Genomic DNA, 55,488 nt, shown 5'->3' with positions numbered 1-55,488 from the left:
CGGAGGGCCAGCGAGCACCCACTACGCAGTCGCCCAACCGGGCCGCGGCACGAATCACCGCGTCGGCGTCGGCCCCGGACTCGTCGAACGAATCGAAATACCGGACGATCCGCAACACCGACGCCACATCCGCGGCGGGCGCCGGCGGACGAGCCGAATCGGACTCCAGCGAGTACTCACACACCTTCACTCCAGCGGGAATCGCACCACGCTATCGAAGGCGTCGCCCGGACGAGCGAGTTCGCTCGAACCTGTCCACTGAGCGGGACTCGACCACTGCAAAGGCGTCCGGCCGCACGGGTTTCCGTGCGGCCGGAGAAGAAGGAATAGGAATCAGGACAGGTTCAGCGACCGCCCGATGATCTCCTTCATGATCTCGGTGGTGCCGCCGTAGATCGTCTGGATGCGCGCGTCCATGTAGGCCTTGGCGATCGGGTATTCCTTCATGTAGCCGTAGCCGCCGTGCAGCTGGAGGCAGCGGTTGATGAGGTCGAGCTGTTCCTCGGTGCTCCACCACTTGGCCATGGCGGCGTCTTCGGCGGAGAGCTTGCCCGCGTTGAGGTCCTCGATGAAGCGGTCGACCATGATGCGCACGGCGGTGGTCTTGGTGGCCAGCTCGGCGAGCACGAAGCGGGTGTTCTGCAGTGCGCCGATCGGCTTGCCGAACGCCTTGCGGTCGCGCACGTACTGGCAGGTCGTCTCCAGGCAGGCCTCCATGGCGGCGGCGGCCATGACGGCGATGGACAGGCGCTCCTGCGGCAGGTTGTGCATGAGGTGGATGAAGCCCATGCCCTCGGTGCCGAGCAGGTTCTTGCCGGGCACCCGCACGTCGGTGAAGCTCAGCTCGGCGGTGTCCTGCGCCTTGAGTCCGATCTTGTCCAGGTTGCGTCCGCGCTCGAAGCCCGCCATGCCGCGCTCGACCACCAGCAGGCTGAAGCCCATCGCGCCCTTGTCGGGGTCGGTCTGGGCGACCACGATGACGATGTCGGCGTTGACGCCGTTGGTGATGAAGGTCTTGGCGCCGTTGAGGATCCAGTCGTCGCCGTCGCGGACCGCGCGGGTCTTGATGCCCTGCAGGTCGGAGCCGGTGCCGGGTTCGGTCATCGCGATGGCGGTGATGATCTCGCCGGAACAGAAGCCGGGCAGCCAGCGCTGCTTCTGCTCCTCGTTGGCCAGATCCAGCAGGTACGGCGCGATCACATCGTTGTGCAGCGTGAAACCGAGGCCGGAGTACTGGCCTCGCACGGTTTCCTCGGTGACGATCGCGTTGTAGCGGAAGTCCTCGACCCCGCCGCCGCCGTACTCCTCCGGAACGGCCATGCCGAGGAAGCCCTGCTTGCCCGCCTCGAGCCAGACCTCACGGTCGACGATGCCCTGCTCTTCCCACTTCGCGTGGTTCGGCGCGACGTGCTGATCGAGAAACTTGCGGAACGACTCCCGGAACAGATCGTGCTCGGGCTCGAACAGTGTGCGCTCCACACCAACCTCCTAGTGACCACACCGGGCGGTCCACACCGACCCGTCGTTACCGCATACGGTACCCGGAACGGGAATGGCAGTTCACTTCACGTCCGAAATTCGCGGGTTCACCTGGTCCAGCGACATCAAGACGGTCTCGAGAGCGACGATTCGCGACAAACCTGACGCCGGATCGGCGCATAGCAATCAGCTATGAAAAACCGATTCAAGCGGGCAGGCCCAGACCCTTGGCCAGTACCGGCCAGGAGGCGACGAGCGCGTCCTCCCAGTAACCCCACGAGTGTGTGCCGACCGGCTGGAAATCGAAGGTCGCCGGGATGCCGAGCTCGTTCAGACGGGTCTGCATGTTGTGCGTGCAGTAGTTCGAGGCCGCCTCGAGCGCGCCGCCGACGGTGAGCTGATTGGCCAGTCCGCCGACACCGGGCAGCGCGTACGGGCCGTCGAGGGTGTCCCACTGCCCGGGGATGCCGGTGCCCGTCGACAGGAACAGCTCGAGCCCGCGCAAGCCCTCGGCGTTCCGGTACGGATCGTTGGCCGCCCACTGCGGGTCACCTTGCGGGCCATACATATTCGTCGTGTCACCGCCGCCCGCGGACACCACCGTCTTGACGAAGTTGTAGCCGACCGGATCGCTGATCTGGGCGCAGCCGCTGTAAGCCGCGACCGCGCGGTACAGCCCGGGCGCCGCGATCGGCAGTTGCAACACCGACGTGCCCGACATGGACAACCCGGCGATGGCATTGACGCCGTTCGTGCCGAGAGCGCGGTCGATCAACGGCGGCAGTTCCTCGGTCAGGAAGGTTTGCCACTTGTTGACCCCGAGCGCGGGATCGGTCGAGCGCCAGTCGGTGTAGTAGGTGAACGCGCCGCCGACCGGCTGCACGACGTTGACGTCCTTCGTGGCAAGGAATTGCAGGACGGTGGTGCGCTGCTGCCAGGTCGCCGTGTCCTCGCCGCCGCCCGCGCCGGCGAGCAGGTACAGCGTCGGGCGCGGCGCCGAGGCATCGGCCGGACGCTGGACGTCGATCTCGATGATCCGGCCCATGGCCGCCGAATACACCTGGAGCCGCAGGTTGCGCTCGTCCAGCACGGTGGTGTCGACGATGCGGGAGCCGTCGGCCTGCGTCCTGACGTCCTGCGCGGCGAGCGAATCGGTAGCGGCCGCACTCGCACTCCCGACGCCCGCCGCGGTGGCTCCGCAGAGGAGGGCTATCGCGGCGGCCGCAGCGGCCGATCTACTTCGTGTCCTGCGCATCTCCCCACGCTACGTACCCGTAGCTGAGAGATTGCCAAGTGAATTCTCGAGAGCTTCTCAGGAAGATCTAGAACGGCAGCAAGCCGCGCACCCGGCCGACCAGGGTGCGACCGGAATCACGGTCGCGCTCGGCGAACAGGAACTTCAACTCCTCTTCCAGCGCCTTGCGTACCACGTCGCGCAGGTCGGCAGCGGCGGTGTCGAGGTCGTCGGCGTCGCGCCACGGCGCCGGGTCGATCGGGGCGCCCGCGGAGAAGTAGAACCGTTCGGGGCGTGGGATCAGGGTCGGGCCGACGCCACGCAGCAGTGGCGGGGTGAGGTCGCGCTTGAGGCCGAGCGCCTCGACCGTCCAGCGCAGCGGACGCATCACCGGGTGGTCACCGTCGAAGACGATGTCGAAGGCGTCGTCCACGCCGATCATCGCGACCGGCACGATGGGCGCGCCCGCCTCGATCGCCATCCGGGCGAATCCGGTGCGCCCCTCCCACTTGAGCAGATATTTCTCGTTCTTGCGGCGCACCGCCTCGCGGCCGCCGCCGGGAAAGACGATCACCGCCTCGCCGCGGGCCAGCAGCGCCATGCAGTTGTTCCGGTTGCCGCGGACCGCGCCGTAGTAGTGCAGGAAGTGGCGCAGACCGGGCACCGCGATCAGCACGTTCTCGGCGAGACCGCGGATCAGCCTGCCGCGCCGGCGCAGCACCTCGGGCATCAGCAGCGGGGCGTCGATGCCGCCCATCAGGTTGTGGTTGCCGACCAGCAGCACCGGGCCGTCGGCGGGAATGTTGTCCAGGCCGTAGAAGCGCGGACTCGTCCAGGCGCGCAGCGGCGCGAACAAGGCTTCGATCAGTCGGATGTCGGTCTCGTCGAGACGCACCTCCAGCGGCGCCCCGTCGGTCAGCACCGCCGCGGTAGGCGAGGATTCAGGCATAGGTGGCTACCCCATCGCATGTCGGATCCCGGCACATCGTCGTACGGAATTAAGGTCCCCTGCGCCGCAGTCGAATACGGCAACGGGGCCGATGCTACCGGATGACGTTGGAACAGGTTGCAACACGGGTGGTCGTCAAGTGTGATCCGCCACAACCCTTGCCGCGCCCGAGCAGCGAGCGGTCAGTCCACCTCGAATCGAAAAATACTGTGGCCGAAGGCAATACGTCACCGGAGCGTATCGGCTTCCGGCGGAACGACGAACCGTCACGTCCGTTATCGGCACGATAGCGAACGTGACGGTCGGTTCTATTTCCGTCCGGTGCCGCGGTCTACGCCGACGGTCCTTCGTCGGGACCCGCGCCGTCGCCGCCCGCGTGCGCGTACTCCGACAGCGCCGCGGCCAACGCGTGCGGTACCCGCGCCCGGACCCGGGTGCCCGCCTCCTCGTGAGCGGAGGACAGGATCCGGCCGTCGGCGTGGATGCGCGCCAGCAGATCGCCTCGGGTGTACGGCAGCAGCACGCCGACCTCGACGTCCAGTCCGCCGAGCACCTCGGCCAGCCGGTCGAGCAGGCTCTCGATGCCCTCGCCGGTCTGCGCCGAGACGAACTCGGCGTCCGGCAGCAGCGCGCGCAGCTTGGTCAGCTCCATCGGATCGACGGCGTCGATCTTGTTGAGCACCAGCAGTTCCGGCGGCGCGGCCGCGCCCTGCTCCTTGATCACGTCGGTGATCACCTCGCGCACGGCCTTGATCTGCTCGGCGGGCATCGAGTCGGAGCCGTCCACCACGTGCAGCAGCAGATCGGCGCCGGTGACCTCCTCCAGCGTCGAGCGGAACGCCTCGACCAGCTGGGTCGGCAGGTGCCGCACGAAACCGACGGTGTCGGTGAACACGACCTCGCGGCCGTCGTCCAGATCGGCACGCCGGGTGGTCGGATCCAGGGTCGCGAACAGCGCGTCCTGGACCAGGAGGCCCGCGCCGGTGAGCGCGTTCATCAGGCTGGACTTGCCCGCGTTCGTGTAGCCGACGATGGCGACCTGCGGAATGCCCGAGGACGCCCGCCGCGCCCGCTTGGTCTCGCGCGCGGTCTTCATCTCCCGGATCTCGCGCCGTAGCTTGGCCATCCGCTCGCGGATGCGGCGGCGGTCGGTCTCGATCTTGGTCTCACCGGGACCGCGCAGACCCACACCGCCGTTGCTGCCGGCGCGACCACCGGCCTGCCGGGACATCGACTCACCCCAGCCGCGCAGCCTGGGCAGCATGTACTCCATCTGGGCCAGAGAGACCTGCGCCTTGCCCTCGCTGGAGGTGGCGTGCTGGGCGAAGATGTCCAAAATCAGGGCGGTCCGATCGATCACCTTGACCTTGACCACCTTCTCCAGGGCGGTCAGCTGGGCCGGGGTCAGCTCACCGTCGCAGATGACGGTGTCGGCGCCGGTCTCGAGCACCACCGAGCGCAGTTCGTCGGCCTTGCCGGAACCGATGTAGGTGGCCGGGTCCGGCCGGTCGCGGCGCTGGATGAGCGCCTCGAGCACCTCCGAGCCCGCGGTCTCGGCGAGCGCGGCGAGCTCGGCCATGCTCGCCTCTGCTTGGGCCACCGAGCCCGAGGTCCACACGCCGACCAGCACGACCCGTTCCAGGCGCAGCTGCCGGTACTCGACCTCGGTGATGTCGGTGAGTTCAGTGGACAGACCGGCGACGCGGCGCAGCGAGCTGCGTTCGTCCAGCTGTAGCTCACCGACCGTCGGCTCCATCGTCCAGCCGTTGCGCTTCATTCGGGCGGCACGTTCGGCCACCACGTCACCGGAGCGCGCGGTGTCGTCGGCCGAGTCGGCGAAGTCGAACTCGTCGTCGGCCGGATTGATGTCATACGTCTCTGAATTCCTCATACACCATCCATGCTGCCAGGTGCGACCACCCGGCGCATTCCGTTATTCGTGGGGCGCGTTCAGCGCCCGTTCCACCACTGCTCGGCCAGCGTGCCGGTGGCGAGCAGCACCGAAGGCCCGCGCAGCCAGGCCGAGCCGCCGTCGAGGCCGACGGTGACCGCGCCACCCGGCACACGCACCGTCACCTGGCCGGTGTCCTCGGCGATGCGGAAGCCCTCGACGGCCAGCGCCGCCGCGGCCGCCGCGACGGTTCCCGTTCCACAGGACCGGGTTTCGCCGACGCCGCGCTCGTAGACGCGCATGTCGACCGAGCGGTCCGCGTCCAGCGAGGTCAGGATCTCCACGTTCACCCCGGACGGGAAGAGATCCGGGTCGTAGCCGGGCGGGACGCTGAGATCGAGCTTGCCGAGCGCGTCTGCGGTCAGCCCGGCGTCCACGCAGGCCAGATGCGGGTTGCCGACATCGATGCCGATCCCCTGATAACCCCAACCGGCGATGGTCGCCGTGGATTCCCCGAACTCCTTCACCCGGCCCATCGTGACGGTGACCTCACCCTCGACCGGCCCGCCCGCGTGCACGACGACCGGCCGAGCGCCCGCCCTGCTGCCCACCACGTACTCCGCGCGCGATTCGCGCCCGGTCGCGGTCAGGTAGTGGGCGAAGACGCGCACGCCGTTGCCGCACATCTCCGCGATCGAGCCGTCGGCGTTGCGGTAGTCCATGAACCAGTCGTCCGCGCCGACGCCCTCGGGCAGGTCCGCCAGCACGCCCGCGTCCCGCAGCGCGCCGGCGCGCGCGACCCGCAGCACGCCGTCGGCCCCGAGACCGCGCTGCCGGTCGCAGAGCGCGGCGATGCGGTCCTCGGTCAGTTCGAGCCGGACATCCTCGTCGGGCAGCACAACGAAGTCGTTCTGGGTGCCGTGCCCCTTCGTGAACTCGATGTCCGTCACGTGCGCGTTCTCCTCGTCGTCGTCATCTGGCAAACGTCCGGCGCTGCCGGGAAATTTCGTACAGTGCGACCGCGGCCGCCGAGGGCGCGCCCAGCGAGCTGGCGGTGCCGCCCATGGGAATGGAGACCAGGTCGTCGCACGCATCCTGCCAGGCGGCGCTCATCCCGCTGGTCTCGTTGCCGATGACCAGAATGGTCGACTCGGTGAAGTCCTGATCGAACACCGGGTGCGAACCGTGCTCGTCGGTGCCGACGATCCTGGTCGGGATACCGCGGGCGATCTGGCGGTCGCGCAGCGCGAGCACCTGTGCGGGTCCGGCGGCGCGATAGACCGGGACCGCGAACAGCGACCCGGTGGAGGCGCGGACGGACTGCGGGTCGTACTGGTCGGCGCCGTGACCGGTGACGATCACCGCGCAGGCGCCGAAGGCGTCCGCGGACCGGATCAGGGTGCCGAGATTGCCCGGCGAGTTCGGGCGGTCGAACACCACGATCACCGGCGCGTCCTCGCCGGGTTCCCCGGGCTCGAAGGTGTCCAGCTCGGGCTGGCGCGAGATCGCGACGGCGACCAATTCCGGTATGCCGCTCGCCTTCTCACCGAGTTCCGCCATCAGTTCGGGCACCAGCCCGACCTGCGGGACGTCGGTGCTGTCGAGCACCTCCCTGGCCCAGCCGGAGAGGTCGGGCGCCCCGAGCCGGTAGAGCAGGGTCTCCAGCGGCCACCCGTTGGCGATCGCCTGGGTGATCGGGCGCACGCCCTGCACCAGGAACCGGCTGTCGCGGTGGCGCTTGGTGCGATTGTTCAAGTAGGCCTGCCACACCTGCACCGAGGCGTTGCGGGTGCTGACACGTCGGGTCAAAGGGAGTTCCGTTCTGTGTTGTCGATCTGACGCAGCGCCGCGCCGAGCAGGTCGGGCTCGGCGCCGTCCACCCAGCGCACCCGGGGATCGCGGCGGAACCAGGAGCGCTGTCTGCGCACGTAGCGGCGGGTGCCGATCAGGGTGCGTTCCATGGCGTGGTTCAGGTCGTATTCGTCGTCCAGGTAGGCGAGGACTTGCGCGTAGCCGATGGCCCGGCGCGCGGTGACGCCCTCCCGCAGGCCGTGCTCGAGCAGCCCGCGAACTTCTTCGACCAGACCCGTCTCGAACATCAGCGCGGTGCGCCGCTCGATGCGCGCGTCCAGCTCGGCGGTGTCGCGGTCGACGCCGAGGACGACGGTGTCCCAGCGCGGCGCGCCGATGGTGGGCGCCGAGGCGGCGAACGGCCGACCGGTGAGTTCCACGACCTCCAGCGCACGCACCATGCGGCGGCCGTCGGTGGGCAGGATGGTGGCGGCCGCGACCGGATCGGCCGCGCGCAGCGCCGCGTGCACGGCGGCGACGCCCTGCTCCGCGAGCATCTGCTCCCAGCGGGCGCGCACCACCGGATCGGTGGCCGGGAACTCCCATTCGTCCAGCAGCGCCTGCACGTACATCATCGAGCCGCCGACGATGATCGGCGTGCGGCCGCGAGCCAGGATGTCCTCGACATCGGCGGCGGCCGCGCGTTGATAGGTGGCCACGCTCGCGGTCTCGGTCACCTCGAGCACGTCGAGCTGGTGGTGCGGAATACCGCGCCGCTCGGCGACGGGCAGCTTGGCGGTGCCGATGTCCATGCCGCGGTAGAGCTGCATGGCGTCGATGTTCACGATCTCGCCGTCGAGGCGGGCCGCGAGATCCAATCCCAGATCGGACTTGCCGGTGGCGGTGGGACCGACCACCGCGATCGGCACTCTCATCGCACCTCCCGTTCCGGTCGCCAGACGCTCACGTGATAGCCGACTCCGAAAGGCGCGTCCCGATAATGGGTTTCGACGGAAGGATCGGACGGATCCGCGGCGAACAGACCGCCGAGGACCTGATAGGCGGCGCGCCCCGACACGGCCAGCTCCGCGCACAGCGCCGGGTCGAGCGCGCCCAGCGCCGCCCGGTCTCCCGCGCTCAGTGCCCGGTCGAGCTCGGCTTGCAGCGGGACGGCGCGCTCGTCGAGGTAACCGGGCGACTTGACGGTCAAGGTGGCGGCGCCGTCGGCGACGACGAGGACGCCGTTCGGTTCGTCGTCCGCGTCGAGCTCGGCGCGTAGCTCGGCGCCCAGTTCGAGGCAGCGCGCCGCCGAGGTGTCGGCCGCGATCAGGCGCGCGGTGGCGCGAGCAGCCGGTGCGACGCGTCCCCGCAACCATCCAGCGATCAAGGCGGGCAGCGGCAGCCGCGGATCGGCGGCAAACCCGGGCGCGGTGGCCGAATCGGCCAGCGCGACATGGAGATCCACGCCGAAACCACGGAAGGTTCCGGCGGATTCGGGGCCGAGCACACCGTCGGCGGATCCGACGCCGAGCACCGTCCACCGCTGCGTCACCGCCGCGAGCGCCCGGGCCGCATCGAGCGCGGCGGAGCGCAGCACGGCTGGTGGGTCGTCCGGATCCGCCCCGCTTCCCCTCGCCGCGGCGCCGCCTAGTTCGGGCACCAGGATCGGCGGCGACGGGACCAGAGCCGCAATACTGAACACGCCGTAAACCGTATCTGTTCGGCCCGCGGGGCCGGTGCACGGCGGTACCGAGACGCCCGCCGGTCGGCTTCGAGTGTCTGTAGCGTCAATTCGCCACGAGATTGATAGTGTCGACATGCGACAACCCAGGTCACCACGGGTTGCCGGTCCCGGGTCCCAGCCCGGGAAGAGCGTAGATCAGATGGTCTCGAGGGCTCGGACCGGGTTCAATGGGATGAGCTAGGGCGTAACCAGGCAGCCGTGACGCGCGGCAGGGACGGAGAACAATGACCGACAGCAACGGAACCGCGAAGGCCAATCCCGGCACGACACCGCGCCCCTCCGGTGCCCCGAAGCCCGGTGGCCCGTCAGCCCATCCCAAGCCGCACGCGGTCAAGCCCGCACCGGGCCCGGCCGCCCAGCAGCACCCGCATCCGGTGGTCGTACCGACCGTCACCGACCCCAGCCGCTGGGGCCGGGTCGACGAGGACGGCACCGCCTGGGTGAAGACGGCCGAGGGCGAGCGGATCGTCGGCTCCTGGCAGGCGGGCGACGCCGCCGAGGGCCTCGCCCACTTCGGCCGCCGCTTCGACGACCTCGCCACCGAGGTCGCGCTGCTGGAAGCGCGGCTCGCCGCGGGCGCCGACGCGCGCAAGACCAAGGCCGCCGCGCTCGCGCTGGCCGAATCGCTGCCCACCGCCGCCGTCATCGGCGACATCGACGGGCTGGCCAAGCGACTGCAAGCTATCACCGAGCATTCCGAGGAAGCGGCCGCGCACGCGAAGGAGGAGAAGGAGCGCGCGCGCCACGAGCACACCGAGCGCAAGGAAGCGCTGTGCGCCGAGGCCGAGCAGATCGCCGCCGAATCCACCCAGTGGAAGGCCGCCGGCGATCGGCTACGCGAGATCCTCGACGAGTGGAAGTCGATCCGCGGCGTGGACCGCAAGGTCGACGACGCGCTGTGGAAGCGCTACTCCAAGGCACGTGAATCCTTCAATCGCCGCCGCGGCGCGCACTTCGCCGAACTCGATCGCGAGCGGGCCGCCGCCAAGGCGCGCAAGGAAGAGCTCTGCGTGCGCGCCGAGGAGCTGTCCGGCTCCACCGACTGGGTCGGCACCGCGGCCGTCTTCCGTGATCTGCTGACCGAGTGGAAGGCCGCCGGCCGCGCGCCGCGCGAGGCCGACGAGTCGCTGTGGCGTCGCTTCAAGAGCGCGCAGGACGTGTTCTTCGCGGCACGCAACGCCGCGGTCTCCGAGCGCGACGCCGAGTTCGAGGCGAACGCCGCCGCCAAGGAAGAGCTGCTGCACGCCTACGAGCACATCGACCCCGCGGGCGGTCTGGACACCGCACGCGCGCAGCTGCGCGAGTTGCAGGAGAAGTGGGACGCCATCGGCAAGGTCCCGCGCGAACGCATCCAGGAGCTCGAGGGCAAGCTGCGGACCATCGAGAAGCGGGTCCGCGACGCGGTGGACGCCCAGTGGCGGCGCACCGACCCGGAGGCCGTGGCGCGCGCAGCCCAGTTCCGCGAGAAGGTCGCCCAGTTCGAGGAGCAGGCGGCCAAGGCGCAGGCGGCGGGCAAGCAGCGCGACGCCGAGAAGGCGCTCGAGCAGGCCAAGCAGTGGCGCGAGTGGGCCGAGGCCGCCGAGGGTGCTGTCAGCAACCGCTGATTTGTTGGCGGCCAGGGCTTTTCGACCGCTCCGGTAGCGTCGGCCTGGTGCGACAGGTGTGGGATGCGTGGGGCCACGTACTGACGGTGTGGGCCTGTGCGGTGCCCGCCGTGCTCGCGGCGATCTGGTGGACGACACAGTGGCGGGTGCGCCGCGGCCAAGACCGGAATCTCGCGCTGCGGTACACCGTGGCGGAGGCCGGGCTGGTCGCGGGCACGCTGCCGTGGATCTGGATGATCCTGACTCCGGTCGACGGCGTCGGCGCGATCAGCGCGGTGCCGCTGCGGGATCTCGTCGCGACGCTGACCGACTCGCCGTCGAGCGCGTTCGTCCAGGTCGGGGCGAACACACTACTTTTCGTACCGCTTGGTTTCTTCCTTCCGCTGCGCCTGCCCCGGTTCGCGGGCGTGCCCGTGATGGTGTTGGTGGGCGCGGCGGTTTCCGCGACGTTGGAAATCGCTCAGTACGTGTTCGACCTGGGGCGGGTCTCGTCGGTGGACGATGTGCTGATGAACGCCGCGGGCGCGGGCTTGGGCGCGCTGCTCGCCAAGGCGCACGTCACGCGGCGTGAGACCGGACGATCACACAGCGAGCGGATGTTGCTTCGCCTCGGCTGGAGCACCTGACCAACCCACCGAACCGGCGCCCACGGCGCCGGGAGCACCGGTCGATCACAGAGAGCGAAAGCTGCTTCGCCTCGGCTGGACTGATCAATGCCATCGGACCGGTGCCCACCGCGCCGGGAGCGCCGGTCGATCACAAGCAAGCGAAAGCCGCTCTCCTGCGCGGGAGCACCTGACCATCCCCACCGAGCCGGCGCACACAACGCCGAGACCGCGAGCGCCGATCGACCGGCCGCGGGGCGGATTCAGTCCCCGAGCAGACGGCGGCGGTCGCGTTCCTCCGCGGCGGCCGCGGCGTTGCGCCGCTGCTCCTCGGCGGCAAGTTGCATGGCCGTGCGGCTCCACACCACGCGGATCCAGTGGAAGGTCAGCACCATGACGGCCAGCGTGCCGATGATCAGGCCGATGCCGGGGCCCGCGCCGACGTAGTTGCCGAGACCGGGGGTCTGGCGGTGCCAGATGGAGAAGACGCCGAACACGCTGGCGATGGCCGAACCCGCGACCGCGATCCAGGCCAGCACCCAGCGCCGGGTCATCAGCGCCAGCAGCGAGAAGCCGATGCCGAACACCACGACGAACCAGACGAAGATGCGCGACGGCAGGCCGATGTGCTCGATGCGGGTGGCGTCGGTGCTGAGCAGCACGTCGAAGCCGCGCGCGCTGCCCGCGTGTGCGAGCACCAGCGAGAACAGCAGCAGGAACACCGCGCCCGCCACCACCATCGCGCGCACGCCCGGATCGATCTCCCCGGCGATGCGGCGCTCGACGGCGTCGAGTTCGTCGCGGAACTGCTCGAAATCCTTGCTGCTCTCGACCGAGCTCACGGCGCTGTCGTCTGCTTCGCGCACGGCGCTGTCGTCTCCTTCGACTGGATGATCGTGCTTGTCCGCGTCCACTGTGCCAGCACCGTCGGTCGCCCCATCGGCCGACCCACTACGCGCGGTAGTACCGGACTCCGATTCGGGCGTCGCGCCCCGCGCGGAATCGTCGGGGCCCTTGCGAGGGGTCTCGTCGTCTCCCGCGCCGGGGCGCGCGCTCATGCGTCGCAGCCTGTCGCGCAGCCGGAGGCGACCGGCTCGAGGACCGGCGCACCGATCTTCGGCAGTCCGAGGCCGACGCCGATCGGCTCGGTCTTCGGCGTGACGCCGCGCTCGTGCGCGTCGCCCGCGCGGGTGCGGCGGTGGGTCTTGATCGGCGCGTCCGCGATGAGGTGGTGCGGCGCGGCCTCGGTGATGTCGACGGTGATCACGTCGCCGGGGCGGACCGCCTCGGCGGTGCCGCCGGGCCGGAAGTGCACCAGCCTGCCGTCGCGGGCCCGCCCGCTCATCCGCGCGGTCGCGGCGTTCTTCTTGCCCGCGCCCTCCGCGACGAGCAACTCCACCTCGGTGCCGATCAGCGCGCGGTTGGCCTCGAGGGAGACCTCCTCCTGCAGCGCGATGAGCCGGTCGTAGCGCTCCTGGACCACCTGCTTGGGCAGCTGGTCGGGCATGTCGGCGGCCGGCGTGCCAGGCCGCTTCGAGTACTGGAAGGTGAACGCGCTGGTGAACCGGGCCTGCCGCACCACGTCCAGGGTCTCCTGGAAATCCTCCTCGGTCTCGCCGGGGAAGCCGACGATGATGTCGGTGGTGATGGCGGCGTGCGGCATGGCCGCGCGGACCTTCTCGATGATGCCCAGGTAGCGGGCCTTGCGATAGGAGCGCCGCATGGCCTTGAGCACCCGGTCCGAGCCGGACTGCAGCGGCATGTGCAGCTGCGGGCAGATGTTCGGCGTCTCGGCCATCGCCTCGATGACGTCGTCGGTGAACTCGGCCGGATGCGGCGAGGTGAAGCGAACCCGCTCGAGTCCGTCGATGTCGCCGCAGGCGCGCAGCAGTTTCGCGAACGCGCTGCGGTCGCGCGGCTCGGTCGGGTCGACGAAGTTGACGCCGTAGGAGTTGACGTTCTGTCCCAGCAGAGTCACCTCGAGCACGCCCTGGTCGACCAGCGCCTGCACCTCGGCGAGCACGTCGCCGGGGCGGCGGTCGACCTCCTTGCCGCGCAGCGACGGCACGATGCAGAAGGTGCAGGTGTTGTTGCAGCCCACCGAGATCGACACCCAACCGGCGTAGGCGGATTCGCGCTTCGCGGGCAGGGTGGACGGGAACGCCTCCAGCGATTCCAGGATCTCGACCTGGGCCTCTTCGTTGTGCCGCGCGCGCTCGAGCAGCACCGGCAGCGAGCCGATGTTGTGCGTGCCGAACACCACGTCCACCCACGGCGCCTTGCGCACGACGGTGTCGCGGTCCTTCTGCGCCAGGCAGCCGCCGACCGCGATCTGCATGCCCGGCCTGCCCGCCTTGATCGGGGCGAGGTGGCCGAGGGTGCCGTAGAGCTTGTTGTCGGCGTTCTCGCGCACCGCGCATGTGTTGAAGACCACAAGGTCCGCCGTCGCCCCCGGCGCGGCCTTCACGTAGCCCGCGTCCTCCAGCAGGCCGGACAAGCGTTCGGAATCGTGCACGTTCATCTGGCAACCGAAGGTGCGGACCTCGTAACTGCGTACTCCCGCCACAACCTGTTCGATCGAATCCACCCATTAAGGGTACGGGGGGCCGTCGAGCGGGTTTCCAGCGCATCGCCGCAGGCTCGGGGCCTCGCCCCGGTCAGCGCCCGGATGCGGCCGCCAGGTTACAGAGCTGTGACGATGCGGTGTGGCGTCACGGTGTGTCGCGGAAACCGGGGCAAATTCGGTTTTTCCCCTTAAGGTCGAGAACCATGACCGACGCCGCCGCCGCGCCCGACACGACCGGGGACGCCACGAGCTTGGACAAGGGCCCCGCCACCAGCGCGCCGCCGATGATCTCGATGCGCAACGTTGACAAGCATTTCGGTGATCTGCACGTGTTGCGCGATATCAACCTCGAGGTTCCCAAGGGACAGGTCGTCATCGTCCTCGGCCCCTCCGGTTCCGGGAAATCGACCTTGTGCCGCACCATCAATCGGCTCGAGCCGATCGACTCCGGCGACATCGCCATCGATGGCGTGCCGCTGCCCGCGGAGGGCAAGGCGCTCGCCGCGCTGCGCGCCGATGTCGGCATGGTGTTCCAATCGTTCAATCTTTTCGCGCACAAGACCATCGTCGAGAACGTGATGCTCGCGCCGATCAAGGTGCGCAAGGTCAAGAAGGACGAGGCACGAAGCCGCGCCATGGAATTGCTCGAGCGCGTGGGCATCGCCAACCAGGCCGAGAAGTACCCGGCTCAGCTGTCCGGCGGTCAGCAGCAGCGCGTGGCCATCGCCCGCGCGCTGGCGATGAACCCGAAGGTGATGCTCTTCGACGAGCCGACCTCGGCGCTGGACCCGGAGATGGTCAACGAGGTGCTCGAGGTGATGGTGTCGCTGGCCAAGGACGGCATGACCATGCTGGTGGTCACCCACGAGATGGGCTTCGCGCGCCGCGCGGGCAACCGGGTGCTGTTCATGGCCGACGGTCAGGTGGTCGAGGACACCGAGCCCGAAACCTTCTTCACCGCACCGAAATCCGAGCGCGCCAAGGACTTCCTGGGCAAGATTCTCAGCCACTGACCCGCCCGGCGCAGACGACGGCATCGAAATTCACACAAGGAGTTAGGAACTCGATGAGGATCAACCGTGCACTTCGACTCGGTGTCGGGGCGATCGCCCTGGCTTTGGCCGCCACCGCCTGCGGCGGCGGTGACGAGGGCAGCGCCCTCGACCACGCCAAGGAAGGCAAACTGACCGTCGGCATCAAGTTCGACCAGCCGGGTCTCGGTCTGCGCAACAAGGACGGCTCTTTCAGCGGCTTCGACGTCGAGGTCGCCAAGTACGTCGCCGGAAAGCTGGGCGTGCAGCCGGAATCCATCACCTTCAAGGAAGCGCCGACGCCCCAGCGCGAGACGCTGATCGAGAACGGCCAGGTCGATTTCGTCGTCGCCACCTACTCGATCAACGACAAGCGCAAGGAGAAGGTCGATTTCGCGGGCCCGTACTACGTGGCGGGCCAGTCGCTGCTGGTGAAGGCCGACAACACCGACATCACCGGCGTCGAATCCCTCACCGGCAACAAGAAACTCTGCTCGGTGAAGGGCTCGACGCCCGCGCAGAACGTCAAGGAGAAGTACGCCAAGGACGTTCAGCTGCAGGAGTTCGACACCTACTCGCTGTGCGTGGAGGCGCTGCGCAACGGCTCGGTCGACGCGGTGACCACCGACGACATCATCCTCGCCGGTTTCGCCGCGCAGTCGCCGGGCCAGCTGAAGGTGGTCGGCAAGCCGTTCACCACCGAGAACTACGGCATCGGCCTGAAGAAGGGCGACCAGGAGACCCGCGACAAGATCAACGACGCGATCGAGGCGATGATCGCCGACGGCTCCTGGGCCAAGGCGATCCAGCAGACGGTCGGCGGCGCGAGCTTCACGCCCTCGTCCGCTCCGCAGGTCAACCGCTACTGAGATTCCACACACGGGTGGTCCGGGGCGATCCTCCGGACCGCCCGCTCGGCTCACCACCGATGAACCGCACCGCATTGATGGGAGGGACGCGCCCGCCGTGTTCGATCTGATCTCGGAATACGACACCAAGATCCTGGAAGCCTTCTGGGTCACGATCAAATTGACCGCGTTCTCCGCGGTCGGGGCGCTGATACTCGGCACGATCGTCGCCGCCATGCGCGTGTCCCCCGTACCGGTCGCCCGCTGGGTGGGCACCGCCTACGTCACGATCTTCCGCAACACCCCGCTCACGTTGATCATCGTCTTCTGCTCGCTCGGCCTGTATTCCGCGCTCGGCTGGAAGCTGGCGGGAGATTCCATCGAGGACAACAACTATCGCTGGGCGATCGTCGGCCTCAGCGTCTACACCGCCGCGTTCGTCTGCGAGTCGCTGCGCTCGGGCATCAACACGGTGCCGCTCGGCCAGTCCGAGGCGGGTCGGTCGCTGGGCTTCAGCTTCACGCAGAACCTGCGCTTGGTGGTGCTCCCCCAGGCCTTCCGGTCCGTGATCGCGCCGCTGGGCAGCGTGTTGATCGCGCTGACCAAGAACTCCACCATCGCCGCCGCGATCGGTGTCGCCGAAGCCGCCAAGCTCATGGCGGAGATGATCGAGGTCGAGGCCGCGCTGCTGGCCATCGGCGCGATCTTCGCCCTCGGCTTCGTCATCATCACCCTGCCGACGGGTCTGCTGTTCGGCTGGCTCGCCAAGCGATACGAGGTCGCCCGATGACCAGCGCTTCCGTTCTCTTCGACGCACCGGGCCCGAAGGCTCGGCTGCGCAACAACATCTACACGGCGGTGGTAGTCGTCGCCGTGCTGGCGGCCGGGTACTTCCTGTTCCGCGCCTTCGATCAGAAGGGCCAGTTCGAGGCCGAGAAGTGGAAGCCGTTCCTGGAGGGCGACGTCTGGTCGACCTACCTGTGGCCGGGCCTGAAGGGCACCGTCGTCGCGGCGTTGATCTCGATCGTCTTCGCGCTGGTGATCGGCATGGTCTTCGGCATACTGCGCCTCTCGGAGCACCGCTCGGTGCGGCTGATCGCGGGCGCCGTCGTCGAGTTCGCCAGGGCCATCCCCGTGCTGATCCTGATGATCTTCCTGTTCGCCCTCTACAGCGAATACGACCTGTTCAAGTCCGACGACCTCGCGCTCGCCGCGGTGGTGACGGCGCTGACGATCTACAACGGCTCGGTCATCGCCGAGATCGTGCGCGCGGGCATCCGCTCGCTGCCCAAGGGGCAGACCGAGGCCGCCGTCGCGCTCGGCATGCGCAAGAACCAGCTGATGCGGCTGATCCTGCTGCCGCAGGCAATCACCGCCATGCTGCCCGCGTTGATCTCGCAAATGGTTGTCGCGCTGAAGGATACGGCGCTGGGCTACCAGATCACCTACATCGAGATCGTCCGCTCGGGCCAGCAGCTCGGCGCGGCCGAACAGAACACGATTCCGGCGCTGATCGTCGTCGCGATCATCATGATCGCGCTGAACAGCACGCTGACCCTGGTGGCGACCAAGCTGGAGCGGCGGCTGCGGGCCCGCAAGCGGGCCAAGGGCGGGGTCGTGCTCGCGGCGGATTCGATCATCACCGACGCCGCTCCGGGCGTCGATGTCGTCAAGAAGCCGTGAGGCGTCAGTACCGGTAGAACCCTTCGCCGGTCGCGATGCCGAGCTTGCCCTTGTCGATGTAGTTGTCCTTGAGCCAGGACGCCAGGCGCTGCGCGTCCTCGTCGCCGTGCGCGAGGATGTTGTAGGGAGTGGTGAGGCCGATGACGTCGAGGATCTGGAACGGGCCCATCGGCGCGCCCGTGGCGATCCGCCAGGTCTTGTCGACCGCCTCCGGGTCGGCGTAGCCGCCCGCGCCGAGCGCCATGGCCGAGTTCAGGAACGGCACGAGCAGGGAGTTGAGCACGTAACCCGCCTTCTCCTTGTGCACCTCGATCGGGACCATGCCGATCGCCTCGGCGAAGTCGACGAGGGCGCGGAACACCGCGGGATCGGTCTCGGGCGTGCCCATGATCTCGGCGGTGTTGAACTTCCAGACCTGGTTCGCGAAGTGCAGCGCGAGGAACTTGCCGGGGCGGCCGGTGGAGTCTTTGATGTCGCTGGGCAGCAGGGTCGAGGAGTTCGTCGCGAAGATGGTCCGTTCGGGGGCTACCTCGCCGAGGTGGCGGTAGAGCTCCTGCTTGATGGTCAGCACCTCCGGCACCGCCTCGATCACCAGATCGGCGTCCTTCACCGCGCTCGCGAGATCGGTGGTGAGCCCGATTCCCGACGCCGTCCGCTCCGCCTTGCCGCCCTCGGCGCCCGGCACCTCGGCCGCGTAGATCGCCGCGAGTTTGGCGAATCGCTCCCGCGCGGCCTCCAGCGCGGGTTCGTCGATGTCGTAGGCCGTGACGTCGAAGCCGCGGAAAGCGGTCTGAAACGCGATCTGCGAGCCAAGCACCCCGGTCCCGAGGACCGTCACCTTACGGATATCGATGGCCATACTCGTTCTCCTCCCGGACTCCGCGCGACACGACCCCACTCTCCGTGGACTCCATACCCCCATCATGGTCCCGCGCACCCCACCGCGCCGCCGAACGACCGCCGGGTATCGGACATATGCGACACCAGCGAGTAACAATGCGGCAAACCACTGCCCATCGGGGAGATCGCGGTGCCGGTCGCTGCTCGTCCGGCTCGATGGTTACGTAGTTCGGGCGACCGACGTATCCCGCGACGAAAGTCGAGAGAAGCGCTCGCGAGATGCGGGGTACGGCGAGTGATGTCAGTCCGGTGGGTTGGCCGGCTCGTCGAGCGGGCCGGAAGACCACTCGGCTTCGGCGAGTTCGGCTTTCACCACGGTGAAGGCAATGGATTGGCTGTAGCCGCGGCGGGCGAGCATGCCGACGAGGCGGCGGACGGCCTTGTCTCGGTCGAGGTCTCGGGGCAGGGTGCGGAGTTTGCGGCGGACCAGTTCCACGGCGCGGGCTTCTTCGTCGTCGGAGCTGATCGCTTCCAGCGCGGGCGCGGCGTCGGCGGGGGCGACGCCCTTACGGCGCAACTCCTGGGCGAGGGCCTGTTTGCCCTTGCCGGAGAAGGTGTGCCGGGAGTGCACCCACTGTTCGGCGAAGGCGGCGTCGTCGATGAGGCCGACCTCGGCGAGGCGGTCGAGCGCACGCTCGGCGACCTCGGCGGTGTATCCCTTGGCGGCCAAGCGCTGGGCCAGTTCGGCGCGGCTGCGGGCGCGGACGGCGAGCAGACGAAGACACGCCTCCTTCGCCTGCTCGACCGTCCCGCCTTCGGGGGTGCGTTCCGACGTCGACCGGCTCGCGCCCGCCTCCGTCTCCCGCGCATCCCCTTCGGATCCGGCCGCCACCGGATCCACCCGTCGGCCGGTGTTTCGACCAGTATCGACCGATCGGGAGTCGTTGCGGCGGTGTGCGTTCCGCCGTTCGCGCCGGGACGGGTGCGGGGCCCCGGTCGAGCCCGCTCGCTGCGGATCGGGCGAGCTCGACCGGGCTCCCAGGATGTCCGAATCGGCCGAACCACCATCGGCCGACCGGACCGGTCCCGGCTCCCGTCCGCCGGGGCGGGGTCCGCGGTTTTCCACGGATCGCCCGTCGGCGGACAAGAGTTCGTGCAGTCGGCGCCGCATGTCGTGCACCGGGTCGGGCCGCTCGGCGGCGGCTCGATCGGTACGGCGTCGAATCGACGCGTTCATGCGTTCGTCTGGCCGACCGGAGGCGGACTCAGAAATCGGCGGGCACCTCGCCCGCGGCGTCCGCGGTCACGTCGGCGCCGATCCCGAGCTTCTCCTTGATCTTCTTCTCGATCTCGTCGCGCACGTCGGTGTTCTCCAGCAGGAACTTGCGGGCGTTCTCCTTGCCCTGGCCCAGCTGGTCGCCCTCGTAGGTGTACCAGGAGCCCGACTTGCGGATGAAGCCCTGCTCGACGCCCATGTCGATGAGCGAGCCCTCCTTGGAGATGCCGTGCCCGTACAGGATGTCGAACTCGGCCTGCTTGAACGGCGGGGAGACCTTGTTCTTGACGACCTTGACGCGGGTGCGGTTGCCGACCGCGTCGCTGCCGTCCTTGAGGGTCTCGATGCGGCGCACGTCCAGACGCACCGAGGCGTAGAACTTCAGCGCCTTACCACCGGTGGTGGTCTCGGGCGAGCCGAACATGACGCCGATCTTCTCGCGCAGCTGGTTGATGAAGATGGCCGTGGTGCCGGAGTTGTTCAGCGCGCTGGTCATCTTGCGCAGCGCCTGGCTCATCAGGCGGGCTTGCAGACCGACGTGGCTGTCACCCATCTCGCCCTCGATCTCGGCGCGCGGCACCAGCGCGGCGACCGAGTCGATGACGATGATGTCGATGGCGCCGGAGCGCACCAGCATGTCGGCGATCTCCAGCGCCTGCTCACCGGTGTCGGGCTGGGAGACGAGCAGCGCGTCGGTGTCGACACCGAGCTTGCGCGCGTAGTCAGGATCGAGGGCGTGCTCGGCGTCGATGAACGCCGCGACGCCGCCCGCCGCCTGCGCGTTGGCCACCGCGTGCAGCGCGACGGTGGTCTTACCCGAGGACTCCGGGCCGTAGATCTCGACGACGCGGCCCCGCGGCAGACCGCCGATGCCGAGGGCGACGTCCAGCGCGATGGATCCGGTCGGAATCACCGAGATGGGCTGGCGGGCCTCCTCGCCCAGCCGCATCACCGCGCCCTTGCCGAAGCTCTTCTCCACCTGGGCGAGCGCGAGCTCGAGCGCCTTGTCGCGGTCGTACGCCTGTGGTGCCATGTCCTTGGTCCCCTTTTCGACGGGTAAGTCTCTCGATCTGTGGTTGGCGCCCACATTAGAGGGCGGCACCGACAAGTTCTGAGGACAAGACTAGACGAACAGGTGTTCGAGTCAAGCGACGCGCCCGGCGACACGCGCCGCGTATTCCGCGACCAGCAATTTCCGCGCAATCCGGCGGCGGGCGCCCGGTGAATCCGCCCGCCGCCCAGGTCTTCCGCCTACCGCTGCGGCAGCACGGCGTCGGCCTCCTCCGGCCCGCGCGGACCGAAGATGCGGCGCTCCGACTCCTCGATGCGCACGTCGTCGATGCTGGCCTCGCGCCGCGCCATCCGTCCGTCCGGCGCGAATTCCCACTGCTCGTTGCCGTAGCTGCGCCACCACCGGCCGGCTTCGTCGTGCCATTCGTACTGGAAGCGCACGGCGATGCGGTTCCCGTCGAACGCCCATAGATCCTTGCGCAGCGCGTACCCGTTCTCCTTCGCCCACTTCCGGGTCAGGAACTCGACGATGGCGGCACGTCCGGTGAAGAACTCGTCGCGATTGCGCCACACCGAATCCTCGGTGTAGGCGGCGGCGACGCGTTCCGGATCGCGGGTGTTCCACGCGTCCTCGGCGGCGCGCACCTTGGCCTCGGCGGAAGCGCGGTCGAACGGCGGCAATGGGGGTCTCATGGGTCGACCTTTCGATTGATCAGGGGTTGAGGGGTGACAATTCCGGCCCGCTCCAGCGCAGCGGACCCGCGGCCCGCCACACGACCTCGGTGATGGTGAAGTCGATCGAGCACTGCGCACCGGCGGCGAATGTGCCCGGGTCCCAGTTCAGTTCGGCCGTGCCGGTGAGCTGGAGCGCCCCGCCGGTCGGCCAGTGCGGGATCAGCAGTCCGCAACGCGGGCGCACCGCCAGATTGCCGAGCGTCATGAACATCGAGTTGCCGCGATAGTCGGGCCAGCGCAGCCGCGTCGGCGAGAGGACGCGCAACACGCCGGGATTCCCGCCGCGGTGCGACGCGTCGGCGTGCCCTTCGTCGTCGGCACTGGCCACGAAGAAGGTGTCGGCGGCCGCGACGATCCGCCGCTGCCGAGCGTCGAGCGCGGACCCGCGCCGCGCGTCGATCCGCACGGCCGCGGGGTCGTAGGCCGTCACCCACCGCCGCGAGATGTACTTGGGGCAGTTCGAATACACCTGGTCGGTAGCGATCCGCAGCCCGTCGTCGTGCGGGCGCGCGACCCCGTTGACCCGCATGCGCCTGCGGCGTCCCGGCTCCAGCGCGATCATGCCGACCGGCGCGGGACGGGTCAGCGCCTCGGCCAGCGGGTCGCCCGCGCCGGGCCGCGCGTCGACGGCGATCGCCTCGGCGTCGACGGCGCGCACGAACCCGGGCCGCCCGACCAGCGAGCTCGCCCACAGCCGCCCGTCGGCGTCGGCGGCGGCGATCACCACCATCGGCTGCGCGGCGAGGAAATCCCCGGCGACAGCGGGGATGTCGCGCCGGATCATGCGACCGACCTTCGCCGCGATATCCGCCTGCCCCATGCGCCGCTGCACGGCCAATTCACCCGAGTGGTAGAGCGCCATCTCGAAACGCTCGTCTCAGAAGAATCCGCACGTGGGCGCGGCGCCGCTCGGCGCGGGCGCGGATTCCGCACCGGACGGCGCGTACACCTCGAGCCGGATGCCGTCGGGATCGGTGAAGAAGATGCCGCCGGAGGCCACCCCTTCGCCGTGCGCGACCACACCGTCGTGCACGAAGCGCACGGACAACTCGCGCAGCACGGATTCCACCGCGCGCACTTGCTCGATGTCCTCGACCTGGAACGAAAGATGGTGCAGCCCCGGCGTTTCGGTGGAGAAGACGCCGTCGGACTGCTCCCACAGTGTGATCACGAGCTTCGCGTCCGCGCCGAGAAACGCCCACCTGCGCCCGTCCGCGTCGCCCGCGGCGAGTTGTTCGAAACCGAGCGCACGCCGGTAGAAGTCCACCGAGCGGTCCAGATCCGAGACGTTCAGTCCGATGTGCCCCGTCGCGAGAGCAGGTGCGGTCACCGCGGTCATGGTGTATTCCTCCTGGAATTGTCAACCACTGTTGGTTGTTTCAACGGTTAGAAGATAATCCGACGCGACCCGATCGGTCAACCGTTGATTTATGTTTGATCGGTTAGAACGGTGGTGGTTGTCCTGACTTCCCGAGACGGCTCGTTACCCTCAGTCATGCTCGATCCACGTCCCCACCTCGGTGAACCGCTGGCGCTCGACCTGCTGAACACGCGGTGGATCGACGACGGCCCGCGGGATCTGCTCACCGATGTCGATGGTCTGCGCGTCTGGCTGAACTCGGCGGGCTTGGCGGACAAGGCGCCCGCCGACGAACGAACCCTGGCCGCGGTCCTCGACGCGCGCGGCGCGATCTACGACGTCGTCCGGCACGGCTCGCACGCCGCCCTCAACGACGTGCTCGAGCACGGCAGGATCAAGCGCCGCCTCACCGACGACGGACCGGACGACCTACCGGACGTGACCGACCCGGCCTGGCTACCCGGCTGGCTCGCGGCCGAGAACCTGCTGCACCTGATCGCCAAGGCCCCGGACCGGATCCGCCAGTGCGCGCACCCGGACTGCGTGCTGTTCTTCTACGACACGTCCAAGAACGGCACCCGCCGCTGGCACTCGATGGCGACCTGCGGCAACCGCACCAAGGCCGCCAGGCACTACGCCAAGAAGGCCTGAGGCTCAGAAGAGTTCGTCGAGCAGTCGGTAGTAGTCCAACCGCGTCCGATCCGGCGCGTCGAGGCCGTAGGCGGCGAAGAAGGCACGGACCTCGTCCTCGCCGAAATCCTCGCGCAGGTCGCGTTCGGCCAGGGCCAGATCGCGGTAGCGGTCCGCGACGCCGAGACCGCCGACATCCAGCAGGACGCCGTTCTCGAGCACGTTGGGCGGTGTGAAATCGCCGTGCGCCACCACGAGGTCCTCGGTCGACGGACGCTCGGCGAGCAACCGATCCAGGACCTGCCCGGGATCGAGTTCGCTGTTGTCGTCGTCGAAATCGTCCGGATCCACCAGGCCTTCGAGCACGTTCCTGCGGGCCTGCGCCAGCACGGTGTCGAGTCTGCCGTCGAACGGGCATTCCGCGACGGGCAGCGCGTGCAAACGCCGCAGCAGCTCGCCCATGACCGTGCCGATCGAGGGCGACACCGCCCCCCGTTCGCCTTCGCGCGCCGCCAGACTCGGCGCGCCCGCATCGGCGAGCACGAGCACGTCCTCGGCGAACGCGGCCACCTCCGGCACCCGGATCCCCCTGGCGCGCAACCAGTCCAGCCGATCGTGTTCGGCGGTCGCACGCGGTCCGCGCTTCACCCAGTAGGCGCCGTTCACCAGGGCGACGCCGCCGCTGAGACCCTCGTGCTCGTCCGAGAACTCCGGATCCTCTCCGACCACCGCCAGCACGGCGGGCGGCAGTGGAATCCGCAACTCCGCGAGTCCCTCCAGCGCGGTGCGGCTGGATTCGATCAACTCGGCGTCACCCTCCGCGACCCGCAGTTTCAGCGCCTCGGTCAGCAGTTCGCGTGCCTCGGCGAGGCAGCCCTGTTCGGCCAGCGCCTTGCCGAGATGCTGGGCGGCGAAGGAGAGCGCCTCGGCGTCGGTGCCGCGAGCCGCCTCGACGGCCCGCCGGTAGAGGATCTCGGCGGTCGGCGCGTCGCCGCGATACCGGTACACGTCGGCCAGGTTGATCCAGACCGAGATGCGCTGGCGCGGCGTGCGCGCCAGTTCGAGTGCCCGGTCCAGATGATCGAGCGCCTCGTCGTGGCGGCCGAGCAGCATCAATTCGATGCCGGTCTGCCGGAAACTCGCGAAATCGTCCGGGTGCGCCTCCGCTACGCGGGCGGCCAATCCCTCCGGGTCGACGGGGACCATCCGCAGTCGCTCGTCGAATCGGTACGGCCTGCGCTCGGCCACCGGATCGGGGGCGGTCACCACCGCACCTTCGGTACGTCGAAGTCGGCGCACAGCGCGCGCCATACATCCCGCGGATCCACCCCGGCCTCGATGGCGGCGGCGCCGGTGCGGCCGCCGAGGGAGGGGATCACGTGGTCGGTCAGCAGCGCGTCACCGCGCGCCACTCCGAATTCGGTATGCAACAGTTCCTGGAACTCAGTCAACCGCACCGTATTCAAGATACTCCGGTCCCCCGCGACCGCCATTCGACGGTTGTTCGACGGCGCCTTCGCGGCGTGCTGCCGGTGCCGCAACCGGCCGCCGACGCCGGTCGGATTGGACGGACAGGCGATGGCCAGATAAGATACGGAACGTGTCGTATCCAAATCTGCCCAGCGCTCCCGCCACAGAACCGCGGCAGACCCGACGCGGAGGACGTCCGCGAAACGACGAACGCGAGAGCGAGATCCTCGCGGTGGTGACCTCGTTGCTGACCGAACGCGGCTACGACGGTGTCACCTTCGAGGAGGTGGCGCGGCGCGCCGGCGCGTCGAAACCCACCCTCTACCGACGATGGAAGTCCAAGCGGGACATGGTCATCGCCGCGCTGAAGGCGGGCCCCGCCGGTCGAGAAGGACCGGACGACGTCGACACGGGCAGCCTGCGCGGCGACCTGCTCGCCCTGTGCAGGCGACTCGTCACGACGATGCGGTCGGCAGACGGGCAAACCGCGCTGCTGCTGCTTCAAGCAGGCCTGGAAGACCCCGAGCTGTGCGAGGAGATCGAACGCGCCGTCGGCCCGACCGGGGCCCGGTTACCCGCATCCGTCATGGACGCCGCCATCCGTCGCGGAGAGCTGCCCGCGACCGTGAATCCCTTCGCCTTCGAAGAAGTCGCCGGAGCCGTGTTGCTGCTGCGGCGACTCAACGGCCTCGATACCGGCGACGACTACCTCGAATCACTCGTCGATTCGATCCTCATCCCCGCGTTGCGGGCCGAATCGACCCGGCCGACACCGCTACCGGCCGGAATCTTCTCCGGACGCCCGTCCGCTCAATCGACCAGTGAAGGACACCCGTGACCACAAAGACCATCGACGGATTCCACTACCAGACGCTGCGCGGCGCGGAAGGCGTCGAGATCGGCGTCGCGGTCGCTGGAGCGGGACCGGCCGTCGTCCTGCTCCACGGCTTCCCGCAAACCCACTACATGTGGCGCGACGTAGCAGCGGACCTGGCCCAAGATCACACGGTCGTCGTCCCGGACCTTCGGGGCTACGGCGCGAGCGGCAAACCGCCGGAGAGCGGTCCCCACACCTACTCCAAGCGTACGATGGCCGAAGACATCGTGCGGGTGGCCGAACAGCTCGGGCACGAACGCTTCGGACTGATCGGCCACGACCGCGGCGCGCTGGTCGGCGTACGGGCCGGCCTCGACCACCCCGACAGGATCCGGTACCTCGGGGTGCTCGACGTCCTGCCCACTATCGACACCTGGGAAGTCCTGCACGGCGTCGACGCGAAAGTCGCCTGGCACCTGTATCTCATGGCGCAACCGGCCGGGCTGCCGGAGAAGATGATCGCGGCCGTGGCGCCGGAGTTCTTCGCTTCCTTCCTCGACGCCTGGGACACCGACGGCTCCACCTTCGCGCCGGAAGTACGGCAGCACTACATCGACAGCTCGGTCGGAGCCGTCGACTCGATCGTCGCCGACTACCGCGCCAGCGCGAGCATCGATCTGACCATGGACCGGGAGGACCGCGAGGCCGGCAAGACGCTCGCCATGCCCGTCGGTGTGATCTCCCAGGACTGGGGCGCCCGGCTCGGCTTCGACGCGGCCGCGCTGTGGCGGGCGTGGGCGCCGGACCTGACCTACGAGCCGATCGACGCAGGCCACTTCATGGCGGAGGAGCAACCGGGCGAGATCGCACGCTTCATTCGCGAACTCGCCACCCGGAGCACGACCTGATCCCGGCCGACCATTGGCCGACAACAGCGCCACTACGACGCGCGCACGCCCTCGCGCACCCGGTGGCACACCTCGACCGGGTCGGCGACGTCCGCGATGCCCATGGCCGCTTCCTCGGCCGCGGCGGTGTAGCGGGGATGGTCGAGCACCGCGAGCACGGCGGCGCGCGCGGACTCCACGGTGAGCGGTCGCACCACGATCGAACTGCCTTGGCGGGCCGCGCGATTGGCCAGTTCCCACTGGTCGCCGCCGCCCGGAACGGTGACGATCGGCACCCCGGCGAGCAGCGTTTTGGCGAGCAGTCCATGCCCGCCGCCGCCGACCACGACGGCCGCGTGCCCGAGCAGTTCGTCCTGGCGGCCCAGGCCCGCGGTGGCCCAGGACGGGAGCCCGGCCGGCGGGGTGTCGATCATGGAGACGGCCACCCGGACGCCCGCGCCGTCGAGGGCCTCGAGCACCGTCTCGACCATGCCCGTGACGCCGGTGTGCGCGGTGGACGGCGCGACGACGACCAGCGGATCGTCGCCGGGCGGCGGCGTGAGGATGTCGTCGGTGGGTTCCCACAGCAGCGGGCCGACGACGTGGGCGTTGTCGGGCCAGTCGGGGCGCGGCACCTCCAGAGCGGGCAGCGTGGCGAGCAGACGGGCGGCCGGACCCGGGTCGACGGCGGGCAGCCCGACGCTCTCGCGAGCCTTCGCGCGTTGCTTCAGGCCGTTGTGGATCGCACGCGAGGACATGGCTCGCAGCAGGCTGTCGCGCAGCCTGCCGCGCAGATCCTCCCCGGGCGCGAGCCCGCTTCCGATCGGGGGCAAACCCTTCGACGGCAGGTAGAGGGGGTGCGGCGAGAGCTCGACCCACGGCACACCCAGCCGCTCGGCGGCCATCCCCCCGCCCGCGGTGAGCACGTCGGAGACCACGAGCTCCGGCAGCATCGCGCTCAGGTCCGGCAGGATCTCGGTCGAGATGTGCGCGGCGCGCTGGTGGATGCGCTGGCCCGCGTCACCGTCGTCGTCGACGGCACGCGGCGCGAGACCCTTGAGCCTGCGCACCGCGATGCCCGCGTTCTTGGCGGCGTCGAACCAGCGGGGTCCGGTGAACAGCACCGGCTCGTCCCCCGCGGCCAGGAAGCGCTCGCACAGCGCCAACGCCGGAAAGGCATGCCCCGGATCGGGACCGGCTACGACGGCAACACGCATCCGCCCAGCCTGCCACACCGCCCCACCGAACCGACGGCACCCGCTCTGAGATCCCCACCCACGACCGCGTTCACCGCACCGCCATCCGGACGCACCGTCGCACCCCTCGAGTCCTGGCGCGCCGCGCTCGAGCGCGTGGCAGCGCGGTGACAGCCGAGACCGCTCAGCCGAAGTAGTACAGCTCGAAACCCACGGCGCGCTCGGCGGGGAATCCTTCCTTGGGCCCGGTGGCCATGTCGATGATGGCTTCGACCTGATGGGCGACCGGCTCGGAGCTGAGCACCTCCAGGTAGCGACGGTGTTCGGTCAGCGAGGCGGCGGCCTGCTCGACGGTGTCGGTGACATCGACGGCGTGCGTCGCTTTGGGGCCGACGACCGCGGCCCAGCGCGGCGACCAGGGCGGCAGATCGGCCAGCTCCGGGAAGATCCACTCGTTGCCCGCGTCGGAGACGGCGTCCAGTCCGGCCCGGCCGACGGCGCGGTGGTCGGCGCTGTTGGCGTAGCCGGGCGCCCAAGTGTCGCCGAAGTTGAACAGCACCAACATCTCCGGGCGGTGCCTGCGGATGGCGGCCGCCAGATCGCGACGCAGTTCCAGGCTCTCCTGCACCCGGCCGTCCGGATAGCCAAGGAACTCCACCTGCTCGACTCCCACCACCTTCGCCGAGGCGATCTCCTCGGACTCGCGCAGCGGACCCGCCTCCGCGGGCGGCATTCCGGCGATCCCCGCCTCGCCGCTGGTGACGAGAACGTAGCGAATGTCCTTGCCCTGCCCTGTCCATCGCGCGACGGCCGCGGCCGCGCCGTATTCGATGTCGTCGGGATGCGCGACGATCACCAGGCCACGCTGCCAGTCTTCGGGAACCTGCTCCATGGCCCTATTGAAACACCCCAAAACAGCCATGCGGCGGGTCCGGTTACCCGCCCGAATCGGTGCTGCTGTAGACAGTGTGGCCATGACGAAGCTCACACGCGCCGCCGCCGTCCTCGGTCTCGCGCTCATCGCACTGTTCAGCCCCGGTCCGCTGACCGCGGCGCCCGCCAAAGCCGACCCGCTGCCCCGGGTGTTCTTCGATGTGTCGGTGGCGGGCATCCCCACCGGCCGCATCGTGATCGAGCTGCGCTCGGACGTGGTGCCCGAGACCGCGGAGAACTTCCGCGCGCTGGCCACCGGCGAGCAGGGCTTCGGCTACAAGGGCTCGGTGTTCCACCGCGTGATCCCCGGCTTCATGGCCCAGGGCGGCGATTTCACCAACGCCGACGGCACCGGCGGCAAGAGCATCTACGGCCCGACCTTCCCCGACGAGAACTTCCAGCTGACCCACGCCGTTCCCGGCACGGTCAGCATGGCCAACCGCGGGCCAGGCACCAACGGCTCGCAGTTCTTCATCACCATGAAGGACACCCCGTGGCTGGACGGCAAGCACGTGGTGTTCGGCACCGTGGTCGAGGGCATGCACGTGGTGCACGCCATCGAGCAGGTGGGCTCGCCCTCCGGAGCGCCGGGACGCCCGATCGTCATCGACAACAGCGGCCAGCTCTGAGCCGAGAAACGCCGCGGGCCGTGCGCCATCCCTTCCGGATGACGCACGGCCCGTTCGCTTTCGGCGCCGCCGGACGCAGTCCGTCGCCGGCCGTTCGGCGTTACAGCTTGCTGACGGTGGAGTTGTCCGAGCCCGACACCGCCTTGTACAGCAGGTACAGGCCGAACACCACGGCGCTGATCACCAGGATCGGGAACAGCCCCTTGATCAGCGCACCGATGATGGCGAGCGCGATCCACACGACCGCGACGACACCGATGATCTTCCACAGCATTTCCAGCCTCCTGGACGTTTCTCCCGAACCGCCGTCCGGCGATCCGATACCTCCATGCTGTCAGCCGTGAGAGTGGAAATCACCAGGTCAGCAACGATATCCGGGTGTAAATCAGGGTTCACCCCGACACCGCGCGAACGCGGAACGCTCAGTGCGGCAGGCCGGGCGGCGGTGGGGAGACCGTGAGAGTCGGGCGATCGGCGATCTCGGTGAGCGCCTGCGCCCAGCCGTCCAGGCGATCCGCGGCGTGCCGCAGTTCCGCGACGATGCCGTCGAATTGGTGTGCGACGACGGTGGTTTCGGGCACCGCGAGCACACCGCTCGCCGCGGCGACGACCTGCTCGTATTCGGCGATACCGGATTCCAGCCTGGTCATCGCGAACCGCACGTTGGCGGTGAGCGCGGTGGTGGTCTCCGGATTGGTCCGGCCGACCACGGCGGCGGCGCGCTCCATCTGGACGATGTCGGCGGCGAGCGCGTGCAACGCCGCGGCGCCGGAGGCGGCCGTCTCGACCATCTCGGTGAGTTCTTCGTGGGGCAGCCTGTGCGAGGCGGCGATCTGCGCGGTGAGCCCGTGTAGCGCGCGTTCGGCTTGCACCAGGCGGGCGATCGGGGCGCGGGCGGCCGAGCGCAACGGCGGCTGTTTGCGCGGCAGGAAAGCGGCCTGTGGCAAAGGAGTTCGGCGCAGCCGCAGATAACGTCGCGCGCTGAGCGCGGCCCCGGTGACGAACGCGACCGCGCCGCCGCCGAGGACGACCACCGCCCAGGCGGGCGCCGAGACGACGACAAGACCGACGGCGCCCGCGGTGGTCAGCCCGGAGACCGTGCCGAGCTGATAGCTGCGCCGTCGGGCGCGGCGGCGCTTACGGAGTTCCCGCTCGCGCGGGTCGGCCCAGCGGCGCACCGCGACGAGCGCGTGTTCGCCCATGTCGCGCAACGTATCCGGGAGTGGGCCCTGCGGCATCCCGAACGTCGGCTGCGCCGGTACCGCCGGAACACCGGTCCTCGGGGGAATCCGCTTGCGACTCATGCGCTTTCCTCACACCGTTCGAGCCCTGTCACAGTCAGGACCGGCCGACGACTACGCGGTGCGCGCGTCGCGGCCGCGGGACGTGACGAGGGCGCCCCTCGGCGATGCGACGGTCTCGCGCTGCCCGCGTACTGCACCGCACCGGTCCTTGTCTGTATCGAGCTGTTACTGCTGGGCGGCCTGGCCCTTGTTCATCTGGGGCTGTGCGGGGTTCGCCTGGGTCTGGGCGGGGTTGATGGCGGACTGGCCGCCGCCCGCGGGCAACGCCTCGCCGCGCATCGAGGCGCGGATCTGCTCCAGCTTGCTGTGACCGGCCATCTGGATGCTGGCCTGCTGCACCTCGAGCATGCGGCCCTGCACCGAGTTCTGCGCCAGTTCGGCGGCGCCGAGCGCGTTGGCGTAGCGGCGCTCGATCTTCTCGCGCACCGCGTCCAGGCTCGGGGTGGTGCCGGGCGCCGACAGCGTCGAGTCCATCTGCTGCAGCGACGCGGAGACCTGCTCTTGCATCTTGGCCTGCTCCAGCTGGCTGAGCAGCTTGGTGCGCTCGGCGACCTTCTGCTGCAACAGCATCGCGTTCTGCTCGACGGCCTTCTTGGCCTGGGCGGCGGCCTGCAGAGACTGGTCGTGCAGCACCTTCAGGTCCTCGACGGACTGCTCGGCGGTGACCAGCTGGGCGGCGAACGCCTCGGCGGCGTTGGTGTACTGGATCGCCTTCTCGGTGTCGCCCGCCGCGGTGGCCTGATCGGCGAGCATGACGGCCTGGCGCGCGTTGGCGTTGAGCTTCTCGACCTCGTCGAGCTGGCGGTTCAGCTTCATCTCCAGCTGACGCTGGTTGCCGATGACCGACGCGGCCTGCTGCGAGAGGGCCTGGTGCTGGCGCTGAGCTTCCTCGATAGCCTGCTGAATCTGCACCTTCGGATCCGCGTGCTCTTCGATCTTGGCATCGAAGAGGGCCATCATGTATTTCCAGGCCTTGACGAACGGATTAGCCATCGATTGATCCCGCCTCCATCTGATGTACCGCTTGACGCGGCCCGGGTACACGACCCTCGCGCACCCGCTTGTGCCTATCCTCCACCATGCGGCACGTGGACCGGGGCGTCCCGGCCCAACCGACGCCTACTTACAGAATCTATCCGTTTTCGGCGTCGGCCCGCAGCGTTGCCCGCGGCTGGGCGTCCGGCTTTCTGTTGTCAGTTGCTCTTCACCAGGACCAGCATGTCGGCCTTCGGCGCCGGAATGACGATTCGGGTCTCCTCGGCGATCTGCGGCCGGACGGCCGACATGGACGCGGAGGCCGGAGCGAGCGCGGGCTCCTCCGCGGGCGCGGCCTCGGCGGATTCCGTGGCGGCGGCCGTCTGCTCGGCTTCCGCGGCGGGTGTCGCCGCGGCCTCGGCGGACTCGCCTACCGGTAGCCCGTCGACGCCCGCCATGATCGTGCTCACATCCCATAGCACCCGCGACAACGGCACGTCGAGTGCGGCGCAGATCGCGGCGAGCAGTTCGCTCGACGCCTCCTTGCGACCCCGCTCGACCTCGGACAGATACCCCAGGCTCACGCGCGCCGAAGTGGACACCTCGCGCAGGGTCCGATGCTGGGCGAGACGAGCACGCCGCAAACTGTCCCCGATCGCCTCTCGCAGCAGCGTCATCTCGATCTCCTTCGCTCCGAACACCGGGCGCCGCGTGGCGCAGTCGCCTGGCGAGCACCGTTCTTTCTGGCACAACGTCCGGGGGCGCCCGGTTGGTTCCCGGCGGGCGAACTCGTCACGCGAATCCACGCGACGCGCTCAGCCGCCCTGAACACACCTGAGCAGTTCCCGCACCGCGCTCTCGGTCGCGGTGAGTCTGATGGTCCACCGGTCGCCGGACAGTTGCAACCGCATCACCTCGGTATGCCACGGACTGGACAGCCCGAGGAAGACGGTGCCGACCGCGTGACCGTCCTGGCCGTCGGGCCCCGCGACACCCGTCAGGCCGATCCCCCAGTCGGCGCCGCAGCGGGTGCGCGCGCCGACGGCCAGCTGTTCGGCGGTGCTCGCCGCCACCGGCCCCTCGGCCGCGAGCAGATCCGCGCTGACACCGGCCAGACTGCTCTTGAGATCGGTCGCGTACACCACGAGTCCGCCGCGCAGCACCGCACTCGCGCCCGGCACTCCGGCGATGGTCGCGGCCACCAGCCCCGCGGTGAGCGATTCGGCGGTGGCCACGGTTTGACCCGCCGCCCCCAGGGCACGCACCAAGTCGGCGGCGGGGACGGACGCGGTCAGCGGATCGGTCATGCTCCGCGCGCCCGGCCGGAGCCGCCGGCGAACCACACGCGTGCGGCCTGCCCGACGTAATCCAGACCGGTGACGACCGTCAGCACCACCGCCAGGTACATCAGCGCCATGCCCGCGGCCTCGAAGCCGCCCGACAGCGGCAGCAGCAACACCCCGATGGCCAGCGACTGCACCAGCGTCTTCAGCTTGCCGCCGCGCCCAGCTGGAATCACCCCGCGCCGCACCACGAGCAGCCGCAGCAGCGTGACGCCGATCTCGCGTCCGCAGATCACCAGGGTGATCCACCAGGCCAGATCGCCGAGCACGGAGAGTCCGATCAGTGCCGCGCCGATCAGTGCCTTGTCGGCGATCGGGTCCGCCAGCTTGCCGAAATCGGTCACCAAACCGTACTTGCGCGCCAGCTGTCCGTCGAAGCGATCGGTGATGGCGGCGAGCCCGAACAGCGCGGCCGCGGCGATCCGCCACCCGGTCTGGTGGCCGCCGCCCGCGAAGAGCGCGGCGACGAACAGCGGAACGATCGCGATGCGCGCCATGGTCAGCACGTTCGCGATGTTCATCAGCGGCACGGCGGTGTCGGCAGGAGGGGCTACGAAACTGCCCGAACGCTCGGCTCCCTGACGCAGGACACCCGCGTCGGGCCAGCGACGATCGATCTCTTCGGGCTGCACGCTCATGCCCTCGCCTCGAGGGCGCGCGATCCGAGGACGGCCACGTCTCCATCCGGTTGCGCTACCCCGGCGCGATGCGGTGAGCGGAACGACAGGATGTGCGGCACATGTTCAGACTATCGGTAAGGGTGCCGACTACTGTGCACCCCATGACCTCTCGGGGACCACTAGGTGGTTCGACCAGCGACGCGAATACCAGCGCGGCCTCCGCCGCGCCCGGCTCCGGACCGGTTGTGCGACGCGCCCGAACCTCGGACGTCCCCGAGATCAAACGCCTCGTCGACGTCTACGCGGGCCGCATTCTGCTGGAGAAGAACCTGGTCACCCTCTACGAGTCGGTCCAGGAGTTCTGGGTGGCCGAAGTCGACGGACGCGTCGTCGGCTGCGGCGCGCTGCACGTGCTGTGGGCCGATCTCGGCGAGGTGCGCACCGTCGCGGTGCATCCCGACGCCAAAGGCACCGGCGTTGGCAAACTCATCGTGCAGCGGCTCGTCGCGGTGGCCAGGGAACTGGAGCTGCGCAGGCTGTTCGTGCTGACCTTCGAGGTGGAGTTCTTCGGCAGGCACGGCTTCGTCGAGATCGACGGAACGCCGGTGACCGCCGAGGTCTACGCCGAGATGTGCCGGTCCTACGACACCGGTGTCGCCGAGTTCCTCGACCTGAGTTATGTGAAGCCGAACACGCTCGGCAACACCCGCATGCTGCTGACCCTCTGAAGCGCCGACCGAGAAAGCGATACGCCGTGCCGATCTTCGCCGTTCACTACACATACTCCGAGGCCACCGTTCCCGGCCGCGACACCCACCGGCCCGAGCACCGCGCGTGGTTGTCCGGGCTGGTCGAGGCGGGCACCCTGCTGTCGAGCGGGCCGTACCCGGACGGGTCGGGGGCGTTGCTGATCTTCCGCGCGGGGGACGAGGCGGCGCTGAAGGATCTGCTCGCGCAGGACCCCTTCGCGCGCGAGTCGCTCATCGACGCGGTGCGCGCCGTGGAGTGGTCGCCCATCATGGGCGCTTTCGCCGACTGATCTCACGACAGAGCCCCGCACCCGTGTCGACAGGGGTGCGGGGCTCTTCGCGGTCTACTTGGCGTCTTGGCGCGCCGCGCCCCGGGTCTTGAGGAGACTGGCGACGGTTGCCACGATCAGCACGCCGATGATGACACCCAGCGACACCGGGGTGGAGATCTCCGGCACGGCGACGTGCTCACCGCCGTTGACGAACGGCAGCGTGTTCTCGTGCAGCGCGTGCAGCACCAGCTTGATGCCGATGAACGCGAGGATCGCGGCCAGGCCGTAGGACAGGTACACCAACCGGTCCAGCAGGCCGCCGATCAGGAAGTACAGCTGGCGCAGACCCATCAGCGCGAACGCGTTCGCGGTGAAGACCAGGTACGGCTCCTCGGTGAGGCCGTAGATCGCGGGGATGGAATCCAGCGCGAACAGCAGGTCGGCGAAGCCGATCGCGAGCAGCGCGAGCAGCAACGGGGTGACCACCCTGCGGCCGTCGACCCGGGTGACGAGCTTGTCGCCGTCGTACTGGTCGGTGGTCGGCAGCACCCGCTTGGCCAGCGCGACGATGCGGCTGTCGCGCTTCTCCTCGGCCTCCACCTCGTGCCCGCTCTCGCGCAGCAGCTTGACGGCGGTGTAGATCAGGAACAGGCCGAACAGGTAGAACACCCAGCTGAACGCGCTGATCGCGGCCGCGCCGACGGCGATGAACACACCGCGCATGACCAGCGCGAGCACGATGCCGATGAGCAGCACCTTCTGCTGGTAGATCCGGGGCACGGCGAAGGTGGTCATGATGATCAGGAAGACGAACAGGTTGTCCACCGAGAGCGCCTTCTCGGTGACGAAACCGGCGTAGTACTCCCCGCCGAAGGTCGAACCCCATCGCCAGGCGACGAAGCCGCCGAAGGCCAGGGCGAGAGTGATGTAGACCGTCGACCAGACGGCCGACTCCCGGAAGGTCGGTTCGTGCGGCGTGCGCACGTGCGCGAAGAAGTCGAAGACGAACAAGCCGAGGATCACCGCGATGGTGATCCCCCATTCCAGTGCGGTCACCTGCATACTGCGGCCCGATCGGAGGCGGTAGTCATGACGGCCATCATGCCCGATTTGTCCGTTCTTGTCGGCTAGCGGGTCGGTTGCTGACCATCCTGTCACACTCCCGCCGCGGCCTCCGGAGCGCATAAGACGTGCGTCCGGCGCTTCGAACACCACAATCACGATGATTGCGCGCGCATTGCGGCGCCCATCGAAATTCCTGGTTCCGACCGGTCTCGAAAAACCGGTTTCCCCTGGCGGATTCGGGTGTTAGCGTCGAAGACGGCGAAGCACCGCTCCCGAAACCCGAGAGGCACAGGCGATGACAGCGCGAAACCGGCAACAGCGACAGTGGTCGCTCGTCGCCGCGCGCCCGAACGCCGCCCTCCGCCTACTCGATGTCCGCTGGATCCGCGTCCGCGGCGGCCCCTGAGTTCTCGGCACCCGAGAACCTTTCCAGGGGTCATTCCGCGGCGATCCGCCGGGAACGGCCCCTTTTCGTATGCGGGGGTAGCTCAACGGCACTCCCTCGTAGCCCAACTGGTAGAGGCACCGGCATTAGGAGCCGGGAGTTGCGAGTTCGAATCTCGCCGAGGGAACTGGTTCGCGCTGTAAGCGCGGAAGAGCGTTTGTAGCTCAGCTGGATAGAGCGCCTGCCTGAATAGCGCAGCCGGACAACGTCCGTCTCCAGCCCGCGCACGGCCGGAGCGAAGGCGGAGGTACGCCTACGAAGCAGGAGGTCGGAGGTTCGAGTCCTCCCAAGCGCGCCGATGGGGCGTGGTGTAACCCGGCAGCACGGCGGATTCTGATTCCGTTGGTTCAGGTTCGAATCCTGGCGCCCCAGCTCCACTGGAGTGTGGTGTAAGGGAAGCATGACCGGTTTTGGTTCGGTCGGTTCAGGTTCGAATCCTGGCACTCCAGCCCGTACCACGCAGGTCGGCCGCTGGTCGTGTCAGCGGACGTGTCAGCTGTCTGTCAGGGCGGTGTCAGTCGCGGCGGCGAAAGTGTGTACATCGAACAAAACGACCCGAACCGGCACCGGAACGGGCACAACCGATTCGAAGGAGTACACACCATGTCCACCATCACCGTCACCCTCACCGACCAGGACAAGTCGATCGTCCGGACCGCCGCCTACGGTGCCGTGTCGCTGATGGCCGCCGCGGGCGCGCCCCACAAGGGCATCGCGCACGGCTCCATCGCCCTGACGTCCGCGACCGGCCTGGTCGGACACGTGCTCGCCGCGAAGACCAAGGACATCGAACTGCCGGGCAAGACCGTCGCCGCCCTCGCCGACCACGTGCTGCCCGCACTGACCGCGGCCGTAAGGCTGCTCGCACAGCAGGATCCGGTGGAGGCGAACAACTTCCGCGACACGGTTCTCGTCGCCATCGAAGCGGCGGCCCGCGCCGGCCAGAACCAGCCGAGCCCCGCCGTGGCCGCGATGACCCGCAAGATCACCGCGGCCCTGGACGCCGCGTAAGGGAAACAGTCGCGTTGCTACAGCCGGTGACGGGGTCCCGCCCGGACCCCGTCACAGCCAAGTCAACTCAGCTACGAGTAGCCCGAATATTCGGATGCGGTGCACCGTGCGGGGTGTCAGAGTCGATGGGGTGACCGAGGACTATCGCATCCTGAACAGGGCCAACTGGGACGAGCGGGCGTCGTTGCATGCCGCGTCGCCGGACTATCGGGTGGCGCGGTTTGCGGCGGAGCCCGACTTTCTCAGTCCGGTAGTTCGTTTCGACCTGCCGCTGCTCGGTGATGTGCGCGGGCTGCGCGGTGTGCACCTGCAGTGCCATATCGGCACGGACACGATCTCGCTGGCTCGGCTCGGCGCTCGGATGACCGGTCTCGACTTCAGTCCGGCGTCCCTCGCGCAGGCCCGCGAGCTCGCGGAACGAACGGGGTCCGACGTGGATTTCGTCGAAGCCGATGTGTACGAAGCGGTCTCGGTGCTCGGCTCGGAGCGATTCGATCTGGTTTTCACCGGTATCGGCGCGCTGTGCTGGCTGCCGAGCATCGAAAGATGGGCGCAGACCGTAGCCGGGTTGCTGCGACCGGGCGGCCGCCTGTTCCTGCGCGAAGGCCATCCGATGCTGGGGGCCATCGACGAGTCCGTCACGGACGGGTTGACCCTCGGCTACCCGTATTTCGAAACACCCGAGCCGATGGTCTTCTCCGACGATTCCACCTACGTCGAGACCGACGGCCGCCTCGGGCAGACCACCATCCACGAGTGGAACCACGGCCTCGGCGAAGTCGTCTCCGCGCTGCTGGCCAACGGACTGACGCTCACCGGCCTCACCGAACACCGCAGCGTCCCGTGGAACGCGCTACCGGGCCGGATGACCCGCGACGAGCACGACGAGTGGCGGCTGATCGAGCATCCCGAACGCGTCCCGCTCAGCTACACCTTGCAGGCGCGCAAGAGCTGAGGCTCACCATCCGAGAGCTGACGCACACCGCGCAGGCCGATAAAGGGCATCCGATCCTCGCGTATGTTCGGTGTGGTCATGGTGACTCTGCTCTTGGCGCTGACCGGCTTCGCCTTCCTCGATTCGCTCGATCTGCTGCTCGTCGGCGTCACGGTGGCGATCGTCTACGACAGCAAGCTCGCGCGACGGTCACCGCTGCCGGGCGGGCTGAGTTTCGTCGCAGGCGTGTTCGCGATGACCACCACGTTCGGGATCTGCGCCGTCCTCGGCATCACCTGGCTCACGTCGCTGATCGGCTTCGAGCTGACGCCGACCATCCGCTACTGGGGTGAGCTGGCGGTGGGCGCTGTGCTGCTCGTGCTCGCCGTGCTGCCGTCCGGCGCACGCCGCGACCCGCCCGCGTGGGCGACGAAGGCCCGGCGCCGGCCCTGGGTGCTCGCACTGGTGGGCGTCGCCATCGGGTTCGCTCAGGCGCCGACGGCGGTGCCGTATCTCGCGGGCCTGGCCATGCTGTCCGCGCACGACCCGCTGCCCCCGCTCTGGCCGATGATCATCATCGCCTACTGCGCGGTCGCGCTGCTGCCGCCGCTGCTGATCCTGGCCCTGTCCGTCCGCGGCACCGCGCGAGCCCGGCGCGTGTATCGCGCGATCGTCCGCGTCCTGACCGAGTACGGCCCGCTCTCCGTGCGCATCATCTTCGGGCTCTTGGGCGTGGCGCTGATCACCGACGCGCTCGTCCACCACGCGCATCTGTGGTGATCAGCCGGACGCTTACTCCTCGCCGTCCTCCGACTCCGCGCCACCACCACGGATCGACCACAGCAACCCCTCCAGCTCGTCCGGCTTGACGAGCACATCGCGCGCCTTCGACCCTTCGCTGGGACCGACGACGCCGCGGGTCTCCATGAGGTCCATCAGGCGGCCCGCCTTGGCGAAACCGACGCGCAGCTTGCGCTGGAGCATGGAGGTGGAGCCGAACTGAGAGGTGACGACCAGTTCGATGGCCTGGAGCAGCACGTCGAGGTCGTCGCCGATGTCGGGGTCGACGTCCTTCTTCTCCCCGGCCTTCGCGGCGGTGACGCCCTCTTGGTACTCGGGTTCGGCCTGGTTCTTGGTGTAGTCGACGACGGCGTGGATTTCCTCGTCGCTGATGAACGCACCCTGTAGACGGGTGGGTTTGTTCGCGCCCATGGGCAGGAACAGCCCGTCGCCCATGCCGATCAGCTTCTCGGCGCCCGGCTGATCCAGGATGACCCGGGAGTCGGTGAGCGAGGAGGTCGCGAACGCGAGGCGCGAGGGCACGTTGGTCTTGATCAGACCGGTGACCACGTCCACCGACGGACGCTGGGTCGCCAGCACCAGGTGGATGCCCGCGGCGCGCGCCTTCTGGGTGATGCGGACGATCGCGTCCTCGACGTCGCGCGGCGCGGTCATCATGAGGTCGGCGAGCTCGTCGACGATGGCGAGAATGTAGGGGTAGGGCCGGTAGACCCGCTCGCTGCCCAGCGGCGCGGTGATCGCCCCGGACTTCACCTTCTTGTTGAAGTCGTCGATGTGGCGCACCTTGTTGGCCTGCATGTCCTGGTAGCGCTGCTCCATCTCCTCCACCAGCCAGGCCAGCGCGGCGGCGGCCTTCTTCGGCTGGGTGATGATGGGCGTGATCAGGTGCGGAATGCCCTCGTACGGGGTGAGTTCGACCATCTTGGGGTCGATCAGGATCATCCGTACCTCGTCGGGCGTGGCCCGCTGCAGCAACGAGACCAGCATCGAGTTGACGAAGCTGGACTTACCCGATCCGGTGGAACCCGCGACAAGCAGATGCGGCATCTTCGCCAAATTGGCGGAGACGAACTCGCCCTCGATGTTCTTGCCGAGACCGATCACCAACGGATGGTGGTCGTTTCGAGTGGACGGCGCTTTCAGCACGTCGGCCAATCGCACCAGCTCGCGGTCGGAGTTGGGCACCTCGATGCCGACGGCGGACTTACCGGGGATCGGCGCGAGCAGCCGAACGTTCTCGGTGGCGACGGCGTAGGCGATGTTGCGGGCCAGCGCGGTGATCTTCTCCACCTTCACGCCGGGGCCGAGCTCCACCTCGTAGCGGGTGACCGTCGGGCCGCGCACGAATCCGGTGACCGCCGCGTCGATCTTGAACTGCACCAGCACCTCGGTGATCGCCTCGATCATCGATTCGTTGGCGGCGCTGCGCTTCTTGGGCGGGTCGCCGTCGGTGAGCAGAGTCAGCGGCGGCAGCGTGTAATCGCCCTCGATCACCCGGTCGGCGACGAACTCGGGTTCCTTGGGTGGCGGCGGGGTCTGGTCCTGCACCTTGGGCGCCGCGCGCTTCTTCGGTTTTGGCGGTTCCGGCGGCGGCTCGGTGGCGATCGGCTTGGCATCGCGCAGCGGCGGCTCGCCCAGCGATTCGGTGACCGCGTCGGATCCGGCGAATTCGTCGGGTGGATAGTTCTCGGCCGGGGTGCGGCCGCGGCGCCGAGACGCGGTGCGGTGCACGGGGAAACCATCGGCGTCGTAGTCGGCGGCGTCGTAGTCGCGTTGCGGCTCGAACTCGCCGTACTCGTCGCCGCCCGCCGCGGTGCCGAAGTATTCGCGCAGCCGCTGTGGCACCTCGCGAACCGTGGTCCCGGTGAGCAGCAGCACGCCGAAGACGATGGCGAGCAACAGGATCGGCACGGCCAGCCACGCGGTGAGCCCACCGGCCAGCGGGCCGCCGATCACGTAGCCGGCGAAGCCCGCGGCGCGGGAACGGCCGTGCGCGTCGGTGGGCGCGCCCGCGGCGAGATGCCAGATGCCGAGCAGCGGCAGGCCGACCAGCAATCCGCCGAGCACGAGCCGCGGCCGGATCTCGGGACGCGGTTCGGTGCGCATGAGGACGATCGCGATGCCGGTCGCGACGAACGGCAGTGCGGCCGAGGCGGAACCGGACACCGCTCGGATCGCCTCTTCGACGAAGTGCCCGATCGGTCCGCCCGCCGAGAGCCACACCGCGGCCGCGATGACGGCGCTCAGCGCGATCAGCGCGAGCGCGATGCCGTCGCGCCGGTGTCCGTGTTCGATCTCGCCCGCCCTGCTGAGTGTGCGGGTGGTGGCGCCGAGGCCGCGGGCGAGCATGTTCCAGCCGCCGGTGACGCCGCGGCTGAAGACGGCCAGCGGCGCGGTGTCGGACTTGCGCCGAACGGGTCTGCGGGCCGGTGTGGCGCGCCCGCGCGGTGCGGAACCACCCCGGGGTGTGGTGGAACGAGACCGCGCCGTGGTGGTCCTCCCCCGGGCCGATCCCGCCCGCGCACGAGGTGTCGTGGTGCTGCGGGACTTACCTGCCATGGACCCAGGCTAGCCGCAAACGCCCCATCCAGACCATCCGCAACACCCGTATCGCGGGCCTCGAGCGCCCCGGATCACAGTCGAATGCCTCGCTGGAGCGGCGACCGAGTTCAGAACGAGCGGTCGAGTTCCAGCACCGCGCGGACGGCCTCGGGCTCGCCCGCCGTCTCGATGCGCACGTTCTCGCGTCCGAACGCGTGCAGCACCAGTTCCGACGGTTTGCCGGTGAGCGTCACAGCGGCGCCGTCGGCCGACTTCACCTCCGCCCGGCGCCCGTCCGGCGTCGCGAGCACCACCGGCACCGGCGATTTGCGATAGGCCATCTTGCCGACCTTGCTCGCCACACCCCACAATTTGGCCTCGTCGGACTCGGCGAGTTCGCGCGGCGCCCAGTCCGGTCCGGCGCGGCGCACGTCCTCGTGGTGGACGAACATCTCGCTGAGATTGACCATCGCGTCCACCGGTTTCAGCGGCGACCACCACGGCGGACCGGTCCGCACGAGTTCGAGCAGTTCGGGAAACGGCTTGCACGCCACGCGCTCCTGCACCGACTCGAGGTAGCCCGCGAACGGCTTCAGCAGGATGCCGGGGGCGGCGTCGGGACGGCGTTCCCGAACGATCAAGTGCGCCGCGAGATCTCGCACCGTCCATGCACCGCACAGGGTCGGCGCGTCCGGACCGGCCTCCGACATCGCGACGACCAGCGCCTGACGTTCCCGTTGTGCCATGCTCACGTGCCGACCCTAACGGATGCCGGGCGGAAACCGGCGGAACGTTCGGGCCCGCGCGATCTCCGGAAAGGAAAGCCACGACTGGCTTCCGGGGAGGTTGCTCGGTAGCTTGTCACTGGTCCATAAGGGTCGTGGACTCTCAGTTCGAAGGGATTCACCTTGAAGAAGTTCTTCACCGCTGCCGCGGTCATCGTGGCAACGGTCGGTTCGATGCTGGCCACTACGGCACCGGCGCAGGCCGCATACGGGTACTACGGCGCGATCGCCGTGTCGAGCGACGGCGCCTACGGCATCGCCAACAACTACGGAAGTTACAGCGCCGCAGAGGATGCCGCGATCGATGTCTGCGGGTACGGCTGCTCCACCCTGGTCTCCTGGACCAACGGCTGCGGCGTGCTCGCCAGCTCCAACACGCGCTGGAGCGCGTCGGCGCGGTCCAACTACTCCGACGCCCGCGCGGCGGCACTCTCGCGCCTGTCCGGCGGCTGGGTCGTCGACTGGCGTTGCACCGCGGGCTACTCGCTGTAAATCCGACACCGTCGCGTCGTCCGCTTCGAGACCGCGACACCACTTCACCAGGGGAAAATCGTGAAACACCGCTCCATTCGGGCCGCGGTCGCCGTCCTGCTGACCGCTTCGGCGTTCGCACTCGGCGCGTGCAGCTCCGACAGCAACTCCTCCAGCACGAGCACCAGCACCTCGCCCGCGGGCAAGTTCGAGGAGGGCAAGAACGAGGACAAGGCGGTCGAGGGCAAGGCGCCCGCGACCACCACGCCGCCGAACCTGCCCAAGCCGGCCGCCTCGCTGCTCAACGAGCGCATCAACCGCGCCTTCGATCCGTCGGTGAGCTCCGAGGAGAAGATCAGCTGGATCGAGGACGCCGAGCGTGATCCGCAGCTGGTCGACAAGCTGGTCGACGCGGCCAAGCGCAACAAGGTGACCGTCGAGATCACCAATGTGCAGGAACCCAAGGACGGCAAGCTGAAGGCCGACGCGAAGGTCACCATCGACGGGCAGCCGGTGGAGAACGCGTTCGTCGAGTTCGTCGCCGAGGGTAGCGACTGGAAGGTCTCCCACCAGTTCACCTGCAACATCGTGCGCTCGGCGAAGCTGGACTCGGCGGCCTGCCAGGCTCAGTAAGCCGATATGCGAAAGCGCCGGAGGGCCAAGCCTTCCGGCGCTTTCGTATGTCAGGATCAGACAGCGATGACGGTGGGCACGATCATCGGACGGCGGCGGTAGGCCTCGGCGACCCAGCGGCCGACCACCCGGCGCACGCCCTGGGCGATGCGGTGGGTGTCGGTGACGCCCTCGCCCGCCAGCCGCAGCAGCTCGGCCTCGACCAGTTCCGCGGCGGCGGCCAGCGCGGTCGGGTCGTCGGAGAAGCCGCGACCGCTCAGCTCCGGCGTGCTCACGGCCTTGCCGGTGGTCTCGTCGATGGCGACGGTGATGGCGATGAACCCGCCCTCGCCGAGCACCAGACGATCCGACAGCGTGGACTCGCCGACATCGCCGACGGACAGGCCGTCGACATAGACGTGGCCAACCGGCACCCGGCCGACGATGGACGCGATGCCGTCCACCAAGTCCACCACCACGCCGTCCTCGGCGAGCACCACCCGGTCCTCGGGAACGCCGGTGGCCACCGCGAGCGCGGCGTTGGCCCGCAGGTGCCGCCATTCGCCGTGCACGGGCATGGCGTTGGTCGGCCGGACCGCGTTGTACAGGTACAGCAGCTCGCCCGCGGAGGCGTGTCCGGAGACGTGCACCTTGGCGTTCTGCTGGGTGATGACGGTGGCTCCCAGCCTGGACAGCCCGTTGACCACGGCGAACACCGAGTTCTCGTTGCCGGGGATGAGCGAGGAGGCCAGCACCACCAGATCGTCGGCGCGGATGTGGATCTGCCGGTGATCGCCGCGCGCCATCCGCGACAGCGCCGAGAGCGGTTCGCCTTGCGAGCCGGTGGAGATGAGCACCAGCCGGTCGCCGGGCAGGGTCGCGGCCACGTCGAGATCGACGACCACGCCGTCCGGCACCGTCAGGTAGCCGAGGTCCTGGGCGATCTGCATGTTGCGGACCATCGAGCGGCCGACGAAACAGATTCGGCGACCGTACTTCTGGGCCACGTCGACGACCTGCTGGATGCGGTGCACGTGACTGGCGAAGGACGCCACGATCACGCGGTTGCGCGCCTTGCCGATCACGTTGTCCAGCACGCCGCCGATCTCGCGTTCGGGCGTGACGAAACCGGGCACCTCGGCGTTGGTCGAGTCGACCAGGAACAGGTCGACGCCCTCGTCGCCGAGCCGGGAGAAACCGGCCAGGTCGGTGAGCCGTCCGTCCAGCGGCAGCTGGTCCAGTTTGATGTCGCCGGTGTGCAGCACGACGCCCGCCGGGGTGCGGATGGCGACCGCGATCGCGTCCGGGATCGAGTGGTTGACCGCGAAGTACTCGCACTCGAACGGACCGTGGATGGTGGTCTCGCCCTCGACGACCTCCATGAGCTTGGGGTGCAGCCGATGCTCGCGGCACTTCGCGGCCACCAGCGCGAGAGTGAACTTGGCGCCGATCACCGGGATGTCACCGCGCATGCGCAGCAGGAACGGCACCGCGCCGATGTGGTCCTCGTGACCGTGGGTGAGCACGATCGCGACGACGTCGTCCATCCGGTCCTCGATGGGACGGAAGTCGGGCAGGATCAGGTCGACGCCGGGCTGCTGGTCCTCGGGGAAGAGCACGCCGCAGTCGACGATCAGCAGCTTGCCGCCGTACTCGAAAACGGTCATGTTCCGGCCGATCTCGCCGATGCCGCCGAGCGCGAAGACGCGCAGACCGTTCTTGGGCAGCTTCGGCGGAGTGCCGAGCCGGTCCTGCGCCGCCACCACGGGCGGCTGGGCGGGCGGCTGCTCGCCGCGGCGGCCCTGGCGACCGCGGCCGGATCTGCGGCTCTGGCCGTTCTGCCGTGCTTGTTCCGGCTGCCGTTCCTGAGCCGCCTGCTGCCTCTTGCCCCGGTCGGACCTTCTGCCCGACTCGGCACGCGGGGATTCGGCCTGCTCGGGCCGCTGCGGGGTTTCGGGCCGGCGCTGCGCGGCGGCTTCGGGCTGCGCGGCGGCTTCGGGCTGCGCGGCGGCTTCGGGCTGCGCCGGGGTCTGCGGCTGCGCGACAGTCTCCGGCTGCGCGGCCACCGGTTCGGCGGTGGGTCTTTCGGTGCGTTCCCGCTCGACGGGAGTGGGTTCGGGTGCGCCCGCTGGGCGGGACGCGGTGCGACGCGGACGGCGCGGAGTCGTCATGCCGACACCTCCTGTGCGGCGGCGGATTGGTCCCCTAGGTCGTTCATGCCAGCACTCCCGCGGTCTGCAGGTCCGCGGCGAGGCGGTCCAGCGCGTCGGTGCTCGGCATCAGCTGCGGCAGCCGCGGCTCGCCCACGTCGACGCCGAGCAGGCGCAGCCCGCCCTTGGTCATCGCGACGCCGCCGAGGCGCGCCATCGCGTGGTTCAGCGGGACGAGCCGCGCGTTGATGTCGCGGGCCCGCGCCACATCGCCCGCCTGGTAGGCGTCGACGAGTTCGCGCAGCCGTTCGGGCACCAGATGCCCGATGACACTGATGAATCCGACCGCGCCGATGGACAGCCACGGCAGATTCAGGCAGTCGTCGCCGGAGTACCAGGCAAGACCGGTGCTCGCGATCAGCTCGGCGCCCGCGTTCAGGTCGCCCTTGGCGTCCTTGACCGCGACGATGCGCGGGTGCTCGGCGAGCGTGCGTATGGTGTCGGGACCGATGGGAATGATGGAGCGGGGCGGAATGTCGTAGAGGGTGACCGGCAGGTCGGTGGCGTCGGCGACCGCGGTGAAGTGCGCGATCAAGCCCTCCTGCGACGGGCGCGAGTAGTACGGCGTCACCACGAGCAGACCGTGCGCGCCCGCCCGCTGCGCGTTGCGGGCGAGTTCGATGGAGTGGGCGGTGTCGTAGGTACCCGCTCCCGCGATCACGGTGGCGCGATCGCCCACGGCGTCGACGACGGCGTGCAGCAGGTCGAACTTCTCCGACTCGGTCGTGGTCGGCGATTCACCGGTGGTTCCGGAGATCGCGAGCAGATCGACACCGCGGTCGACGAGACGGGCCGCCAGCGCGACCCCGGCATCGACATCCAGCTTGCCGTCGGCACTGAAGGGGGTCACCATCGCGACACCTACTGTGCCGGACGCGCGCAGCTCCGTTGGCGTCGATTCACCGTTCGTCATGGTCAGAAAGGCTACCCGGTCCACACGGCACCCTCGACACCCTGACCGGCGATCCGGCTGCCCGCCCGGGTGATTCACCTCCCATCGACGCCGCCGCGACATCAATCTTTTCCTTGAATGATGTCATTTTTGACGCCACACTGATGTCATGGATCTGAACAAGTACACCGCGCAGCTGCGCGAGAACCTGGTGGCGGCCGCGGCGCTCGGCGACGAGAAGACGCAGGCCACCGCCGCCGCGCTGGCTTCGGCGACCGAGTCGTCGGCCCGCCTCGTGCTGCTCGCGGCGCTGTCCGAGCTGGCGGGCGAGGTCAGCTCGGCGCTGGAGGACCGCACCGTGCACGTCTCGGTGGACGGCACCGACGCCACGGTCGACGTGCGCAAGAACGCCGCCGCCGAGGAGCACCCGACCTTCGAGGAGATGACCGGGGACATCAGCCGCGTCACGCTGCGACTGGTCGAGCAGATGAAGGCGAAGGCGGAGGAGGCGGCCGCGGCCAGCGGGGTCTCGCTGAACTCGTGGCTGTCCAACGCGGTGCACGGCGCGCTGCGCGACCAGATGCGCGGCTACGGACCCAAGCGCGACATCTGACCTACAGCAGCGCGGCCAGCTCGCCGCGCTCGCCGATCACCACGTCGTCCAGCTCCAGCCAGTCCGCCATCTCGCGCAGGGCTGTGCGCAGCGCCGCCGCGGTCTCCGCGTTGTCGCGGCCCGGCTCGGCGAACGCGGCCGGCACGAGCAGTCGCCCGCTCGCGCGTTCGGCGCGCAGGTCGACCCGGCCGACCAGTTCCCCGTCCAGCAAGAAGGGGAAGACGTAGTAGCCGTGCACCCGCTTGTGCTCGGGGGTGTAGATCTCGATGCGGTAGTGGAAGTCGAAGATCCGCTCGGTGCGCGGCCGGAAGAAGATCAGCGGGTCGAACGGGCACAGCAGCGCGGCGCCCTCGACGCGACGCGGCGTGGCCGCCCCGGACCGCAGGTAGGCGGTCTTGCCCCAGCCCGCGACCTCGACCTCTTCCAGTTCGCCCGCGTCCACCAGGGCCGCGATCGCCGGCTCGGTCTGCGAGCGATGCAGGCGGTAGTAGTCGCGCAGATCGGTCTCGGTGCCGATGCCGAGCGCGGTGGCGGCTCTGCGGACCAGTTCCACGACGGCGTCGGCCTCGGAAACGTCGCGCGCCAACACCTCCGGGGGAATCACTCGCTCGGCGAGATCGTAGTGCCGAGTGAAGCCGACGCGCCTGTCGACGGAGAGCTCACCCGCGGCGAAGAGTTGTTCGCAGATCATCTTGGTGTCGCTGAGATTCCACCAGGATCCCTTGGGCCGCGGCTTGTCCAGCTCCAGATGCCGCTCCACCTCTCCCGCGGTCGCGGCGCCGACATCCCGGATCACGTCCAGGATGTCCTTGCCCAGCGTCGGATTGCGGTCGAGCACCTTGCGCATCCCCGACCAACGACCGTGCTGGTACTGCACCATCCGCCAGCGCATCAGCGGCCAGTCCTCGACGGGGATGAGGGCGGCCTCGTGCGCCCAGTACTCGACCAGCCGCCGCGGCCGCTTGGCGCTGTGGCTCCAGGCCGCCTCGTCGAGCAGCGCGCGATCGTAGCCGCCGATCCTGCTGAACACCGGGGCGTAGTGCGCGCGGACCACCGCCGACACCGAATCGAGTTGCAGCAGCTGGGTTCTGGCGAGCACGTCGGCCACGGTCCGGCGCGTGACGGCGGCCGGACGCCGCCTGCCGAACCCTTGCGCGGCCAGGGCCGTCCGCCGCGCGGCCACCGCGCTCATCTTCCGCATATTCCGAAGGATGCCACGAGGGTCCGACAAGTTCGGTCGACGCGTTTCCATCCGGCTCTTTCGATGCGACACCGCTGTGTCGAGCGTCACACACCGAGCGGTCACAGTCGGCGCGATCGCTGTGTCGAAACGGGTGCAAGCAGCTGAAAGGAGCCTTCTGTGGCCACCATCGACGTTCTCGATTCCTTCATCTTCTACACCGACACCGGCTCGGGTTCCGTGCCCGTGGTGTTCCTGCACGGCAACCCGACTTCCTCCTATCTGTGGCGCAACGTGATTCCGCACGTCACCGACCAGACCAGGGCGTTGGCTCCCGATCTCATCGGCATGGGCGACTCGGGCAAGCCCGACATCGACTACCGGTTCGTCGATCACGCGCGCTACCTGGACGCCTGGTTCGACGGCCTCGGGCTGGACGAGGTGGTCATCGTCGGCCACGACTGGGGCGGCGCGCTGGGCATGGACTGGGCCGCGCGCCATCCCGGCCGGGTGCGCGGCATCGCGCTGATCGAGACCTTCCTGCGACCGATGGAGTGGTCCGAGATGCCGCCGCTGGGCGCCGAACTGTTCCGCAAGTTCCGCACCGCGGAGGGTGAGCGAATGGTGTTGGAGGAGAACATGTTCATCGAGTTCAACCTGCCCAGGGGTGTCACGAATCTCACGCAGGATGTCCACGACGTCTACCGCGCGCCCTACCCGACGCCGGCCACGCGCAAGCCGCTGCTGATGTGGCCCAGGGAAATCCCGCTCGGCGGCGAGCCCGCCGACGTGGTGGACATCGTGCGGAACTACGGCCGGTACCTCGCCGAGACACCCGAGATCGCGACGCTGATCATGGTGTTGGAGAACGGCGTCGGTCTCGGCTCGGAAGAATCGGCGCGGTGGGCCGCAACCACTTTCGCGAGCGCGGAGATGGTCTCCATTCCGCCCGCCGGGCATCACGCACCGGAGGATCGGCCGCACGAGATCGGGTCGGCGGTCGCCGAGTGGTTGCGCAAGCACGCACTGGTGTCGGCGGCGTGATCGCGGCCCACGGGGTTGCGAGACGGTGGCACGCTACGGAGGATGACTCGGTGAGCAGTGCGGACGGCCCGGCAAGCGACCACAGCGAGACAACCGCGGAAATCCGGCGCGCGGAAGCGGAATTGGTCGCCCGCGCGGTGGACGGTGATCGGGACGCGGTCGCCGCGATCATCCGGATGCTGCAAGACCCGATCTACCGGCTGGCCCTGCGGATGGTGTGGCGTCCGGCCGAGGCGGAGGACGCCACCCAGGAGATCCTGATCCGCGCGGTCACCCGCCTGGCCACCTTCCGCGGCGAGGCGAAACTGCTCACCTGGGCCTACCGCATCGGCGTCAACTACCTGATCAATCTGCGCACGCGGACGCCGCAGGAAGCGCGCCAACTCAGCCTGGAGGAATTCGGCGCCGGTCTCACCGATGGGCTGGCCGCCGAGGACTACCGCGGGCCGCAGGCGGCGTTGCTGTCCAGCGAGGTCCGGCTCGCCTGCAGCCAGGGCATGCTGCAATGCCTGGCCCGTGACGAACGCGTCGCGTTCGTCCTCGGCCAGGTCTTCGAAGTGAGCTCGACGGACGCGGCGTGGATCCTCGACATCAGTCCCGTCGCGTACCGAAAGCGGTTGGAGCGCGCCAGGAAACGTCTCGCCGCGTTTCTCAGCGCCTCGTGCGGCATAGCCGACCCGCGGGCGGCGTGCCGCTGTTCGAGACGGGTCGAGCAAGCGGTGGAGCTCGGCCGCATCGATACGGCGGCACCGCAGTTCGCGGCTCACCCCGTCAGTCCCGGCGGGCGGACGGTGCTCGAAGCCGAGGAACAGATGATCCGCTTGCACGATGTCGCCGCTGTGCTGCGCGGGCACCCGGATTATGCCGCCCCGCATGCGAAGATCGACGCCATCACCGGCTTGCTGACGGCGGGTCGTTTCTCGCTGCTCGAGTGAGCGGGCTCAGGTGGTGACGGTGACCTCGCCCGCCGCGTCGATCTCGGTGCGGCGGGCGGTGTCGGGGGCGTTGGCGAGCACCGTCGCGAGGATGCGGCGGCCCATCGGCAGCACGCGGACGGTGACCGTGCCCGCGTTCGCCGCGTCCAATTCCTTGGTCGCCGCGTCGATCACCCGTTGCCGCACCCAGCGCGGCACGCCGGCGAAACCACCGTCGTCCAGCAGCACCACCTCGACGCCGCGGGATCGGGCGCCGCGTGCTGCGCTGCTGAGTTCGTCGGTGACCAGCTGGGGCGCGCGCAGTCCGTCGCGCAGTTCGGCTTCCAGCAGCCGGCACTGTTCGCGCTCGGCGGCGGTGAGCTCGATGCCGTCGGCGATGCGCTCCAGGATCGGCCGCGCCACCTTGTCCAGCCTGGCCAGCTGCCGATCGCGTTCACCGTTCTCCGCGGCCATGGTGGCTTCGGCCGCCGCGCGCATGGTCGCCTCCTCGCGCAGCAGACGCAGTGAGCGCTGGGTGGGCCGCATGATCGCGGCGCACACCGAGACCGAGGCGACCGTCGCGATCGGCACCACGGTCCCGGCGATGAACCCGCCGCGCAGCCCGGCCGTGGCGCCGACGGCCGCGACCACCGCGGCCACGCCCGCGACACCCAGCCATGCGGCCCCGAGCCTGCCGCGCAACACGAGCACCGCGAGCACGTACGAGGAGGCGAACGCCGACCACACCGGCTTCGACCAGCCCTGCTCGATGTGCAGGGTGGTCAACGCGGTCGCCACCGGCCCGGAGGCGGCCACGAAAACCGTTGCCGGCCAGGGCAAGGGATCCACGGGTATGACCAGCACCAGGATGCCCGCCACCGCGAGCAGTATCAGCCCCGTGACGGCGGCGAACGGCGACGCGTCGGAGAAGTTGCGGACCATGTACAGGACGATGGTCACCTCGAGGATGAGCAGGAACAGCCAGGCCGCCGCGTCGCGCAGGCCGAGCAGATCGCGCAGTCCGAAGGCGGCATCGGCGTCAACCATCGCTACCCCACACCAGCGTCACCGACGTGCCCTCCCCCGGCTGCGATTCGACGAACGCCGCGCCGCCCGGCAGCTGCCGCATGCGACCGAGGATGCTCACCGAGATGCCGAGCCGGTCCGCGGGCACCGTGCCCGGGTCGAAACCCGCGCCGTCGTCGCGGAAGACCACGCGGATACCGCCCGCGCTCACCGTGACCGTGACGGTGCGCTGCACCGCGCGTCCCGGCACTGTGCCGTGTCGCAGACTGTTGCGCACCGCCTCGGTCAGCGCCGCGGCGATGGTTCCCGCCGCGTCCACCGGCAGCCGCAGGTCGTCCACTCCGGACCAACGCCGCGCAGTGAACGCGATGCCCGGATTGACCTCGTGCACCGCCGCGCGCAGGAAACCGACCGCGCCCTGCGCGTTCAGCCGGTCGGGTTCGGTCTCGCCGCCGCGCAATTGGTCGAGCTGGGCGAGTGTGCGCTCGGCTTGCTTGCGCAGCACCGGCGAATCGGTGCCGGTGCGCGAGGCGTCCAGCAGCGTGGAGAGCACCGCGTCGTGGATCAGCGCCGCGAAACGGGCTCGCTCCCGGTCCCGCGCCGCGGCGCCCGCCACGGCCGCGGCACGGCTGCTCGCGATCGCCGACTCCCGGTCGACGCGAGCCGCCGCCGCCCTGGCGTAGACCGCGCACCACAGGAACAGCGCGCACAACCCGACCGATCGCGCGAAATCACCGAGCAGTGCCAAGGCCGATCCGTCCGGCACCACGTACTTGTTGGCGACAGCCGCCACCGCGCCGCCGACGATCAGATACCCCACCGCGACCAGCGGCCGCCACGCCAGCGCCGCCGCGAGCACGCCGAGCGCGAACACGCGGTACAGCCACACCGAGGTGGCGTCGGTCGCCGGCTGGCGGTAGGCGAACGGGATCAGCGCCATCGCGACGACGTAGCTGATCGCCGCGGCGCCCGCGACGGACTGGATGACGTACCTGCTCATGCCGACCGACACGACGGCGAGCACCGGGAACAATCCGAAGGCCAGCACGAAGGCGAGCACGGTCCAGCCGAACGGCGCGAAGCGACTCTGATCGGCGATCTCCGGCAGTTCGACCACCGCGGCGATCATCCCGGCGATGCCGAAGGTCAGTCCGAGCCTGCGCAGGATGCGGTCCGAGGCGGCCTCGTCGATGTCGTTTCCGCCCACCGCACGCAGCAATCGACGCCACCGGCACGCCGGCGTCGAGCCGGGTCCGGGTTCGAGTGCGGTCGATGCGGTGTCCAGCGCGCTGGACGGGATCATCCGCGCGGATGCCGCTCGGGAACCGGTAGCCATCCGTCCTCCACGGCGCGCTTGTAGAGGTCGGTCTTGGTGGGGGCGGGACGGCCCGCGTCGGCGTACTTCTGGCGGATGCGGCCGAGGTAGTCGTTGACGGTCTGCTCGGACAGGCCGGTCAGGCGCGCGACGCGGGAGGCCTTCTCGCCCGAGGCGTACAGGGTGAGCACTTCCTCCTGGCGGGGGCTCAGGCCCACGTCGGAGAGTTGCGGGTCGCCGTCGATGGCGGCGGCCCAGTCGGTGGTGACGACCTGCTGACCCGAGGCGGCGCGCCGCACGGCCGCCACGACCGTCGGGACGTCCTCGGACTTGCGCACCACGCCGAGCACCCCCGCGCGGGCCGCGGAACGGACCAGGAAGGCGTTGTCGGCACCGGTGAACACGAGCACCTCGATACCGCGTTCGCGCAACGCGCGCACGTTGTCCTCCGGCGCGGACCCGTCGGCGAGGCGCAGATCCAGCACCACCAAATCCAGCGCAGGCGCCGGTCCGGCCGCCGCGAGCAGCTCCGGCACCGTTCCGGCCGTGAACACCAGATCGAGGTCAGGTTCCGGCGCAAGCATCGCGGCGAGACCGATCGCGACCGATTCGTGGTCTTCGACCAGCCCTATCCGTCGCACCGCTCGCTCGCCGCCATCGGCCCACGTCACCCTCGACACTCCCATCCCGAGCAACTCGCCCACAGTCCCCCCGCTACACCGTCACCACGCAGTATGACCGCCGCGCGTGCCCGGTGGTCAGACACCAAAAATCGGGGCCGACTCCAAATGTCAGCCCATCAGCTGTGCCGCGACGGTCGCCCCCAACTCCCAGCAGCGCTCGATGTCCGCTTTCGACGGCGGCCCCGAGACGATCACCGGCGCGACCACCTTCACCCAGCCGAGGCCGGTGGTCACGCGGTCGACCCCGCGCTCGGCGCCCTCGGTGCCCTCGTTGCCGTGCAGGTACAGGCCGAACGGGCGCCCCTTCGTGGAATCCAGGCACGGGTAGTAGAACGTGTCGAACGCGTGCTTGAGCGCACCCGACATGTAGCCGAGATTCGCCGGGCTGCCGAGCAGGTAGCCGTCGGCTTCGAGCACGTCGGGCGCGGTGACGGCCAGCGCGGCGCGGCGCACCACTTCGACGCCCTCGATCTCCGGATCGGTCGCGCCGGACACCACCGCCTCGAACATCGCCTGCATGTGCGGCGACGGCGTGTGGTGAATGATCAACAGTCGGGCCACGTTTCGCTACCCTTCGCGCTGCTCGCGTTCCAGTTTCTCCAGCGCCACCGCGCGGCGCATGGTCTCGCGGGCCCTGGTGCGGTCGCCCGCGTAGTCGTAGGCGCGGGCCAGGCGGTAGGAGACCCGCCAGTTGTCCGGGTCGGCCTCCCATTCCCGCTTCACCTGCTCGAACAGTTCGTCGGCCGCGCCGCGCTCGATGCGGCCGGACGGTCGCCGCGCCAGCGTGGACGTGTCCAGTTCCAGGCCCTCCTCATGGATGCGGCGGGCCAGGTGCTGGTGGGCCAGCGCCGCGCGGACGGTCGCGGCCGTGACCCACACACCGAGAATCGGCAGCAGCAGCACGCCGACGCCCAACGCGATCCCGGCCGCCTCGCCGGAACCGATCAGCGCGAACGCGATTCGGCCGAGCAACAGGAAGTAGAACCCCAAGGCGAAGACGAGCGCCGCGATGAGACCCACGACACGGAAGATCTCACCCCGTCCGGCATTCGCCTGCGGTTCGGCGTTCACGGGCGCGCCTTCGCGGTCCGGTGCTCGGCGTTCACAGGTCCAGGAACGGATCGAGCCCGACGGTCAGGCCCGGCCGACCGGCGATCTCCCGGACGCCGAGCAGCACGCCCGGGGCGAAGGAGGAGCGGTCGATCGAGTCGTGCCGGATGGTCAGCGTCTCGCCCTGAGTGCCGAAGAGCACCTCCTGGTGCGCGACGAGTCCGGCCAGCCGCACCGAGTGCACTCGCACGCCGTCGACGTCGGCGCCGCGGGCTCCCTCCAGTTCGGTGGTGGTCGCGTCGGGGCTGCGGCCGACGCCCGCGCGCTCCCTGGCCTCGGCGATCAGCCCTGCGGTCCGGTAGGCGGTGCCGGACGGCGCGTCGGCCTTGTTCGGATGGTGCAGCTCGATGACCTCGACGGATTCGAAGAACCGCGCGGCCTGCTCGGCGAAGCGCATGGACAGCACCGCGCCGATGGCGAAGTTGGGAGCGATCAGTACGCCGGTCTCGGGCCGCTCGGCCAGCCACGCACGCACCTCGGCCAGCCGCGCGTCGTCGAAGCCGGTGGTGCCGACGACCGCGTGAATGCCGTGCTCCACCAGGAACTTCAGGTTGCCCATCACCACGTCGGGGTGCGTGAAGTCGACGACGACCTGGGTGCCGCTCTCGACGAACGTCTCCAGCGCGTCACCCTTGTCGACCTCCGCGACCAGTTCCAGGTCGTCCGCCGCCTGCACCGCCGCGCAGATCGCCTGACCGACTTTCCCGCGTGCTCCGAGCACTCCGACCCGAATGGTCACCGCACCTCCTCGTTCCGCTGGTGTTGCGGCAAGCCTATCGAGGGGTGCGGTTGGCGAGCTGCGCCGGGCGTCCGGGTGGAGTTGCGGCAGGTTGCCTCGCTCACGCCGAAAGGTTGCCGATCATCCGCCGCAAGGCGAGGAGCGTGGTCTCGAACTGCTCCGGTTCGACGCCGCGCGCCATCGTGCGGCGACGTTCGGCGATGCGGACGAAGGTTTCGTCGTGGGCGGCCCGGCCCGCGGCGGTGAGGACGAGCGTGTCGGCGTCCGCCGCGATCAGCCCGGCCGACGCCAAGCGATCGATCTCGATCCCCCACTCCCCCTCGGTTTTCCAGAACGGCGACAGCGCCTCGCGCAACTCCTCAGCCGAGCGCGGCCCCTCGGACAACGAATGCAGCAGCTGCCAATGCCGTCGGCTGAGACCGCCCGCCGCCAAGTCGTCGTCGAATCGCGCTTCGATGAGGCGGTCGAGTTCCTTCAGCAGATATCCGATTCTGCGCTCGGCCATCGAGCCCTCCACATGCATGTAGGATTACATTTATATGTAGTTTGACATGGAGATGGATCCGATGGAAGAGCTCGACGCGTACACCGAGACGGTCGCGGCCGCTATGGTCCGGGTCCGGCG

Annotated in this window: 61 protein-coding genes and 4 tRNA genes (2 of these 65 running past the window's edge); 25 read left to right on the top strand and 40 right to left on the bottom strand. The window is 69.3% G+C overall.

Annotated features, from left to right (window positions below; all coding sequences use genetic code 11):
• The 9 genes from FB390_RS16150 to FB390_RS16110 form a co-directional block, all read right to left on the bottom strand.
• On the bottom strand, positions 1-184 hold the 5' portion of the coding sequence (locus FB390_RS16150; protein ID WP_246124048.1) for a PucR family transcriptional regulator. Its footprint begins 995 nt before the window's first position; 184 of the gene's 1,179 nt are visible here — the first part of the coding sequence; it begins with the start codon at positions 182-184; the stop codon falls past the left edge of the window.
• A gap of 149 nt (positions 185-333) precedes the next feature.
• The gene (locus FB390_RS16145; protein ID WP_141809678.1) at positions 334-1,479 is read right to left on the bottom strand and encodes an acyl-CoA dehydrogenase family protein; all 1,146 of its coding nucleotides are present in this window, start codon (positions 1,477-1,479) and stop codon (positions 334-336) included.
• A gap of 205 nt (positions 1,480-1,684) precedes the next feature.
• A complete protein-coding gene (locus FB390_RS16140) occupies positions 1,685-2,734 on the bottom strand; it encodes an alpha/beta hydrolase (RefSeq protein WP_141809677.1) in 1,050 nt (349 codons plus the stop codon).
• Positions 2,735-2,801: 67 nt separating this feature from the next.
• Positions 2,802-3,662, bottom strand: a complete 861-nt coding sequence (locus FB390_RS16135) for a lysophospholipid acyltransferase family protein (RefSeq protein ID WP_141809676.1) — start codon at positions 3,660-3,662, stop codon at positions 2,802-2,804.
• A gap of 331 nt (positions 3,663-3,993) precedes the next feature.
• Positions 3,994-5,439, bottom strand: coding sequence for a GTPase HflX (hflX, locus tag FB390_RS16130; protein ID WP_246124296.1), 1,446 nt, complete (start codon positions 5,437-5,439; stop codon positions 3,994-3,996).
• A gap of 173 nt (positions 5,440-5,612) precedes the next feature.
• The gene (dapF, locus tag FB390_RS16125; protein ID WP_141811818.1) at positions 5,613-6,494 is read right to left on the bottom strand and encodes a diaminopimelate epimerase; all 882 of its coding nucleotides are present in this window, start codon (positions 6,492-6,494) and stop codon (positions 5,613-5,615) included.
• A 31-nt stretch (positions 6,495-6,525) separates the two neighbouring features.
• A complete protein-coding gene (locus FB390_RS16120; protein WP_141809674.1) occupies positions 6,526-7,362 on the bottom strand; it encodes a TrmH family RNA methyltransferase in 837 nt (278 codons plus the stop codon).
• Positions 7,359-8,279, bottom strand: a complete 921-nt coding sequence (gene miaA, locus FB390_RS16115) for a tRNA (adenosine(37)-N6)-dimethylallyltransferase MiaA (RefSeq protein WP_141809673.1) — start codon at positions 8,277-8,279, stop codon at positions 7,359-7,361. Before miaA ends, FB390_RS16120 begins: the two co-directional genes overlap by 4 nt.
• Positions 8,276-9,046, bottom strand: coding sequence for a class III extradiol ring-cleavage dioxygenase family protein (locus FB390_RS16110; protein ID WP_141809672.1), 771 nt, complete (start codon positions 9,044-9,046; stop codon positions 8,276-8,278). Before FB390_RS16110 ends, miaA begins: the two co-directional genes overlap by 4 nt.
• A 266-nt stretch (positions 9,047-9,312) precedes the next feature.
• Here FB390_RS16110 and FB390_RS16105 point away from each other — a divergent pair, with 266 nt between their 5' ends.
• Both FB390_RS16105 and FB390_RS16100 read left to right on the top strand, forming a co-directional pair.
• Positions 9,313-10,692 (top strand): DUF349 domain-containing protein, encoded by a 1,380-nt coding sequence (locus tag FB390_RS16105; protein ID WP_141809671.1) that lies wholly within the window; start codon positions 9,313-9,315, stop codon positions 10,690-10,692.
• Between the two features lie 47 nt (positions 10,693-10,739).
• Positions 10,740-11,318, top strand: coding sequence for a VanZ family protein (locus tag FB390_RS16100; RefSeq protein WP_141809670.1), 579 nt, complete (start codon positions 10,740-10,742; stop codon positions 11,316-11,318).
• Between the two features lie 242 nt (positions 11,319-11,560).
• Here the strand turns inward: FB390_RS16100 and FB390_RS16095 are convergent, their stop codons facing one another.
• Positions 11,561-12,163, bottom strand: coding sequence for an Rv2732c family membrane protein (locus FB390_RS16095; protein WP_425465908.1), 603 nt, complete (start codon positions 12,161-12,163; stop codon positions 11,561-11,563).
• A 188-nt stretch (positions 12,164-12,351) separates the two neighbouring features.
• On the bottom strand, positions 12,352-13,884 hold the full coding sequence (gene miaB, locus FB390_RS16090) for a tRNA (N6-isopentenyl adenosine(37)-C2)-methylthiotransferase MiaB (RefSeq protein WP_141809669.1): 1,533 nt from the start codon (positions 13,882-13,884) through the stop codon (positions 12,352-12,354).
• Positions 13,885-14,147: 263 nt separating this feature from the next.
• Between miaB and FB390_RS16085 the strand changes: the two genes are divergently transcribed.
• The 4 genes from FB390_RS16085 (at position 14,148) to FB390_RS16070 (ending at position 17,425) form a co-directional block, all read left to right on the top strand.
• Positions 14,148-14,876 carry an amino acid ABC transporter ATP-binding protein gene (locus FB390_RS16085; RefSeq protein WP_141811816.1) on the top strand — a complete coding sequence of 243 codons (729 nt, stop codon included), beginning with the start codon at positions 14,148-14,150 and terminating at the stop codon, positions 14,874-14,876.
• A gap of 53 nt (positions 14,877-14,929) precedes the next feature.
• Positions 14,930-15,763 carry a glutamate ABC transporter substrate-binding protein gene (locus FB390_RS16080; protein WP_141809668.1) on the top strand — a complete coding sequence of 278 codons (834 nt, stop codon included), beginning with the start codon at positions 14,930-14,932 and terminating at the stop codon, positions 15,761-15,763.
• A gap of 97 nt (positions 15,764-15,860) precedes the next feature.
• Positions 15,861-16,532 (top strand): amino acid ABC transporter permease, encoded by a 672-nt coding sequence (locus tag FB390_RS16075; protein ID WP_141809667.1) that lies wholly within the window; start codon positions 15,861-15,863, stop codon positions 16,530-16,532.
• On the top strand, positions 16,529-17,425 hold the full coding sequence (locus FB390_RS16070) for an amino acid ABC transporter permease (RefSeq protein WP_141809666.1): 897 nt from the start codon (positions 16,529-16,531) through the stop codon (positions 17,423-17,425). The genes FB390_RS16075 and FB390_RS16070 overlap by 4 nt, the downstream gene beginning before the upstream one ends.
• 4 nt (positions 17,426-17,429) lie before the next feature.
• Here the strand turns inward: FB390_RS16070 and FB390_RS16065 are convergent, their stop codons facing one another.
• From FB390_RS16065 to FB390_RS16040, 6 genes are all read right to left on the bottom strand, one after another.
• Positions 17,430-18,284, bottom strand: a complete 855-nt coding sequence (locus FB390_RS16065; protein WP_141809665.1) for a 3-hydroxyacyl-CoA dehydrogenase — start codon at positions 18,282-18,284, stop codon at positions 17,430-17,432.
• A gap of 282 nt (positions 18,285-18,566) precedes the next feature.
• A complete protein-coding gene (recX, locus tag FB390_RS16060) occupies positions 18,567-19,157 on the bottom strand; it encodes a recombination regulator RecX (protein WP_141809664.1) in 591 nt (196 codons plus the stop codon).
• A gap of 373 nt (positions 19,158-19,530) precedes the next feature.
• The gene (gene recA / locus FB390_RS16055) at positions 19,531-20,574 is read right to left on the bottom strand and encodes a recombinase RecA (protein ID WP_067782568.1); all 1,044 of its coding nucleotides are present in this window, start codon (positions 20,572-20,574) and stop codon (positions 19,531-19,533) included.
• Positions 20,575-20,792: 218 nt separating this feature from the next.
• Complete coding sequence (locus FB390_RS16050; RefSeq protein ID WP_141809663.1) at positions 20,793-21,245, bottom strand: nuclear transport factor 2 family protein; 453 nt, start codon at positions 21,243-21,245, stop codon at positions 20,793-20,795.
• A gap of 19 nt (positions 21,246-21,264) precedes the next feature.
• Complete coding sequence (locus tag FB390_RS16045) at positions 21,265-22,149, bottom strand: pyridoxamine 5'-phosphate oxidase family protein (protein WP_141809662.1); 885 nt, start codon at positions 22,147-22,149, stop codon at positions 21,265-21,267.
• A gap of 15 nt (positions 22,150-22,164) precedes the next feature.
• Positions 22,165-22,626 carry a VOC family protein gene (locus FB390_RS16040; RefSeq protein WP_141809661.1) on the bottom strand — a complete coding sequence of 154 codons (462 nt, stop codon included), beginning with the start codon at positions 22,624-22,626 and terminating at the stop codon, positions 22,165-22,167.
• Positions 22,627-22,782: 156 nt separating this feature from the next.
• Between FB390_RS16040 and FB390_RS16035 the strand changes: the two genes are divergently transcribed.
• Positions 22,783-23,298 (top strand): CGNR zinc finger domain-containing protein, encoded by a 516-nt coding sequence (locus tag FB390_RS16035; RefSeq protein WP_141809660.1) that lies wholly within the window; start codon positions 22,783-22,785, stop codon positions 23,296-23,298.
• Positions 23,299-23,301: 3 nt separating this feature from the next.
• On the opposite strand, the gene FB390_RS16030 is transcribed toward FB390_RS16035, so the two are convergent.
• Positions 23,302-24,543, bottom strand: coding sequence for an aminoglycoside 3'-phosphotransferase (locus FB390_RS16030; RefSeq protein ID WP_246124047.1), 1,242 nt, complete (start codon positions 24,541-24,543; stop codon positions 23,302-23,304).
• Entirely contained in the window at positions 24,540-24,734 is a 195-nt protein-coding gene (locus FB390_RS16025; protein WP_067782853.1) for a DUF3046 domain-containing protein, read from the bottom strand. The genes FB390_RS16030 and FB390_RS16025 overlap by 4 nt, the downstream gene beginning before the upstream one ends.
• 248 nt (positions 24,735-24,982) lie before the next feature.
• On the opposite strand from FB390_RS16025, the gene FB390_RS16020 reads away from it, so the two are divergent.
• On the top strand, positions 24,983-25,585 hold the full coding sequence (locus tag FB390_RS16020) for a TetR/AcrR family transcriptional regulator (protein ID WP_246124046.1): 603 nt from the start codon (positions 24,983-24,985) through the stop codon (positions 25,583-25,585).
• Entirely contained in the window at positions 25,582-26,472 is an 891-nt protein-coding gene (locus FB390_RS16015; protein ID WP_141809659.1) for an alpha/beta fold hydrolase, read from the top strand. The genes FB390_RS16020 and FB390_RS16015 overlap by 4 nt, the downstream gene beginning before the upstream one ends.
• A 32-nt stretch (positions 26,473-26,504) precedes the next feature.
• Here the strand turns inward: FB390_RS16015 and FB390_RS16010 are convergent, their stop codons facing one another.
• The gene (locus FB390_RS16010; protein WP_141809658.1) at positions 26,505-27,668 is read right to left on the bottom strand and encodes a glycosyltransferase; all 1,164 of its coding nucleotides are present in this window, start codon (positions 27,666-27,668) and stop codon (positions 26,505-26,507) included.
• A 163-nt stretch (positions 27,669-27,831) separates the two neighbouring features.
• Entirely contained in the window at positions 27,832-28,539 is a 708-nt protein-coding gene (locus FB390_RS16005) for a PIG-L deacetylase family protein (RefSeq protein ID WP_141809657.1), read from the bottom strand.
• Between the two features lie 82 nt (positions 28,540-28,621).
• On the opposite strand from FB390_RS16005, the gene FB390_RS16000 reads away from it, so the two are divergent.
• A complete protein-coding gene (locus FB390_RS16000; RefSeq protein WP_141809656.1) occupies positions 28,622-29,209 on the top strand; it encodes a peptidylprolyl isomerase in 588 nt (195 codons plus the stop codon).
• Positions 29,210-29,309: 100 nt separating this feature from the next.
• Here the strand turns inward: FB390_RS16000 and FB390_RS33545 are convergent, their stop codons facing one another.
• The 6 genes from FB390_RS33545 to pgsA form a co-directional block, all read right to left on the bottom strand.
• A complete protein-coding gene (locus FB390_RS33545) occupies positions 29,310-29,483 on the bottom strand; it encodes a hypothetical protein (protein WP_169810825.1) in 174 nt (57 codons plus the stop codon).
• Between the two features lie 148 nt (positions 29,484-29,631).
• Positions 29,632-30,513: a phage shock envelope stress response protein PspM gene (gene pspM / locus FB390_RS15995; protein WP_141809655.1), complete on the bottom strand. Its 882-nt coding sequence runs from the start codon at positions 30,511-30,513 to the stop codon at positions 29,632-29,634.
• Positions 30,514-30,678: 165 nt separating this feature from the next.
• Positions 30,679-31,506 (bottom strand): PspA/IM30 family protein, encoded by an 828-nt coding sequence (locus tag FB390_RS15990; RefSeq protein WP_067782544.1) that lies wholly within the window; start codon positions 31,504-31,506, stop codon positions 30,679-30,681.
• 200 nt (positions 31,507-31,706) lie between these two features.
• Entirely contained in the window at positions 31,707-32,165 is a 459-nt protein-coding gene (locus tag FB390_RS15985) for a helix-turn-helix domain-containing protein (protein ID WP_141809654.1), read from the bottom strand.
• Between the two features lie 138 nt (positions 32,166-32,303).
• A complete protein-coding gene (locus FB390_RS15980) occupies positions 32,304-32,795 on the bottom strand; it encodes a CinA family protein (protein WP_141809653.1) in 492 nt (163 codons plus the stop codon).
• Complete coding sequence (gene pgsA / locus FB390_RS15975; protein WP_141809652.1) at positions 32,792-33,469, bottom strand: CDP-diacylglycerol--glycerol-3-phosphate 3-phosphatidyltransferase; 678 nt, start codon at positions 33,467-33,469, stop codon at positions 32,792-32,794. The genes FB390_RS15980 and pgsA overlap by 4 nt, the downstream gene beginning before the upstream one ends.
• Before the next feature lie 143 nt (positions 33,470-33,612).
• Here pgsA and FB390_RS15970 point away from each other — a divergent pair, with 143 nt between their 5' ends.
• A complete protein-coding gene (locus tag FB390_RS15970) occupies positions 33,613-34,179 on the top strand; it encodes an amino-acid N-acetyltransferase (protein WP_141809651.1) in 567 nt (188 codons plus the stop codon).
• Positions 34,180-34,205: 26 nt separating this feature from the next.
• Positions 34,206-34,490, top strand: coding sequence for a YciI family protein (locus tag FB390_RS15965; protein WP_141809650.1), 285 nt, complete (start codon positions 34,206-34,208; stop codon positions 34,488-34,490).
• Between the two features lie 54 nt (positions 34,491-34,544).
• Here FB390_RS15965 and FB390_RS15960 read toward each other — a convergent pair whose 3' ends face one another.
• Complete coding sequence (locus FB390_RS15960) at positions 34,545-35,534, bottom strand: TerC family protein (RefSeq protein ID WP_141809649.1); 990 nt, start codon at positions 35,532-35,534, stop codon at positions 34,545-34,547.
• A 501-nt stretch (positions 35,535-36,035) separates the two neighbouring features.
• On the opposite strand from FB390_RS15960, the gene FB390_RS15955 reads away from it, so the two are divergent.
• The 7 genes from FB390_RS15955 to FB390_RS15930 all read left to right on the top strand — a co-directional run bounded on the left by FB390_RS15955 (position 36,036) and on the right by FB390_RS15930 (position 38,707).
• Positions 36,036-36,109 (top strand) — tRNA-Leu (locus FB390_RS15955).
• A gap of 26 nt (positions 36,110-36,135) precedes the next feature.
• Positions 36,136-36,277 (top strand) — tRNA-OTHER (locus FB390_RS33540).
• 4 nt (positions 36,278-36,281) lie between these two features.
• Positions 36,282-36,354: transfer RNA gene (locus FB390_RS15950), tRNA-Gln, on the top strand.
• Positions 36,355-36,360: 6 nt separating this feature from the next.
• A tRNA-Gln gene (locus tag FB390_RS15945) sits at positions 36,361-36,431 on the top strand.
• A gap of 154 nt (positions 36,432-36,585) precedes the next feature.
• Complete coding sequence (locus FB390_RS15940) at positions 36,586-36,993, top strand: hypothetical protein (protein ID WP_141809648.1); 408 nt, start codon at positions 36,586-36,588, stop codon at positions 36,991-36,993.
• 130 nt (positions 36,994-37,123) lie between these two features.
• The gene (locus tag FB390_RS15935; protein ID WP_221639274.1) at positions 37,124-37,948 is read left to right on the top strand and encodes a class I SAM-dependent methyltransferase; all 825 of its coding nucleotides are present in this window, start codon (positions 37,124-37,126) and stop codon (positions 37,946-37,948) included.
• Between the two features lie 78 nt (positions 37,949-38,026).
• A complete protein-coding gene (locus tag FB390_RS15930; protein ID WP_141809646.1) occupies positions 38,027-38,707 on the top strand; it encodes a GAP family protein in 681 nt (226 codons plus the stop codon).
• A gap of 12 nt (positions 38,708-38,719) precedes the next feature.
• Here FB390_RS15930 and FB390_RS15925 read toward each other — a convergent pair whose 3' ends face one another.
• Together FB390_RS15925 and FB390_RS15920 are read right to left on the bottom strand one after the other, a co-directional pair.
• On the bottom strand, positions 38,720-41,287 hold the full coding sequence (locus FB390_RS15925; protein ID WP_141809645.1) for a DNA translocase FtsK: 2,568 nt from the start codon (positions 41,285-41,287) through the stop codon (positions 38,720-38,722).
• 110 nt (positions 41,288-41,397) lie between these two features.
• Positions 41,398-42,021 (bottom strand): TIGR03085 family metal-binding protein, encoded by a 624-nt coding sequence (locus FB390_RS15920; RefSeq protein ID WP_141809644.1) that lies wholly within the window; start codon positions 42,019-42,021, stop codon positions 41,398-41,400.
• A gap of 156 nt (positions 42,022-42,177) precedes the next feature.
• Between FB390_RS15920 and FB390_RS15915 the strand changes: the two genes are divergently transcribed.
• Both FB390_RS15915 and FB390_RS15910 read left to right on the top strand, forming a co-directional pair.
• Positions 42,178-42,546, top strand: a complete 369-nt coding sequence (locus FB390_RS15915; protein ID WP_141809643.1) for a DUF4189 domain-containing protein — start codon at positions 42,178-42,180, stop codon at positions 42,544-42,546.
• A gap of 60 nt (positions 42,547-42,606) precedes the next feature.
• Positions 42,607-43,158 (top strand): WKL family lipoprotein, encoded by a 552-nt coding sequence (locus FB390_RS15910; protein ID WP_141809642.1) that lies wholly within the window; start codon positions 42,607-42,609, stop codon positions 43,156-43,158.
• A 56-nt stretch (positions 43,159-43,214) separates the two neighbouring features.
• On the opposite strand, the gene FB390_RS15905 is transcribed toward FB390_RS15910, so the two are convergent.
• Complete coding sequence (locus tag FB390_RS15905) at positions 43,215-45,308, bottom strand: ribonuclease J (protein WP_141809641.1); 2,094 nt, start codon at positions 45,306-45,308, stop codon at positions 43,215-43,217.
• Positions 45,309-45,351: 43 nt separating this feature from the next.
• Positions 45,352-46,260 (bottom strand): 4-hydroxy-tetrahydrodipicolinate synthase, encoded by a 909-nt coding sequence (dapA, locus tag FB390_RS15900; protein ID WP_067782509.1) that lies wholly within the window; start codon positions 46,258-46,260, stop codon positions 45,352-45,354.
• A gap of 148 nt (positions 46,261-46,408) precedes the next feature.
• Here dapA and FB390_RS15895 point away from each other — a divergent pair, with 148 nt between their 5' ends.
• On the top strand, positions 46,409-46,852 hold the full coding sequence (locus FB390_RS15895) for a toxin-antitoxin system HicB family antitoxin (protein WP_141809640.1): 444 nt from the start codon (positions 46,409-46,411) through the stop codon (positions 46,850-46,852).
• Between the two features lies 1 nt (position 46,853).
• On the opposite strand, the gene FB390_RS15890 is transcribed toward FB390_RS15895, so the two are convergent.
• Entirely contained in the window at positions 46,854-48,053 is a 1,200-nt protein-coding gene (locus FB390_RS15890; RefSeq protein WP_141809639.1) for a winged helix-turn-helix domain-containing protein, read from the bottom strand.
• Between the two features lie 159 nt (positions 48,054-48,212).
• Here FB390_RS15890 and FB390_RS15885 point away from each other — a divergent pair, with 159 nt between their 5' ends.
• Complete coding sequence (locus tag FB390_RS15885; RefSeq protein WP_141809638.1) at positions 48,213-49,076, top strand: haloalkane dehalogenase; 864 nt, start codon at positions 48,213-48,215, stop codon at positions 49,074-49,076.
• A gap of 50 nt (positions 49,077-49,126) precedes the next feature.
• Positions 49,127-50,011 (top strand): RNA polymerase sigma factor, encoded by an 885-nt coding sequence (locus FB390_RS15880; RefSeq protein WP_246124045.1) that lies wholly within the window; start codon positions 49,127-49,129, stop codon positions 50,009-50,011.
• Between the two features lie 6 nt (positions 50,012-50,017).
• Here FB390_RS15880 and FB390_RS15875 read toward each other — a convergent pair whose 3' ends face one another.
• From FB390_RS15875 to FB390_RS15845, 7 genes are all read right to left on the bottom strand, one after another.
• On the bottom strand, positions 50,018-51,037 hold the full coding sequence (locus FB390_RS15875; RefSeq protein ID WP_141809637.1) for a hypothetical protein: 1,020 nt from the start codon (positions 51,035-51,037) through the stop codon (positions 50,018-50,020).
• On the bottom strand, positions 51,030-52,352 hold the full coding sequence (locus FB390_RS15870) for a sensor histidine kinase (protein ID WP_246124044.1): 1,323 nt from the start codon (positions 52,350-52,352) through the stop codon (positions 51,030-51,032). The genes FB390_RS15875 and FB390_RS15870 overlap by 8 nt, the downstream gene beginning before the upstream one ends.
• Positions 52,316-53,002 (bottom strand): DNA-binding response regulator, encoded by a 687-nt coding sequence (locus tag FB390_RS15865; protein WP_246124043.1) that lies wholly within the window; start codon positions 53,000-53,002, stop codon positions 52,316-52,318. The genes FB390_RS15870 and FB390_RS15865 overlap by 37 nt, the downstream gene beginning before the upstream one ends.
• 120 nt (positions 53,003-53,122) lie before the next feature.
• Positions 53,123-53,575 carry a flavodoxin family protein gene (locus FB390_RS15860; RefSeq protein WP_141809635.1) on the bottom strand — a complete coding sequence of 151 codons (453 nt, stop codon included), beginning with the start codon at positions 53,573-53,575 and terminating at the stop codon, positions 53,123-53,125.
• A gap of 6 nt (positions 53,576-53,581) precedes the next feature.
• Positions 53,582-54,085 carry a hypothetical protein gene (locus tag FB390_RS15855; RefSeq protein ID WP_185757046.1) on the bottom strand — a complete coding sequence of 168 codons (504 nt, stop codon included), beginning with the start codon at positions 54,083-54,085 and terminating at the stop codon, positions 53,582-53,584.
• 31 nt (positions 54,086-54,116) lie between these two features.
• Complete coding sequence (dapB, locus tag FB390_RS15850; RefSeq protein ID WP_141809634.1) at positions 54,117-54,863, bottom strand: 4-hydroxy-tetrahydrodipicolinate reductase; 747 nt, start codon at positions 54,861-54,863, stop codon at positions 54,117-54,119.
• A gap of 100 nt (positions 54,864-54,963) precedes the next feature.
• Positions 54,964-55,368 carry a MarR family winged helix-turn-helix transcriptional regulator gene (locus FB390_RS15845; RefSeq protein WP_141809633.1) on the bottom strand — a complete coding sequence of 135 codons (405 nt, stop codon included), beginning with the start codon at positions 55,366-55,368 and terminating at the stop codon, positions 54,964-54,966.
• Positions 55,369-55,414: 46 nt separating this feature from the next.
• Between FB390_RS15845 and FB390_RS15840 the strand changes: the two genes are divergently transcribed.
• Positions 55,415-55,488 carry the 5' portion of a MarR family winged helix-turn-helix transcriptional regulator gene (locus tag FB390_RS15840; protein WP_221639273.1) on the top strand. Its footprint extends 394 nt past the window's final position, so only the first 74 of its 468 coding nucleotides appear in the window; the start codon lies at positions 55,415-55,417; its stop codon lies beyond the right edge, outside the window.

This window comes from Nocardia bhagyanarayanae (assembly GCF_006716565.1).
In the GTDB taxonomy this organism is placed as follows: Bacteria; Actinomycetota; Actinomycetes; order Mycobacteriales; family Mycobacteriaceae; genus Nocardia; species Nocardia bhagyanarayanae.
This window is presented reverse-complemented; position numbering and strand designations above follow the sequence as displayed.

Excerpts from the sequence above, each read along its gene's own strand:
- FB390_RS16085 (WP_141811816.1), top strand. The coding sequence starts at position 14,148 with ATGATCTCGATGCGCAACGTTGACAAGCATTTCGGTGATCTGCACGTG.
- FB390_RS16070 (WP_141809666.1), top strand. The coding sequence starts at position 16,529 with ATGACCAGCGCTTCCGTTCTCTTCGACGCACCGGGCCCGAAGGCTCGG.
- FB390_RS15905 (WP_141809641.1), bottom strand. The coding sequence starts at position 45,308 with ATGACGACTCCGCGCCGTCCGCGTCGCACCGCGTCCCGCCCAGCGGGC.
- FB390_RS15875 (WP_141809637.1), bottom strand. The coding sequence starts at position 51,037 with ATGGTTGACGCCGATGCCGCCTTCGGACTGCGCGATCTGCTCGGCCTG.
- FB390_RS16105 (WP_141809671.1), top strand. The coding sequence starts at position 9,313 with ATGACCGACAGCAACGGAACCGCGAAGGCCAATCCCGGCACGACACCG.
- FB390_RS16135 (WP_141809676.1), bottom strand. The coding sequence starts at position 3,662 with ATGCCTGAATCCTCGCCTACCGCGGCGGTGCTGACCGACGGGGCGCCG.
- FB390_RS15845 (WP_141809633.1), bottom strand. The coding sequence starts at position 55,368 with ATGGCCGAGCGCAGAATCGGATATCTGCTGAAGGAACTCGACCGCCTC.
- hflX (WP_246124296.1), bottom strand. The coding sequence starts at position 5,439 with ATGAAGCGCAACGGCTGGACGATGGAGCCGACGGTCGGTGAGCTACAG.
- FB390_RS15930 (WP_141809646.1), top strand. The coding sequence starts at position 38,027 with ATGGTGACTCTGCTCTTGGCGCTGACCGGCTTCGCCTTCCTCGATTCG.
- FB390_RS15895 (WP_141809640.1), top strand. The coding sequence starts at position 46,409 with ATGGATCTGAACAAGTACACCGCGCAGCTGCGCGAGAACCTGGTGGCG.
- FB390_RS15940 (WP_141809648.1), top strand. The coding sequence starts at position 36,586 with ATGTCCACCATCACCGTCACCCTCACCGACCAGGACAAGTCGATCGTC.
- FB390_RS16010 (WP_141809658.1), bottom strand. The coding sequence starts at position 27,668 with ATGCGTGTTGCCGTCGTAGCCGGTCCCGATCCGGGGCATGCCTTTCCG.
- FB390_RS15870 (WP_246124044.1), bottom strand. The coding sequence starts at position 52,352 with ATGGCTACCGGTTCCCGAGCGGCATCCGCGCGGATGATCCCGTCCAGC.
- FB390_RS16045 (WP_141809662.1), bottom strand. The coding sequence starts at position 22,149 with ATGGCGCTCTACCACTCGGGTGAATTGGCCGTGCAGCGGCGCATGGGG.
- miaA (WP_141809673.1), bottom strand. The coding sequence starts at position 8,279 with ATGAGAGTGCCGATCGCGGTGGTCGGTCCCACCGCCACCGGCAAGTCC.
- FB390_RS15890 (WP_141809639.1), bottom strand. The coding sequence starts at position 48,053 with ATGCGGAAGATGAGCGCGGTGGCCGCGCGGCGGACGGCCCTGGCCGCG.
- FB390_RS15925 (WP_141809645.1), bottom strand. The coding sequence starts at position 41,287 with ATGGCAGGTAAGTCCCGCAGCACCACGACACCTCGTGCGCGGGCGGGA.
- FB390_RS15985 (WP_141809654.1), bottom strand. The coding sequence starts at position 32,165 with ATGACGCTGCTGCGAGAGGCGATCGGGGACAGTTTGCGGCGTGCTCGT.
- FB390_RS16050 (WP_141809663.1), bottom strand. The coding sequence starts at position 21,245 with ATGAGACCCCCATTGCCGCCGTTCGACCGCGCTTCCGCCGAGGCCAAG.
- pgsA (WP_141809652.1), bottom strand. The coding sequence starts at position 33,469 with ATGAGCGTGCAGCCCGAAGAGATCGATCGTCGCTGGCCCGACGCGGGT.
- pspM (WP_141809655.1), bottom strand. The coding sequence starts at position 30,513 with ATGAGTCGCAAGCGGATTCCCCCGAGGACCGGTGTTCCGGCGGTACCG.
- FB390_RS15990 (WP_067782544.1), bottom strand. The coding sequence starts at position 31,506 with ATGGCTAATCCGTTCGTCAAGGCCTGGAAATACATGATGGCCCTCTTC.
- FB390_RS16035 (WP_141809660.1), top strand. The coding sequence starts at position 22,783 with ATGCTCGATCCACGTCCCCACCTCGGTGAACCGCTGGCGCTCGACCTG.
- FB390_RS16040 (WP_141809661.1), bottom strand. The coding sequence starts at position 22,626 with ATGACCGCGGTGACCGCACCTGCTCTCGCGACGGGGCACATCGGACTG.
- dapA (WP_067782509.1), bottom strand. The coding sequence starts at position 46,260 with ATGACGAACGGTGAATCGACGCCAACGGAGCTGCGCGCGTCCGGCACA.
- recA (WP_067782568.1), bottom strand. The coding sequence starts at position 20,574 with ATGGCACCACAGGCGTACGACCGCGACAAGGCGCTCGAGCTCGCGCTC.
- FB390_RS15980 (WP_141809653.1), bottom strand. The coding sequence starts at position 32,795 with ATGACCGATCCGCTGACCGCGTCCGTCCCCGCCGCCGACTTGGTGCGT.
- FB390_RS15960 (WP_141809649.1), bottom strand. The coding sequence starts at position 35,534 with ATGCAGGTGACCGCACTGGAATGGGGGATCACCATCGCGGTGATCCTC.
- FB390_RS16000 (WP_141809656.1), top strand. The coding sequence starts at position 28,622 with ATGACGAAGCTCACACGCGCCGCCGCCGTCCTCGGTCTCGCGCTCATC.
- FB390_RS16065 (WP_141809665.1), bottom strand. The coding sequence starts at position 18,284 with ATGGCCATCGATATCCGTAAGGTGACGGTCCTCGGGACCGGGGTGCTT.
- FB390_RS16080 (WP_141809668.1), top strand. The coding sequence starts at position 14,930 with ATGAGGATCAACCGTGCACTTCGACTCGGTGTCGGGGCGATCGCCCTG.
- FB390_RS16140 (WP_141809677.1), bottom strand. The coding sequence starts at position 2,734 with ATGCGCAGGACACGAAGTAGATCGGCCGCTGCGGCCGCCGCGATAGCC.
- FB390_RS33545 (WP_169810825.1), bottom strand. The coding sequence starts at position 29,483 with ATGCTGTGGAAGATCATCGGTGTCGTCGCGGTCGTGTGGATCGCGCTC.
- FB390_RS15970 (WP_141809651.1), top strand. The coding sequence starts at position 33,613 with ATGACCTCTCGGGGACCACTAGGTGGTTCGACCAGCGACGCGAATACC.
- FB390_RS16005 (WP_141809657.1), bottom strand. The coding sequence starts at position 28,539 with ATGGAGCAGGTTCCCGAAGACTGGCAGCGTGGCCTGGTGATCGTCGCG.